A 51,667-nucleotide genomic window follows, 5' to 3' on the forward strand; every position below is an offset into this window, starting at 1 on the left:
CCGTTGCCGCGCCCCGCAGTGCCCGCTTCCCCCGAGAACAATTATCAGTGCAGGTAGAAAGCTTGCCGATTTTCGAAAAGCCGGCTATGGTTGACCCCTGCGGCCTAAACGTAGTAGATGGGCCCTTTCTGTGGTGCGGCACCAAGCCGGTCATTTTGGGATCGGACTATTTTGACTACTCATTGGCTGCTCTGGCAATCGGGCTGCAAAAGTAGTCAAAAAAGCTCCGTCCCAAATTAGCTACCTTGCTCTGGCGGGCGGGAGCAGGTAAGATATACCGAGCGCCTAGCGCGTTCGATGGGTTCGGATGACGACATGTTCCGAATCTGGTCAGGTCCGGAAGGAAGCAGCCATAAGGAGCCTCTGTCGGGCATCCGAATCCATCGAGCGCACGGGCGTTTTTTTGGTGCCGTGACATGGCCCGGCCGGCGGCGAGGTGTTTGGTGTCTCGCTGGTCCTCGGCTTCGCCTGCGGGATCGCTCGACTACCAAACACCTCGCCGCCGACCGGGCCCCGTCGTCCAAAAATCATCCGTAAAGGCGCGTTTATCTAATTTAAATCTATCCCTTGTGGAATGCGGCTTGCTGGTGTTGTCTGGGCATTGATGGCTATGTGGTTCAAGAGGCGGCGGTGCTGTTGCTTGAATTTTTGCAGTTAAAGAGGCCCGTTTCCCTGGGTTGGGGAAACGGGCCTCTTTTCTCTCTGGGTTTGTGGATTGGCGAAGGTGGTATGCTCTGGCAGCTATTTTGAGTTCCTGATGCGGCGTGTGGCTGTGGCGGTTATTCCGAGGCCTGCGGCGGCGACTGCTGCGAGTGCGATTGCGCTCGGCGCTGTGTCGCCTGTGTTTGCGAGCTTGCCGGTGGTCGTATTTGCTTGCTTGCCGCTGCTCGAGTTCGCCTGCTTGGTGGAGCTTGGTAGGGTGTCTTTGCCGGTCGAGGGTGAGCTGGCGGGCTGTGTCGTCTCGGCCGGTTGCGTCGAGCCGGAGGGAGGCGTTGTCTCGGTCGGTTGCGTTACCTCGGGCGAGGTGGCCTTGTCTGCCGCGGCTTTTGCCTCTTCGTATGCCTTGCAGGCGTCGTCATAGGCCGCTTGCGCCTTATTCAAATCGCTGAGGAGCGCATTTCGCTTGGCTGTGCATGCGTCGATGTTGGCCTTTGCTTTCTCCGCTCCATCTTCGAAAATCTTAACCTGCTCTTCCTGACTTTCGAGCGTACGTCGGTGGTGGTCAAGCTTATATCCACAAGATTCTCTTTCCGAATCCGCCATTTTGACCTCCATACGCAACTGCAAAACAGTTTCGTAATCCCTGTCGGCGAGCGCCTTTTCTACTTTTGCTTTAAGCTCGCTTACCCGGTTGCTGGCCTTGTCGTAATCGGCTTGGGCTGCAGCGACGTTCGCTCGCATGGCGGGAAGGGGTTCACTAGATTTGGCGGCTTCCGCCATCATCTTGTCGTAGAGCTCTTGAGAAGCGGCAATGTCATCATCGATTTCCGCAAGTTTCTCGGGACTTGCGGCGTCTTTTGCGGCCTCGAGGTTTTTGAGCGCTTCCTGCATGGCTGCATACGCTTTTTCTTTTGCGGCGGCCGCATCTTCCGTCTGCAAGGCAACTGCAGCGGTGGGGGAGCTGGTTTCTGCCGCTATCGCCGTTGCGGGGGCGATTCCCGCGACAAGTGCCGCGGAAAGGGCGATGCCCGCAGTTGCTCGTCTTGCTCTTCTTGCGAGAATGTCGTTCATCTCGGCACCTCATTTCAAGGGTCGGCGACTAACTTGGTAGCACTAATGCAAGTATACCAAGTGGTCGACCCGACACTGGCTGGGTGCGCGCCTCTCCGCTTCTTTGGAAACCGAATCCCATTAGAAATGACGAGTTGTTTACGCTTCTTTTGGGCTTACCGTACTATCATGGTTCGAATTGAATGTGGATGATGATAGGGAGCGCCTATACATGATTGAGCTGCTCGGGCGTTTTGGTGGTAAGTTTCGCCGGTATATGGTGATCGGCCCAGCGTGCAAGCTGATCGAAGTGATTTTTGATCTGCTGACGCCGCTGGTGATTGCCCAGATGATCGATAAGGGTATTGGCGCACACGATGTCAACGCCGTTATCCACTACGGCATGGTACTTGGCGCCATGGCTGTGATCGGCATCTCGTTTACGCTTGTCTGCCAAAAGATGGCGGCGCTGACCTCGCAGGGCATGGGCACCGACATTCGCGGCGCGCTCTACGAGCACATCAACAAACTGAGCTATGCCGAACTCGACCGCTTTGGCACGCCGTCGCTTATCACCCGCATCACCAACGACGTCAACCAGGTGCAGCTTGCCGTGGCGCTGGGCGTGCGCATGGTCATCCGCTGGCCCTTCTTGGCGGTGGGCTCTATGTGCGCGGCCCTTGCCATCGACCTTAAGCTCGGCATGATCTTTTTGATTTGCACGCCCGCCATTGGCCTGGTGTTTTGGTTTGTCATGGCGCGCTGCATTCCGTACTACAAGCAGCTGCAGGCAAAGCTTGACCGCATCGCGCTCATTTGCCGCGAGGGGCTTTCGGGCGCCCGCGTGGTTCGCGCCTTTGTACGCGAAGATCACGAGCGCGAGCGCTTTGCCCAAGCCGCCGATGACCAGGCCAATACCGCCATCGCGGTGGGCAAGCTCTCGTCAATCCTTAATCCCGTCACGTTTTTGGTGATGAACCTGGGCGTGTGCGCCATCCTGTGGGTGGGCGGCATCCAGGTCAACGTGGGCGAGCTCATGCAGGGCCAGGTCATGGCGTTCGTCAACTACATGACGCAGACCCTGACCTCCATCGTGTATGTCGCCAACCTGGTCGTGGTCTTTACCAAGGCGAGCGCGAGTGCTTCGCGTATCAACGAGGTGCTCAACTGCGAGCCGAGCATCACCGACGAGAACAACGAGCCGGTCGCACTGCCCCAGGCACCCGCGACGGACGTCGACGCCCCGGTCTCTGCGCTGAGCTTTAGCCATGCGAGCTTTTCGTTTGGCGCGGGCGCGGCCAATGCCGTCAACGATGTGACCCTGGAGCTCCCGCTGGGCAAGACGCTCGGCATTATCGGCGGCACGGGTAGCGGTAAGTCGACGCTCGTCTCGCTCATCCCGCGCCTGTACGATGCGAGCACCGGCAGCGTGAGCGTGATGGGCTCCGACGTGCGCGCCTGGCCGCTCGATCAGCTGCGCCATGTGGTCGCGACCGTCCCGCAACGCGCGTCGCTGGTGAGCGGCACGATCCGCAGTAACCTGACCTGGCGTGACGAGTCAGCGACCGACGAGGGGCTCTGGGCGGCGCTCGACATGGCGCAGGCGAGCGAGTTCGTGCGCAACAAGCCTCAGGGGCTCGACGCCCCGGTCGAGGCGGACGGTAAGAACTTCAGCGGTGGCCAACGCCAGCGCCTGACCATCGCGCGCGCCCTGGTGGGCTCGCCTCAGGTCCTGATCATGGACGACTCCGCCTCGGCGCTCGACTTTAAGACCGACGCGGCGCTTCGCCATGCCATCCACGAGCGCAGCGTGTGTGGCGCTGCTGAGGGCGGGCTGCCGCTGACTACGGTGATCGTAAGCCAGCGCGTTTCGACCGTGCGCGACGCCGACATGATCTGCGTACTCGACCACGGCTCGGTTGCGGGCCTGGGCACGCATGACGAGCTGTATGCAAGCTGCCAGCTCTACCGCGAGATTTGCCAGTCGCAGCTGCGACGCGAGGAGCTCGAGGGCCAGCAGGGGAGCACGACGCCCACGCCCACCCCAAGACCCGCGTCCGCCCCAGGCGCCGTGTGCGCCCCCACATCCGTCTGCGCAAAGGAGGGCTGCTAAATGAATCCGTACACTTCCTCCGGTTCGGTCGCCACGATGACGGCCAACGTGTCCGGTAACGATAACCTCAACGACCTGGGCGACGGTCCGCGCCAGCCCGGCGATCCCGAGCGCTATCCCGTGGGTGCGGTGACCCGCCGCCTGCTGGGCTACGTTCGTCCGCATCGCATTTCGTTTGTTGCGTCGTTTGTGAGCGCCGCCATCTCCGTGATTCTGCAGCTCTACACGCCCATCCTCATCGGCGAGGGCATCGACCTGATCGTTGCCGCCGGGCAGGTGGACTTTGACGCACTGCTGCCGCTCGTTACCAAGCTCGCGATTGTCGTCGTAGGTGCTGCGGCCTTCCAGTGGCTACAGGGCTACTGCGTCAACCGCCTGTCCTACGAGACGGTGCGCGACATGCGCGTGGAGGCGAGCGACAAGCTCAGCCGCATGCCGCTCAGCTTTATCGACAGCCATGCCCACGGCGACCTTATGAGCCGCGTGGTCAACGACGTCGACCAGGTGGGCGACGGTCTGCTGCAGGGCTTCACGCAGCTCTTCACCGGTGTTATTACCATCGTTGGCACGCTCGCGTTTATGCTTTCCATCAACCTGACCATGACGCTCGTAGTGGTGCTCGTCACGCCGCTCTCCATCTTTGCGGCCAGCGCCATCGCCAAACTCTCCAACAAGAGCTTTACGGCGCAGCAGCGTATTCAAGGTCAGCTTGGCGGCCATATCGAGGAGTACGTGGGCGAGCAGAAGCTTGTCGACGCCTTTGCCTATGGCTCGAACGCTCAGCAACGCTTCGATGCCCTCAATGCCGAGCTCTACACCGCGGGCGAGCGCGCGCAGTTTATGGGTTCGCTCTCCAACCCCGGCACGCGCTTTATCAATAACATCATCTATGCCGTGGTCGCTGTGATCGGCTGCGTGGGCGTGATCACGGGCGTGCCCGCGGCGCTTACGGTGGGCGGTGTGCAGATTTTCCTGTCCTATGCCAACCAGTACACCAAGCCGTTCAACGAGGTCACCAACGTCATTACGCAGATCCAGACGGCGTATGCCTCGGCGCGCCGCATGTTTGCGCTGCTCGATGCGCGCGAGCAGGAGCCCGATGCGGCGGATGCCGTGGAACTTGCCGCCCCGCAGGGTGAGGTGACCTTTGAGCATGTGGACTTTAGCTACGTGCCCGACCGCAAGCTGCTGCAGGACATCTGCATCGAGGCTAAGCCCGGCATGCGCTTTGCCCTGGTCGGCCCCACGGGCTGCGGCAAGACGACGCTCATCAACCTGCTGCTGCGCTTTTACGATATCGATGCCGGACGCATCATGGTCGATGGCAGGTCTTCGCGTGACTACACGCGCGCAAGCCTTCGCCGTGCCTTTGGCATGGTGCTGCAGGACACTTGGCTGTTCGAGGGCACGGTGGCGGAAAACATCGCTTACGGTTGCCCGGATGCCACGCGCGAGCAGGTTATCGAGGCGGCCAAGCGCGCGCACGCACACAAGTTTATCGTGCAGCTGCCAGGCGGCTACGATACAGTCATCGGCGAGGACGGCGGCACGTTTAGCCAGGGTCAAAAACAGCTGCTGTGCATCGCGCGTGTCATGCTCACCGACCCGGCGATTCTGCTGCTGGACGAGGCAACGTCGAGCATCGATACTCGCACCGAGCTGCAGGTGCAGGCGGCATTCGACGAGCTCATGGCCGGCCGCACGAGCTTTGTGGTGGCGCATCGCCTGAGCACGATTCGCAACGCCGACTGCATCCTGGTGATGCGCGACGGCCGGATTATCGAGCGCGGCACGCACGACGAGCTGCTAGCGGCAGGCGGCTTCTACGCCGAACTCTACTGCAGCCAGTTTGCCCAGTAGGGGCTACCGATTAGCGGCAGATGGTTTACATCTGCGTTGTTAGTACTAAGATATTCATCTAATAAATTGCATTAGTGGCTTTAGTTTTGGGGGAAACGAGGCAACGTGACTATGACGTGCTCTTTGGTGGTTAACAGCAAGAGCGGTAATACCAGGATGGTTTCGGGCGCGATCAAGCGCGCTCTGCAGGCTGCGGGTGTTGAGTTTGTCCATGCCGCGGCGTTGAGCGACGATGCGGATGCAGATCAGGTTGCGCTCGAGGCGCAGGGCGCCTGCGCGGCCGACACGGTGCTCGTCGGTTTTTGGTGCGACAAGGGCGCGTGCACGCCTTCGGTCGCGGCGTTGCTCTCCGCTTTGCACGGCAAGCGCGTCTTCCTGTTTGGCACCTGCGGCTTTGGGGCCGATCAGAGCTATTACCAGCAGATTATCGACCGCGTAACTTCCAATTTGGCTGGGGATGCCGAGCTTGCGGGCTGGGCGATGTGCCAGGGCAAGATGGGCCCCGCGGTCAAGCAGCGCTACGAGGCCATGCTCGAGCAAGATCCCGACAACGCGCGCTATAAGATGCTGCTCGACAACTGGGTTGCCGCAAAGGATCACCCCACCAAGGAAGATCTGGACAACATGGCTGCAGCCGCCAAAAAGGCCGTGCTGGGGGAGTAGCTCCCATCGCTGACGGCGGTCGGTCCATCTTTCTAAATGAAACGTCCTCCCGGGCGTCGGGGCACGAAGTTCCCTGCTCTACAGTCCTGCGCAAGACGAAGGCCACATTAAGTGGCCTTCTTTGCGTGCGGAACTCGCGATGAACTTCGTGCCCCGCCGTCCGGGAGGACGCCTCTTTATTGATGGGAGGCCTGATAGGTCGATGGTTCCGTGCCCGGATGCGTCCAAAGTGGGACGGGCTTTCCGGATGGTCAGGCTTTCGAAAAATGCGTCCCGGAAATTGCCTTTGGAATGGGACGTAGTTTCCCGTTGAGGTGCTTTGCGGAAAGTGCATCCCACTCTGGGCGGTCGAGGTGGGACACACTTTCCCAAAGGCGCTCCAACGGGAAATTGCGTCCCATTATTCGGTCAAGAAACGGGATGCATTTTCCCAATGAGAGCAAAACCGGAAAATGCATCCCACAATCAGCCCTCAAAGTGGGACGCCGTTTCCCAATGAGGCTCAAGCGGAAAATGCATCCCGGAATTTGCGCTCAAAGTGGGATGCGGTTTCCGGTTGAGGGTCTAAGGGGAAAGTGCGTCCAAGAATCGACGCTTGAAATGGGATGCAGTTTCCCGATGAGGCACTCGACGGAAAATACATCCCAGAAATGGCCTTTGAGCTGGGATAAGATTTCCGCGGCATCTCGGATTCTCAAAAATGAGACACGCCGTTGGCGAAAATGAGACACGTGATATCGGGCATCGGACGTATCATTTGCAAAAATGAGTCCACTCCACTCGAATAAAGCGAGGTCCCTCATGTACGTTCCACACCTCCGTATCCGTAGGCTGTCGAAAATCCCGCTTGTTGGGACGGCGGCGCTTGCTGCGTTGATCGCCACGAGCGTCGCCTGCTTCACGGCCACGCCCCAGGTTGCCCAGGCGGCAGACGCGCCCGCAATCACCGATATGACCGAGCAGGATTATCAAGCCCTGGGTCTGGGCACGAGCGAGGACATTCCGGCCGATACCGTTGGCCCCTATTCCACTGATACCCCCACGACGTTTGCCACGCGCAGCGAGGTCTATATGGCAGCTAACGGTAGCCATGGCAATCGCTACACTCTGCGCGACAAGCTCGAGAACGTCGAGCGCGGTGACATTGGCGGCAGCAGCAAACTCACCGATGGCTATGGAAGTGTGTGGGGCGCCGCAAAGTTCTGGCAAAACGTCAACAACTTCGATACGAACAGCGATCTCTACAAGCATAGCGACTACGGTGGCGGCACCTGGTCGTACCTAAGCAACAATGAGTCCTCAACAGTACTCGCCAACGACAACAACGGTTTCTCGGGCATTCACGCCACGAGTGTTGAGTTCTGCAGCGACGCCAGCACGGGCAAAAAGAGCCGCGTTGCCGAGCTCCGTGCCTACGGCGACAGTTCCTCCACGACGATTGACGGCAAGTCATACGCCGGAAAGGTTGAGCTGGTCCTCTACTCGTTTAGCAACGGGCGTACGCGCACTCTCGACACACACCTGCCGGTGACGGTCAACACTAATATGATGTACGAAGGCCGTTTTAAGTACCTGGATGCCGGTTACCTGCAAGAGCACGACGCCGTCTTTGATGTCGAGGCGGGCGATGTCGATGGCGACGGCGTCGACGAGCTTTTTGTCTACGCGGGCTGCTATGTCGACGAGAACGGCGTGCGCAAGGCTGTAGTCGACATGTATGACTTGGAGGGCGGCAACTGGAAGCAAAGCGTCGTCAAGATCGATGCCGGTAACGCCGCGGACTACACCACGCACAACAAGGGCGGGAACGACTCCTGGACGCAGCTTCAGTCAGCTCCTGTCGTTTCGCTAGCGGCCGGCGACCTCGATCGCGATTTTTGCGATGACCTCGCCATCGTGGTCTCGGCACCCTGCGGCAAGAAGAATATTGATAAGTCGACGCATTGCGAGCTGTTTTCGTGGGATGCATCCAAGGGTGCGCTCGTCCATGTCGATGCTCTGGGCGACGCGGGCGCAATCTCCCTCTCCGCGAACGGCAAGACCATGGTCGCTGCGAATGCGACGTTCGGCACGTTTGCCGCCTACGATGAAGAAGGAAAGAAGACGGGTGAAACTGTCACGGGCCTTATTCTTGCGGGCTATGACTGGCAACGCAGCGCTTTTGATTACGGCGCTTCTGACGGCAGCAAGGGGCTGTACGGCGCGCTGTACCGCTACGCGTATTTTGACTCGGAGTCTGGCGAGTTCAAGCTTTCCGATTGTAAGGAATACAGAGACGGGCTCCTCGCCTCCTATGGGCTGATGCATGTGCCCAACAGCGCATGGAAGGATAGCGCTCAGGATAAGCGCTATCCGTGCACCTTGGCGCCTATTGCCCTTGCCACTGCCAACCTTGACGGCCTGTCCGAGCAGCTGGCGGTTGACGAGGTGCTCGTGGGCGGCGATGTGTTCCGCGACTTTGCCTGCAACACGGCACAGAGCGGGGCTCAGGGCTTGGGGTCCATGGTCGGAACCATGAGCATGAGCGGTCAGCAATACAACAGCAGCAACAAGCATGACCACAAGGGTATAGAACAGGTGTGGATCAGCGACGTCAAGGCGGGCAGCGTCTCGGGTTCGGACCGCTATAACGAGAGCTTTATCGCCGTGGTGGGCAAGCACCGCGACGAGGACCTGCGCAAGAACGATGACTACTATTGGATGACCGCCTCGCATTTTTCGCTCGACGAGAACGGAAAGGTGCGCCGCGGCGAGGAGCAGGTGATTAGCGAGAGCAACCGTCGCGGCACTACCTACGGCACATTTATCTCGCTCGCGCTGCCCGATGTCGACAACGACAGCGTCAAGATCACGTACAAGGACCGCTACAAGGTCTATACCAACCCGCGCGTGCTTGCCGTGCTGCAGGATGCGCCCTATGTTGAGGATCTGGAGCAGGCATACGGCTATCTGGTGTTGGGCGGCACGTCATACGGAGAGGAAAAGGGCACGGGGACATCCCAGGGCTATACCATTGGCGCCGAGTTGGGCGTTGCCGTCGAGGTGCAGACCGGTCCGCCCCTGGTCGCGATGAATGCTTCAGTCGATTTTGCCGCCGAGGGATGCTATGACTACCGGAGCGAGCGCACGGTCAGCGCAAGCGTAAGCTATGAGTCGCATGCCGGCGAGGGTGACAAGGCCGTGCTCTACACGATTCCGATGGTCTATTACGAGTATGAGATCGAAAATGAGGAAACTGGTGGCAAGGGCGTGATGGCGGCGCCCGTGTCGCTCGGCGCGCAGACCTCGGTCGTTAATGTCGAGGCCTATGACCGCATTGCCAAACAGCACAATATGACGCCGCTCAGCTACTTTTTGACCAACCGGTCGGGAGAACCCGGAACCTATCAAACGACGCTCAACGGCGAGACTCCCGTTGGGGATTCCTTTGGCCTGGGCAAGCCTGGCGTAACGCGCGCCTACACGCACGATGGGTTTAACGGCGCCGCCGCGCAGTCGGGGGCGAGCATTGAGCAGACCATCGAAGTCGAGGAGGGCAAGGAGCAGGAGCTCGAGCTCGGCTTGACGCTGAACGGCAGCGTTGTCATGGGCGCGAAGCTCGCAAAGCACGAGTTGTTTGGCGGCCTGTGCTTTGGTGCCAACGCCGGCTTTACTACGGGTAACTCCTCGAGTGAATCGACCGAATACGGCGGCACCGTCGACAACCTGCCCGAGGCCGCGCAGGGCAAGTACGGTTTTGTGTGGCGTCTGGGCGTCAACGCGGTGGATGTCGACAAGTTCGAGGCAGACTCGGGCGACAAGCTCGGCACCAAGGACACCGACCAGTTCTGGATCGTGGGCTATGACGTTAAGGACGTCGAGATGCCCGACGCGCCGGCCGTGACGGGCTTTACGGCAAACGCCGTCGATTCGACCAGCGTTACGTTTAGCTGGGACGATGTACTCGCAAACAAGAGTGGCTTTAGCTACGGCGTGGGCATGCTGCAGAGCAATGCGGCGGATGCGGTCGTCAATAGCTGGAAGATTGCCGACAACACGCAGACCTCGCTCAAGTGGGATGGGCTGCAGCCCAATACGGAGTATCGATTCGCCATCGCCGCCGTTAAGAACGGATCCACGACCGAAACAGGTATTCGCTCGGCAATCATCACGGTCAAGACCATGCCCGATGGCATGACGATGACCGTGAGCGGACCTGCGGCGGATGCTGCGGAGGGGTCGGATCTTGGATACGACTCTTCGGTTGAGCGCGCGGCGGGAAGCCACCTGACGCTCTCGGCGATTGGCCATGTGAAGCAACTCGGTGCCGACGATAGCGAAACAGGGCTGGCACCGACCTATATGTGGTACCGCAAGGGCCGCGGCGAGACAGAGTTTAAGCTCGTGGGTGCCGATGGCAACCTCGCGGCTGGAACGGCCTCAAAGCTCGAGATTGACCTGACCGCAGACGATGACGGTGCGCAGTATTACTGCCACGTGGGATACAACGACGTGGGCCTCGACACCGGCACGACGCTCGTGAATATCGAGGCCGAGGAGACGGCGTCCACAACGGTGAACGCCACCCCGATCCGCACGCGCCGCCTGTTCTCACAGGCAAGTGCGGGCGCCAAGAAGTTCCTGGACCATACGCTGGTAAACACCGCCGGCCCAACCGATTCCGAAGGCTCAAAGGACCCCGAGACTCCTGAGACCCCGACGAACCCGGACAAGCCCAAGTCCGACAACGGAGCTAAGACCGACACCAAGGTCAAGACTACGACCACAGCGAAGAACCTCGCAAACACCGGCGACCAAACATTCGCCCTAGTCGCCACCGCAGCAGCAGCGGGAGCAACGCTCGTAGTGATAGCCCTCATCATGCTGATCAAGCGCCGCAAGACCCACTAGTAGCCAGTCGAACATATCGACAACCCAAAAACCCGGGTAGCCAAAAAACAGGCCACCCGGGTTTTCTGTTGAGTGGAGACTCCGCAAGCGGAAACTGCATCCCACAATTAGCGCCCGGAACGGGACACATTTTCCGTCAAGCCCTCATCCGGAAAATCCATCCCAGTTTGAGCGCCCGGACCGGGACGCACTTTCCCAAAGGGTCCTCAACGGGAAACTGCGTCCCATAATTAGGCCGAGAAATGGGATGAACTTTCCCAATGAGAGCCAACCGGAAACCACGTCCCAGAATCAGCCCCCAAAGTGGGACGCACTTTCCCAACGAGCCTCAACCGGAAAATACATCCCGGAATCCAGCTGAATAGTGGGACACACTTTCCCAATCGGGTCCCAAGCGGAAACTGCATCCCGTTCCGGACGTGAATTCTGGGACACGGTTTCCGGATGCAAAAAGGCCACATGACGTGGCCTTCGACTTATATATGTTCAGCGGATACCCCTACGACAAGCCGCGCTCCAACAACAAGGCGTCTGCCCGGCGACGCGGAACGTAAGGTTCATCGCGAGTTCCGCACGAGCCGGAGAGCACTTAATGTGCTCTCCGTGCGAGCAGGACTGTCCGAGCAGGGAACCTTACGTTCCGCGCCGCCGGGCAGACGAACCAGTTATGAGTGACCCGCTACTTGATCTTGGTCGTACCCGGTGCCAGGTTGGGGTCGGTTTCGTTGGCCTCGGTCTGGAAATGCTCGGTGTAGACGTTCTTGCCGTCGCGGAACATCTCGTAGTACTGCATCTTGGCGTAATCCTCGCGCGCCTTGGTGGCGGCTGCTGCGGCGGCGTCGTCGCCGGTGACGTTGGAGGAGAGCGCCCAGCGCAGGCTGGCGTCCTCGTAGCCCACCGAGTTGATGGCGGGCAGCGACTCACGCAGCGTCATGTGCGCCTTCTGGTAGTCGGAGAGGGGTGCGCCGATCAGCTGCATAAGCTGCGTGGACAGGTAGTTGGTGGACAGGTCGTCGACCTCGCTCGTCTGGTCGCAGCCGGCAACGTCGTAGTTGGCCCAGATGATGTAGTCGGTCTGCCACAGACGCTCCTGATGCGTGGCGTCGTCCTCACCGGTAAACCACTTGTCGTTGAACTTGGACGGGAAGAACGGCTGGTGATCGCCCCAGAACACCACGACCACCTTGCGGTCGAGCTTGCTCAGGGCGTTAAGGAAGTAGCGCAGCGCCTGGTCGGACTGCTCGATGCACGAGACGTACTCGTCGACATCGGAGAGCGTGCCGTCCTCGACGGTCTTGGCGTCCAGATCGGTCGTGTCGATGTTCAGGTGCATCTGCTTGTCGACCGGCAGCAGGCCCGTGTCGTAGCCCGAGTGGTTCTGCATGGTCACGTCGAAGATAAACTGCGGATCGGCGTTCTGGTCGAGCAGCTCAAGAATCTTGTCATAGGTCGCCTGGTCGGTCACCATACCGCGCAGAGTGTCGGCTCCCTGGAAGTCGTTGATGGACAGGAACCGGTCAAAGCCAAAGTCCTTGTACACGTTCTCGCGGTTCCAGTTGGTGGCGTGGTTGGGGTGCATGGCCGTGGTGGAATATCCGAGCGACTTGAACTGCTCTGCCAGGTTCCCGGTCGTTTCCATGTTGTAGATGGTGTAGGGGTACACGCCCGAGCCCAGGTTGGCCATGGAGTTGCCGGTCATAAACTCAAACTCGGTATTGGCGGTACCGCCGCCGTAGGCGCTCACGTAGAGCTTGCCGCGGCTGAGGCAGTTGGACAGGTTCTTAAAGTACTGCGGGCCCTCGTAGCCGGCGCGCATGTTCTGGTAGATCGACAGATCCGAGAAGGTCTCGTTCATGATGGCGATGACCGTGGGCTTCTCGCTGTCGAACTGCTCCTTTGCGGCGGCGCGCTCATCGCTCTTAGCCGCGTCGGATTTGTCATAGGCCTTGGCGTACTTTTTGAGCGTGGCCTTGGCATCGTCGACGGAGTAGTCGGCGGGTTTGGGCGGCTTGATGGACTGCGCTGCGCTAATGAAAGCGGGCAGGTAGCCCTCGCGCCAGTAGCTCTCGAGCGGGCGCCAGGTGTAGACGGTGATGCCGAGGGTGTTGTAGTAGTCGATGAGCGTGACGTGTGCGGTCACACCGCCCAGGCACAGCACGGCGACGAGCAGGTTGGTGAGCAGCATGCGCTTGGCGTTGGCGGCGCCCTTCTGACGGTGCGGTGCCACCAGGCCGGCGTACTCGCACAGCAGCATGGCGATGGCGGTAAAGCCCATGGACAGCACGCAGAACAGCGAGATCGAGAAGGTGTAGCCGGTGCCGGCGACCGCGGCGGCGGTGGAGATGGCCGAAAGGTCGCCCGGCTGGATGGGCATGGATTTAAACGTGATGACGAAGAACTCGGCAATGCCCAGGACAAAGAGGGCAAAGGCCAAGACCGCGGGGGCTGCGCCGTGGCGCTGGAACAGGAAGAACAGGCCGACCATGAGCGTGGTGATGATGGCCCACTCGAGCAGGATGCACAGGGGGTAGACCCAGGTAAAGTCGTGGTTGGACGAGACCTCCATGCCCAGCAGCGCAAAGACGCCGGCGAGCAGCAGGCACAGGACGGCGGCGACGAGCGGTTTACCCACAAAGGCTCCGCGCAGGCGGGCGAGCTTGCCGGTGGGGGCGGGGGCGTCGGGCCCGGCGAACGCAAAGACGCGCGGGGCGATGCGGTCGCGGGCGATGCTGGCCCAAGCGCAGCCGGTGAGGATGGCGTTGGTCAGGATGAGCATCACGAAGGCGAGCGGCTCGTTCTGCGCGACGAGGCCAATAGCGCCCCAGACGGTCAAAAAGAGCTGGAACAGGCCAAAGGCGACGCTCCAGGCGAAGGCGCCCTTGGCAACGGTGCCCGACTGAGCGCGAATGGCCTTGGCCTCGCGCAAGACAAGGTAGACGGTCGCCGCAAGACCGACGAGCGAGATGGCGGCAGCGAACATGCTGAGACTCCTCACAAACTAAAACGTACGAAAGCGGGGGTTTACCCGATTGTTACCAAGATATGTGCTGCAATTGGTGTCTGCGCACAACAACCAGCCATATTAACGCGCACGTGTGACGGTGTGGCGCAATGTAGTGGCGACCTGCGCGATAATGGACGGGAATTACACGGAAACGTAAAGGCTTCTTAAAGAATTGGCGAGGATGAGGCGATGAACGAACGGGCTTGTATGACGAGTGCGGGTGACGTGGACGCTGGCATGGACGCGGGCGGCTATCCGGTCGAGACGACGGGCAATGCGGTGCTGGACACGTTGGAGCACCGTTCCTCCACGCGTGCCTTCGCGCGTGATGACGACGACCGTCCCGTGGCGGTGACCGACGAGCAGCGGGCGGCAATTTTGCATGCGGCGAGTCGCGCGCCGTCGGCGGGCGCCATGATGATGTATTCCATCGTGAGCATTCGCGAGCAGGCTACGCTGGATCGTCTGGCCGACCTGTGCGACCACCAGCCCATGATCGCCAAGGCGCCCTGGGCACTTATATTTGTGGTCGACTATGCCAAGTGGATCGATCTGTTTGAGCACGTGGGCTGCTTTGAGCCCGAGTTTGTCGAGCGCACGGGCAAGGCGCCCCGCCGTGCACCGGGTTTGGGTGACTTTGCCATCGCGGCCCAGGACGCCGTGATCGCTGCGCAAAACGCCGTGGTCGCCGCCGAGGCCCTGGGCCTGGGGAGCTGCTACATCGGTGATATCGTCGAGAATGCCGAGGAAGTGGCCGAGCTGCTCGATCTGCCTCCGTATACCATGCCGCTGTCGATGCTCATCATCGGCACGCCCCGTAAGGAGCGTCCGGCCATTGCGCATCCCGTGGTGAACCTGGTGCACGAGGAGCGCTACTGCCGCGCCGATGCTGCGACTATGGACGCGCAGGTAGCCGAGATGGACGCGATGTTCCGTCCGCATGCCCGCGTGGTGGGGGAGCGCGTCGTGGACATCTATACCCGCAAGCACACGAGTCCCTTTATGGCCGAGATGAGCCGCTCCATGGAGTGGTGGTTCAAAAATTGGCTCGGAAAATGACGGATGCGACAAAGAGACAGTCCCTTTGTCACATTCCATATCGCCGAGGTGGCTTAAAGGCCGTATAAATGTTTATCTAGCTGGGAAAACAGTGCCATTCAAACATGGGCCGATTACCTATAATTCCTTCGAACATTAAAGTTGGGAGGAAACCGGCTTATGGAACAAAAGGCCAAGGAGGCAGCTTCGCACGCTGCGATTCCTGTGAGCATCTCGGCGATGCTCGTCACGCTGGGCGTGGTGTACGGCGATATCGGCACCAGCCCTATGTATGTAACCAAGGCGCTCGTTGCCGGCAACGGCGGCATCGGAAGCGTCACGGAGGAGTTCGTGCTCGGCGCGCTCTCCCTTGTCGTGTGGACGGTCACGTTGCTGACCACCATCAAGTATGTGCTCATCTCGCTGCGCGCCGATAACCATGGCGAGGGCGGTATCTTTGCCCTGTACAGTCTGGTCAAGCGCTGTGGCAAGTGGCTTATCATCCCCGCCATGCTAGGTGGCGCCGCGCTGCTCGCCGACGGCATCCTCACGCCGGCCGTTACCGTTACCACGGCCATCGAGGGCCTGCGCACCATCCCGGCGGTCCATGCCGTGCTGGGCGATGACCAAGGCCGCGTCGTCGCCATTACGCTCGCCATCATCATCGTGCTCTTCTTGGTACAGCGCATCGGTACGGCCAAGATCGGTCACGCCTTTGGCCCCATCATGACGCTGTGGTTCCTGTTCCTGGGCGGCACGGGTCTGTTCTTTGTCTTCCAGCACCCCGCCGTGCTGCTGTGCCTCAACCCGGTGCGCGGCATCGCCTTTTTGCTGAGCCCCAACAACCACGCGGGCATCATGATTCTGGGCAGCTGCTTCCTCGCCACCACCGGTGCCGAGGCGCTCTACTCCGACATGGGCCACGTCGGCCGCGGCAACATCTACGCTACCTGGCCGTTCGTTAAGTGCTGCCTGCTGCTTTCCTATATGGGCCAGGGCGCTTGGCTTATGAACAACGCTGCCAACCCCGAGCTCATGGGCATTGCCGACCTCAACCCGTTCTACCAGATGCTCGCCCCGGGCCTGCGCCCGTTTGCCGTCGGCCTTTCCACCGTCGCGGCCATCATTGCCTCGCAGGCGCTCATCACCGGCGCATTCTCGCTGGTGTCCGAGGCCAGCCGTCTGGACCTCATGCCGCACATGCAGGTCTTCTACCCTGCCGAGACCAAGGGCCAGCTCTACATCCCCATGGTCAACAACGTCATGCTTGTCGGCTGCGTCATCGTGGTGCTGCTGTTCCAGAACTCGGCGCATATGGAAGCCGCCTACGGCCTTGCCATTACGCTGACTATGATGTGCACCACGCTGCTGCTCTTCTTCTACCTGCACGAGGAGCGCAAGCTCAAGGTTGCTCCGTGGATCTTCGCGGCCTTCTTCCTTTTGCTCGAAGGCTTCTTCTTCGTGAGCTCACTTACCAAGTTCTTCCACGGCGGCTACTTCACCATCCTCATGGCCGCGCTCATCATGGGCATCATGGTGTGCTGGTACAACGGTACGGCTGTTGAGCAGCGCCAGTTTACGCTTCTGCCGCTGCGCAGCTACCTGCCGCAGCTCAAGCGCCTGCGCGACGACGACCGTTACGAGCGCATGAGCGACAACGTCGTGTACCTGACCAAGGACACCCATACCGACTACATCGACCGCGATATCGTCTATTCGATCTTGGACAAGCATCCCAAGCGCGCCCGCGCCTGGTGGTTTGTGAATGTCGAGACCATGGACGAACCGCACACCTTTGCCTATTCGGTCGAGACGTTCGGCACCGATTACGTGTTCCGCGTGCATCTGTACCTGGGCTACAAGATCAACCAGCGCGTCAATGCCTACCTGCGTCAGGTCGTTCAGGACCTGGCTGCCACCGGCGAGCTGCCGCCGCAGACGCATGACTACTCGGTCTACAAGGATCCGGGTAACATCGGCACGTTCAAGTTCGTCCTGATCCGTAAGCTTCTGGCGCCCGAAAGCGATGTGGAGCCGAGCGAGCGTACGGCCATCACGCTCAAGTACATCATCCGCCGCGCCGCCGGCACGCCTGCGCGTTGGTACGGCCTGGAGAACTCCAACGTGAGCTTTGAGTACGTGCCGCTGTTCACCAAGTTCAAAGCCGTGAACAAGATGCAGCGTCTGACTCCCAACGAGCGGCCGTAGGCGCCGACAGGTTGCACGGAGTTGGTTTTCGATGGACAAGATTGAGGCCGGGGAGGCAAACATGGATGCAAAGATGCTTGATGGCCGCGAGGTGGTTGCCGAGCTGGTACGTGAGGCACGCGCCGACGCCGCCGAAGATCGGTTTTTGACAAACCGTGCCAACATGGATATGGCCGACCGCGTGATCTCGATCGTGGCACTGGTATTTGGAGCGGTGTGCGTGTGTGCCCTGCTCGCGCACGTGCTGTTTGTCTAGCGACCGCCGGTTGCAAAGGCTATACACTTGGAACCACCACAAGGGAAACCACCACAAAGGTGCCTGTCCCCTGTGGTGGTTTTTGTTTTTGAGAGAGGGGCGGGGCGCTGATGGACGTCCGTACGGACGGTGATATTGCCGATAGCTTTTGGTGGCGGCGCACAACGCTGACGCGCCGCACTCCTCTGTATGACGCCTGCGTGTCGGTGGGGCTGTTGGTCGCGGCGACGATTGTGGGCGCGCTGCTCGACCATCCGGGTCTCGCGCCGAGCATCATGATTGTCTATGTGTTCGCCGTTCAGCTGTGCGCATTCTTTACCTGGAGTCGCCTGTATTGCTTGCTGAGCTCGGCTGCCGCCGTGGCGCTCTACAACTTCTTGTTTGTCGACCCGCGCTACTCGCTGTCGCTTATCGACCGCGTCTATCCCGGCATGTTCTTTATCATGTTCGTGGTCTCGCTTGTGTCGAGCTCGATTGCGTTGGCCCTGCGCCGCGCCTTGGCACAGGCTGCTGCCAGCGACCGCCGCACGCATATGGTGCTCGAGACCAACCGCATGCTGCAGCGGTGCGCCGATCAGCAGCAGATTGTCCATGCCATGGCGACGCAGCTGGCGCGTCTTTCAGGCTGTCCGGTCGTGTGGTACAGCGCCGACGCCGAGGGCGATGACCTGCTGCCGCGTGCGACATACACGGCCGTGGGCGATGCCGCACCGGTGCACGAACTGGCGCCGCAGATGCCGCCGCGGCTCTCGGCGTCCGCCTATGTGGGAACGCCGCTCGACGCCACGTTTGGCGGCTCGGCGTTTTATGGCATCTACCTGACGGTTCGCACGGGCGACGGCTTCGTCCGCTCGGGCGAACCCGCTTCGGTGGTGGGCGTGCTGGCTATCGTTGCCGAGCCCGGCGTACTGACGCATGAGGAGCGGACACTTGCCGATGCCATCGTGAGCGAAGGCGAGCTGGCGCTCGACCGCGCCCGCGCCATGGAGGCCCGCGAGGAGGCGGCGGTGCTTGCCAAAAATGAGCAGCTGCGCGCCAACCTGCTGCGCTCCATCTCGCACGACCTGCGCACGCCGCTCACCAGTATTTCGGGCAATGCCGATGTGCTGCTCGACCAGGGCTCGACCGGCACCGCCGTGCTCGACGCCCAGACGCGCCGCGGCCTGCTCCTGTCCATTCGCTCGGATGCGCTGTGGCTCAACGCCACCGTCGAGAATCTGCTCGCTATCACCAAGCTCGAGGGTGGCGGTATGCGCCTGCCGACCACGCTCGAGCTCATGGACGATATCGTCGAGGAGGCGCTGCGCCACGTGAACCCTGCCGTGCGCGAGCACGACCTTAAGGTGGTGGCGTGCGATGAGCCGGCGCTCGTCAACGTCGATGCGCGCCTGATGGTGCAGCTGGTGGTCAATCTGGTGAACAACGCCATCACCTATACGCCCGCAGGCTCGCATATCGTGATTTCGATTGGCGTCGACGATGGACGCGTGGCGTGCTCGGTGGCCGATGACGGCCCGGGCATTGCGCCCGAGGACCGCGAGCGGATCTTTGAGTCGTTCTATACCGCCAACCACGGTTTGGCCGACAGCCACCGCAGCGTGGGCTTGGGTCTTTCGCTCTGCCGCTCCATTGCGCTGGCGCATGGCGGTAGCATAGAGGTTGCCGCGGCGGACCCGCACGGCTCGGTCTTTACGATTGAGCTTCCCGTCGCCGACGTTTCGTTTGATAAGGAGTAGCGCTGTGCCGAACTCTGCCGTAAAACCGCTCATCTTGGTCGTTGAGGACGACCCCGCCGTTCGCAATCTTATTGTTGCCGCGCTCGAGGCGCACGGCTTGCGTCATATGGCCGTGGAGACCGCCCATGCCGCCATCGCCGCCGCCTCATCGCAGGCACCGAGCATTGTGCTGCTCGACCTGGGTCTGCCCGATATGGACGGCGTCAAGGTGGTGGAGTCGGTGCGCGCATGGTCGGGCATGCCGATCATCGTGGTCTCGGCGCGCAGCGAGGATGCGGACAAGATTCGTGCGCTCGATGCTGGCGCCGACGATTACCTGACCAAGCCGTTTTCGGTCGAGGAGCTGCTCGCGCGCATTCGCACGACGCTCAGGCGCCTTTCGTATGCGCAAACGGGCGGCGTTGCCTCCGAGGGCTCGTTCGATACCGGTGAGCTGCATATCGATTTTGATGCCGGCATCGCCACGATGGATGGCGAGGAACTGCATCTGACGCCGATCGAGTATAAGCTCCTGTGCCTGCTGGCACACAACGCCGACAAAGTGCTGACGCACCAGTTTATCCTGCACGAGATTTGGGGCACGGCAACTAAGAGCGACCTGGCGAGCCTGCGTGTCTTTATGGGCACGCTGCGCAAGAAGATCGAGTCCGATCCCGCGCATCCGCGCTATATTCAAACGCATGTGGGTATCGGTTACCGATTGGTCACCCAAGGCTAGATCGCCGGCCACCATCCCACTATGAGTTGCGGTGAAATACGGTCTATATTTGCCTAATTCCAGGCAAAACAGTCCGTATTCCACCGCAACTTTGTTATTTGCCTTTGGGCTTGCTGGCGTAGAACTTCTTCTTTTTAGGCTTGCCGTTGCCGGCCTGCGCGTGCGCGGGCACTGCCGCGCGAGGCTTACGGGCCTCGGGGTTGCGCAGCTCCTCGGTTCGCTCGGCAATCTCCTCGGCGCTAAAGCCGACCTCGGCCATGGCGTCCTCAATGGGCAGGCGGCGCACGATATAGCAGTGGTGCACCTTCTGGTTACGTGCGAAGTCCTCGGGAATGGTCTGCGCCGTAATGTCCTCCAGCACGACGCCCGCGCGCGCGAGCTTGCGCGTTTCGGGGCGGAAGCCGCGCAGGTTGCAGCTGAAGATGGCATGGCCGCCCTGCGCGAGCAGGCGAGATACGCCGGCCAAAAGCTCAACATGGTCGCGCTGGACATCCCAGGTACGGCGGCCCATCTTTGACGAGTTCGAGAACGTGGGCGGGTCGACAAAGATCAGGTCCCAGCGGTTGCGCGTCTGGCGCTGGTCGCGAATCCAGGCAAGCACGTCGTCGCGCACAAAATGATGCTGCGGCCCCACAAAGCCGTTCTGGCGCATGTTGCGCTCGGCCCAGTCCAGATAGGTGTTGGAGAGGTCGACCGTCACGGTCTCCTCGACGCCGCCATCGGCCGCGTAGCAGGTGGCAGTGCCGGTGTAGGCGAACAGGTTGAGGAAGCGGCGCGCCTGTTTGGCGTGCTCGCGCACTAGGTTGCGGGTGACGCGGTGATCCAGGAAGATGCCCACATCCAGATAGTCGTCAAAGTTGACGGCAAAGGTGAGGCCGCCCTCTTCGATGAGCGGCAGACGACGGCGTGCGATATTGGCACGCTCGCCCGATGCGCCCTTGCCGGCGCCCTGCTTGCCGTACTGCGAGCCGCCGCGCGAACGCATGCGGGCCTTGGCGTGCACATGCTCGGCCGGAACATCCAGGATGCGCGGCGCGATGGCCAAGATGTCGAGCATACGGGCCTGGGCCAGTGCGGGGTCGATGGTCTTGGGCGCGGCGTATTCGGCGATGACGAGCCAGCGGCCCGGCGTCTGCGGGCAACCCTCGTACAGGTCGATGGCAGCGGAGTAGTCGGGCAGGTCGGCATCGTAGACGCGGTAGCAGCTCACGCCCTCGCGCTTTGCCCACTTTCGACGCAGACGGGCGTTCTTGCGCAGGCGGTTGGCGAACTGCTCGGACTCCGGGATGAGCACGGGCAGCGGCTTGCCGTCGCCCAGGTCGAGCGTGGCGGTAGGTTCGGGCATGAGGGTGTCGGCGGCTTCGCCTTGGGCATCTGCGGTCTGCTCCTCGGCATCTGCGCTGGTCGCAGCTTCGAATGCCGCGGCGGCGTGGTCGAGCGAGGGCCAAACCTCAAGAGCCGCCTCCTCGTTATTGGGCATGACGGCGATCGAGCGCTCGGGCTCGGCGTGGAGCGCGCGGGCCAGCAAGCCGTCGCGGGTGAGAGCGGCGACCGGCGCCGAAGCGAGCTCGGGGGCGCGGCGCAGCTCGCCGATGAGCGTCATGGCATCGTGCATGAGCGAAAGCGGGGTCTCGGTCGTGTCCGCGACCAGGGCGGCACCGGCGACGGCGCCCGCATGGTCCAGCACGGTGGCGGGCTTGGCGGCACAAAAGTCGACAAAACGCTTGTAGCCGGCGCACTTGACCATGCGCTCGGCAGTCTTGCGGGCGGCGGGGTCGATGTCTACGGCCACGATGCGCGCCTGGCGCTCGCGCGCTGCCGCCTCGCGCTCGCGCGCCTCGGCAAGCAGCTGCTCCCACAGAGTGGCGTCGTGCAGCTGCCAGCCCTCAAAGCCCCAGCGCTCGCGTGCAGCGCCCGGGGCGCGGTCGGTCAGAATGTTCACGGCTTCCAGCAACAGGCCGCCGCCGGCGCACGAGGCATCGATCAGCGTGGGAAGGGCTTCGTTCTCGTAATCGTCGGCCGTCAGCTCGCGCTCGCATAGTGCGGTCCAGCCGACCTGCGCCAGCACCAGGGCGGCGTAGTCGGGGCGTAGCACGTGCGCGCCCTCGCCGGCGCGGGTCGCTGCGGGCGGCAGACGCTTGAACAGCGGGTCGCCCGAAAGGTCCAGGCTGATGCTCGCGCGGCGCTGACGCAGCGAAAGCAACAGGTGAACATCGGGGTCGGCGGCATCGACGTCGGCGCGACGGCCCGTGGTCTCGGCCAGACGGTCGCACAGCGCGTCTTTGGCGCGCAGGGCCGAGAAGCGCGTGTTGCGCAGCTGCTCGGTCACGCCGCGGGCGGTGATGGCGATGGTGGCGCCGGGGCGGATGATGGTCTCCCAGGCGATGTCGTAAACGCTATCGTACAGTTCATCGGCATCCTGCGCCTCAAAGCGCCCGAGTACCACGAACACACGGCTCGCCAGGCGCGACCACAGACAGGCGCGGTAGCCTTCTTCGAGCTCGCCCTCAAATGTAGCGCGGCCCTTCAGCCGGCGAACATGCGAAAGCCCGAGGCGTTTAAGCTCATCGGCGAGTGCGGACTCAAAGCCCTCGGGGCAGCTTGCGTAAAATTCCATGGGTGACCTCTCTGGTTGCGTCGCTCCATTATATGATGGATACTTCGTTTACTCTCGCCCCCGAAAGGAACCCATATGATTGATGCGTGCCCCGATTCCGCCGTGCTCTTTTTTGACGTGGACGGCACGCTGACGTCGTTCGATCCCGACAACATGACCGACAAGGACTTTTCGGCGGTTCACCCCTCGCAGGCGGTCGTCGAGGCGTTTCATCGTCTGCGCGACGCGGGACACCATGCATTTATCTGCACGGGTCGTCCCTTGTGGCTGATTGCCGATGGCCTGCGCGCGCTGAACCCGGCGGGTGTCGTTGCCATGGCGGGAGCGACGCTCGAGGTCGAGGGCCGCGTGGTGCATGAGGACTGCTTTGACGAGGACGTTATTGAGGAGTTCGCGCGCCGCGTTGTGGATGCCGGCATCGAGGTTTTTTTCGAGTCCAATGCTGCGACCTTTGCGCTGGAGCCCGTGGGCGTTGAGCAGTCGTCTCTGATCGGCACGTCTGTGGTGCACAGCGCCGAGGAGATGCGCGTCGACGGCAGTCTGCGCGTGGGCAAGGTATGCCTCAGTGTGCCCAGTTTGGCTCGCGTAGCCAACGATGACGGCTTTATCGATCGCGAGTTTGAGCTGTGCAACACCGGTGGCCAGAATCGCGAGCTGAGCCCCAAGGGCATTGACAAGGGCGTGGGCGTGGCGCGAGCGCTGGAATACCTGGGTCGCACCGGCAACGCGCGCACCTTTGGCTTTGGCGATTCCGGCAACGATCTGGGTATGCTCGCCGCTGTCGAGACGGCCGTGGCCATGGGCAACGCTATGCCCGAGGTCAAGGCGCTCGCCGACTACGTGACTGATGATGTCGCACACGACGGCACCGTCACAGCGATGCAGCATTTCGGCCTCATCTAATGAATCCCACGTTCTGACGTTTGCTCAAACTGCGACTCTTTGCTTTTGCATGCTCAATCGATTTATCAATCCAAACACTGAGGTGTTTATACCGTTCGCCGAGAAGATAAAAAACCGCAGCTCACGCCTTGATAAACGTAGGTAAAGTGTTTAGCAGTTTATCGGCCGTATGCTAGCGAAAGGAATCAGGCAGATGGCAATCAAGGTGTTCGCTGACGGTGCAAACCTCGAGGGCATGCTCGACATGTACGAGAACGGCAACGTTCAGGGTTTCACGACCAACCCGTCCCTTATGAAGAAGGGCGGCGTGACGGATTACCGCGCGTTTGCCAAGGAGGTCCTGGCCCACATCACCGATGTGTCCGTCTCGTTTGAGGTCTTTGCCGACGACGTCGAGACCATGGAGGTCGAGGCGCGCGAGATCGCTACCTGGGCCGAGAACGTCTACGTCAAGATTCCGTGCGTGACTACCAAGGGCGAGTCCACCGCCGAGCTGGTCCGCAAGCTTTCCGCCGACGGCATCAAGGTCAACGTCACTACCATCTTTACGCCTACGCAGGTCGATGAGATGGTCGAGGCCGTTGACACCGAGACGCCGTCCATTATCTCGCTCTTTGCCGGCCGTATCGCCGATACCGGCGTCGACCCCATTCCGTTTATGACGGAGTCGGTCAAGAAGGCCGCCGCCAAGCCCAACTGTGAGGTCCTGTGGGCGTCCACGCGCGAACTTATCAACATTTACCAGGCAGAAGCCTGCGGTTGCCAGATCATTACAGTGCCCAACAGCATCCTGGCCAAGCGCAAGAACATCGGTCGCGACCCGTACGAGGTCTCGCTCGACACCGTGCGCGGCTTTGCCAAGGATATCGCGGCGCTCGGTTTCCATATCCTGCCGTAGCGCGAACACCGACTGTACCGTGGGCTGTTCGCCCCGGCCTTTCCTTTCCCTATCGCTCACGCGCTCCGCGAGGGTCGCGCTAGGCAAAGGAAAGGCCGGGGCTGCCGGCACGAGCTTGCCAGCAAGTTGGCGATTGGCTTCCATATCTTGCCGTGGGCAAAGGTACCCCCGCCTGCGCCGTGCAAAATTGAGAGTATTCAGCAAGGTAAAGGTCTTTATCAGTTAACCGAAGCATGGAACGGCCCCCGTTTTGGCTCTGACGACGCTAAAACGGGGGCTGTTTTTTGCTTTTTCGCCTCTGGGAGGCATCCGGAACAGCGGAATTTGCAGAATACTCGCGATTTTGCACGTCACTACAGGGGGTACCCCTGCTTTGGCGGTTTACTTCCCCTGTACCATGGTGAGCGAGATCTTCTTGCGGTCGCGATCGACCTTTTCGACCCACACCTTGACCGTGTCACCGACGCGCACCACGTCGCTCGGGTGCTTGACAAAGCGGTTGGCCAGCTTTGAGATATGCACGAGGCCGTCCTGGTGCACGCCCACGTCGACGAAGGCGCCAAAGTCCACAACGTTGCGCACCGTGCCCTTGAGTTCCATGCCGGGCTCCAGGTCATCGATGGAAAGCGCCGAGCGGCTAAAGACCACCTCGGGCGCGTCGTCTCGCGGGTCGCGGCCGGGCTTTTTGAGCTCGTTGACGATGTCGATGAGCGTGAGGGTGCCGCAGTCCAGGTCGCTTGCCAGCGCCGAGATACTGCCCAGGCGGCGCTCGATGTCGGGCACGCCGCCGCGGCTGAGCTCGCTGGCTTTAACGCCGGCGCGTTCCAGGACGGACGTGGCCACCTCGTAGCTCTCGGGGTGGACGCTCGTCGCGTCGAGCGGGTTCTTGCCGCCGCTGATGCGCAGGAAGCCCGCGGCGTTGAGGTATGCCTTGGGTCCTAGTTTGGGGACCTTCTTAAGCTGGCGGCGATCGGTAAAGGCACCGTTTTCCTCGCGGTAGGCCACGATGTTTTTGGCCACGCTCGGCGTGATGCCCGATACGTATCCCAGCAGGCTTGCGCTCGCGGTATTCACGTCGACGCCCACGCGGTTGACGACGTCCTCCACCACATGGCCCAGGGTGCGCGAAAGCTCGGCCTGGTCAAGGTCGTGCTGGTACTGGCCAACGCCGATGGACTGGGGCGGGATCTTGACGAGCTCTGCCAGCGGGTCCTGTAGACGGCGGCCCAGGCTCATGGCGCCACGCACGGTGACGTCCAGATCGGGATACTCCTGGCTGGCGAGCTCGGAGGCGGAGTACACCGATGCGCCGGCCTCGTTGACGATGGTGTATCGCAGCTCAGGCGCCTGCTCGGCGATGAACTCCGAGACGACTTCCTCGGTCTCGCGGCTGGCGGTGCCGTTGCCGATGACGATGGTGTTGACGCTGTCCTTTTTGACGAGGCGGGCGAGCTCGCGCTTGGTGCCGGCGACGTCGTGGCGCGGCTTGGTGGGATAGACCACGCCGTGGTCGAGCAGCTTGCCGGTCTCGTCCATGACGGCGACCTTGCAGCCGGTGCGGTAGCCCGGATCGAGCGCGAGCACGCGGGCGCCGCGCACGGGGCGTGCCGAGAGCAGGCCCTCGAGATTCTTGGCAAAGACATTGATGGCCTCGGTCTGCGCACGGACGGTGAGTTTGGCGCGGGCCTCGCGCTCCAGCGAGGGGGCCATGAGGCGCTTGTAGCCGTCGGCGATGGCGGCGTCAAAGACGGGCGCGAAGACGCCCTGGCGTCGGGGCCAACGGCTGCCGAGGCGTGCCGTGGCGGCGGCGCCGTCGACGTTCACGCGCACGCGGAGCTTGCCCTCGCGCTCACCGCGGTCGATAGCCAGCACGCGGTGGTTGGGTATACGGCGCAGCGGCTCATCATAGCTGTAGTACGGCTCGTAGGGGGTCTTCTCGGTGGGGTCGGTGGCCTCGACGACGATGTCTGCGGTGTTTTGCGTAAAGGCACGCAGGTCGGCGACGTTCTCGGGGTCCTCGGCCACCGTCTCGGCCACGATGTCCGCCGCGCCGGCGAGCGCCTTTTCGGGCGTGTCGAAGCCGGCCTCCTCATTGACGTATGCTGCGGCGGCGTCGAGCGCACTGCCCTTGGCCGAGGCCTGCATGATGATCATGTTGGCGAGCGGCTCCAGGCCGGCTTCGCGGGCCTTCTGCGCGCGAGTCATGCGCTTTTTGCGGTAGGGCTTGTAGAGGTCCTCGACACGCTGGAGCTGCGTGGCCTCGCGAATTTGCTGTTCGAGCTCGGGCGTAAGTTTGCCCTGGGCGTCGATGAGCAGAATGACGTCCTCTTTGCGCTGTTCAAGATTGCGCAGGTAAGACAGGCGCTCGTCGAGTGTGCGCAGGGCGACGTCGTCCATTCCGCCCGTGGCTTCCTTGCGGTAGCGCGAGATAAAGGGGATGGTGTTGCCCTCGTCGATGAGCTTGACGGCGGCCTCGATGTTGGCGGCCTTAAGGTTGAGCTCGTGGGCGAGCTGGGCGATAAGATCCATGGGACTCCTTGCGTTTAAGGTGCGTTTGCAGCACAGGGCTACCAAGGATACCACCCGTTTCAAAAGACTGTTTTGGGCCCGCGCCACGAAAACGACCTATCTACTACGTTTGAACCGTATGGGTCGACCATCCCCCGGTTTTCCGAGAATGCGCAAGCCGTCTACCTGCGCTTTTGATTTTAGGAAATTCGGCATGGTTGAGGGCGGTCGGTTAAACGTAGTAGATAGGCCCATTTCGTGGCGAACGAATCAAGCCGAGGTGCAAAATAGCCCCCGCCCCAGAAAAATCGTCGGCAAGGTAGCAAAATGCCCCGCGGGCAGGAGGCTGCTCGCGGGGCAAAGAAGAGGGGCTTGTTGGTGACGGACCGAAGGGTTCGGCATGGGGTTTCTGCCGCGGTCGCTCTTAAGGCATTACAGCTCGACGAGCTGGCCGGTCTCGGCGGCCTCCTTGATAGCGTTGAGAAGCGTGAGCGTCTTAACGTTGTCGGCGGGGGTCACGACGGGCTCGACCTCGCGGCGGACAACCTTCACAAAGTGCTTGAGCTGCATCTTGTGCGGCAGTGCCGGGTCGACGGCCGGAATCTCCATCTGCAGCGGCTTGTGCCAGTTGGAGGCGCCGTCGTAGGAGAACTGGTGCAGGCGGGGCAGCGACAGGGCGCCCTTAGTGCCGCCGATAAAGTAGGCGTCGGCGTCGAAGGGGCGGTACTGCGGGTCCTCGCGAGCGGTTGCCTCCCAGTTCCAGGGGCTGGCGGTGGCGTCGGAGATGGTCATGCTTGCGAGCGCGCCATCGGCAAAACGGACGTTGACCACGGCGGAGTCCTCGGTCTCAAAACCGCGGGCGGCGCTGGACTGCATACCCTGGACGGCAACGGGCTCGCCCAGCAGGTAGCGGAGCAGGTCGACGTCGTGCACCAGGTTGACCAGAATCGGGCCGGCACCCTTCTTGCGGCGCCATTCGACATCGAAGTACTCGTCATTCTTATAGATCATGTAGTGGAAGCTCGACACGGTGAGCTTGCCCAGCTCGCCGGACTCGATGATCTCCTTGGCCTTGTTGACGAAGGGGTTGTGGCGACGGTGCTGACCCACGAGCACGGGCACGCCGGCGGTCTCGGCCTCGGCAGCGAAGGCCTGGGCATCCTCCAGGTCGTTGGAGATCGGCTTTTCGACCAGCGGCACGATGTTGCGCTTTACAGCCTCGCGGGCAACGCCCAGGTGCAGGTCGTTGGGGGTGGCGATAATGACGGCCTCGGGCTTGACCTCGTCCATCATCTGAGCGGGATCGGTGTAAAACGGCACGCCGGCGGCCTCGGCCGTGGCGCGGGCGCCCTCAAAGGCGTCGGCGATGGCGACGAGCTCGGCCTCGGGCTCCTCGGTGACAAAGCGGATGTGGTTGCGGCCCATGGCGCCGGCGCCGATAACGGCAATGCGGACGGGGTTGAGCTCAGACATTTCGACTCCTTAATACTGGTGACCGGTGGAATGCGACAAAGGGGCCGTCCCTTTGTCGCATCGGTAAAACTAGGCGGACTTCTTCTTGCTGTCGGAGACCATCATGTAGACGGTGAGCACGACGGCGATGGCGGCGATCACAATGGCGCCGTAGAAGGACTGCTGGTAGGCGGCGCTGCCGGCCTCGGCGTGATACAGCACGGCGGTGATGGGCTGGCTGATCCAGGTGGAAGCGGCATAACCCAAAAACATGATGCCGTAGTTGACGCCGATGTTACTGGTGCCAAAGGCGCCACCGGTGAGCGGCGGGTAGATGACGAGCAGAGCGCCAAAGCTAAAGCCGAGCAGAGCGAGCGCCACAAAGAACATGGCCTGCGTAAAGCTCATCGACATGATGACGAGTGCGACGATGGTGACGACAAGGCTGATGAGCAGCGACTTATAGGCGCCGAGCTTGTCGATGATCTGGCCAAAGGACAGACGGCCGACCAGGTTGGCGCAGGTGTTGACGGAGACCACCACACCGCCGAGGGCGACGGCCGCGGCGCTCGTGGGGTCGGCGAAGAGCTGAACGGCGGCGATGGAGGCAACCTTGCCCACGAGCAGGGTGCCCGCGGTGGCGGCAAAGGCGAAGGTGACGATAAGGACCCAGAAGCGCGGGGTCTTGACCATCTCGCCCGGGGTGAGGTCGCCGAAGGTGCCAGCGTGCGCGCCGCCCTTGGGGGCCTCGAAGCCCTCGGGCAGCCAACCGGCCTCGGGGGCCTTCAGGAACAGGGCGGAGGCGGCGATCGTCACAAAGAAGATGACGCCGAGCGCCTTAAGGGCGCCAAAGATGCCCAGGCTCGGGATGAGCAGCGAGGCGAGCACCGGGGACAGCACGGCGGGACCGGCGGTCGAAGCGGCCAGGGTGATGCCGGAGGCGAGACCCTTCTTGTCGATGAACCACTTTTGGCCGGTGGTGAGCGCGGGGTTGTAGCCCAGGCCGTTGCCGATGGCGGCGACGAGCGAGAACCACAGGTAGAACTGCCACGGCTCGGTGACGGTGCCGGACATGAACCAGCCCAGGCCGTAGCACGCGGCGGCGGCGATCACGACGTTGCGGGGGCCGATTTTATCGGAGATGCGGCCGGCGAAGATGCCCGTCACGGCCATGATGGTCTGGAAGACGGGGAAGGCCCAGGTAAGAGCGCTGGACCACTCGGGGTAGACGGCGAGCAGGTTCTTGCTCACGACGGAATACAGCGCGATGGAGCTGATGAAGAACATGGTGACGCACGCGGCGGAAAGCACGACGGCGCGACCCTTGTTGGAGTTGGTGGAAGCCATTGGACTCTTTCTAATCGATACGGGGGAGGAACAGGCGTGTCCGCGGGGCCTCCCTGTCAGGTTGGTTTACTGGTCAGTCGGCTTTGCGACGCCGGACTCATCGGACCAGAGCTCGACACCCTTGTTCTTAAGGTAGTTGTCGGCATAGGCGCGACGGCCGCCGGGCTTGGCGGTGAGGTCGCCCATCATGTTGGAGAAGCCGCCGTCGACCTTGATGGCGTCGCCGGTGGTAAAGTCCGAGCGCTTGGACGCCAGGAACATGACGGCGTTGGCGATATCGCTGACCTCGCCGATGCGGCGCGTGGCGATCAGGCGGCTGCGGCTCTTCTCGACCTCGGGGTCGGCGTAGAAGTTGGCCGACATCGGGGTCTTAACGAAGCAAGGCTCGACGCAGTTGGAGCGGACGCCGTAGGGGCCCCATTCGGCAGCCAGCATCTTGGACATCATGTTGACGCCCGCCTTGGTGGAGCTGTACACGCCCGAGAACGTCTCGGGGGAGTGGCTGGCAACGGTCGAGATGTGCACCAGGCGACCCTGGCCGGCCTTGATCATCTCGCGACCAAAGCGCTGCGAGGTGATGAAGTAACCGGTGAGGTTGACGTTGAGCACCTGCTCCCAGTCGCTCAGCGGCAGGTCCTCCATGGCGGCGAAGCGCAGGATGCCGGCGGTGTTGACAAGGACGTCGACGCGGCCGAAGTCGGCGATGGTGGCATCGACGGCGGCCTGAACCTCGGCCTCGTCGGTGGCGTTCATCTTGTAGCCCTCGGCGTGGATGCCAAACTCGGCGGCGAGGTCGGCGGCTGCGGCCTTGACCTTCTCCTCGTCCAGGTCGAGCAGGACGACGTTGGCGCCGTTGCGGGCGAACTCGCGGCAAATCTCGACGCCCATACCGCCGAGCGCGCCGGTCACGGCGCAGACATCGCCCTCGAGCTTAAGCCAATTGCTCATAGGAACTTCCCTTCTTGTGCCTCCCGGTGGGTCGCTCCCATTAACCGACCCACGTGGTTTTCGCTGGTTATCGTATGCTTTGCATTTGCGCAGGTGAATTGCATATTTGTTAGAATGGCGTTAACCGTAGGTTTATACTGTGCGATGCAGTTTTTCTCAATCGAGCGCGTGACCTGCCAAAACGACCCCCTGTGGCGCCATGCGTTCACAGGCGCGAAAACGGGAGATTGACGTGTACGATCGACGACTCGAGGCCATATCGGCCGCCGCGGAGCTGGGAAGCTTCTCACGTGCGGCGGCAAAATTGCGCGTGTCGACCCCGGCGCTCGTCAAACAGGTGTCGGGTTTCGAGGCCGAGTTTGGCATCACGTTGTTCGAGCGCTCGCATTCGGGTGTTAAGGTGACGCCGGCGGGCGCTCTGCTGGTGGACGACGCGCGCTCGATCATGCGGCAGTCCGAGGACGCGCTGCGCCGCGCCCGACGCGCGGCGGGCGATGGCGGTGCCGTGCGCCTGGGCGTGTCGATGATGTGCCCGGGGCGCCAGACGCTGTCGATGTGGTCGGGCATCCACGATCTGGAGCCATCGCTGCGCTTCGAGATCGTGCCGGTAAGCGACCTCTATGACGAGCGCGAATCCGTCATGCGCAGCCTTGGTCGCGAGGTGGATGTGGTGCAGTCGAGTTTTTCGACACCGCGCTGGGGCGACACCTGTCAAAAGCTCCGCATCGTTAACGTGCCGTTTTATATCGACCTGCCGCGCACGAGCCCGCTGGCGCGCACGACACGCATTACGGTTGCCGACTTGGAGGGCATGCGCCTGCGCGTGCTCCGCCACGGCAACGACGCCATGGACAGTCTGCGTATCGACCTTTTGGCCGACGGCGGTGTGGACGTGATCGATGTGGATAGCTTCGACTTTGCGCTCTTTAACGAGGCGGAGGAAAAGGGCGACGCGGTGCTCACCTGCGGGGCGTGGTCGGGGGTGCACCCGGCCTTTGCGGGCGTGCCGTTCCTATGCGGTCGCGAGGTGCCAGTCTTTCTGCACTATCCGCTCGAGCCCACCCTCCAAGTCCAAAAATTCGTCAACGCCATGGCCCAGCTTCTCAACTAGCTCTTTTGGGACGGGGCTCTTTTAGCTACTTCGAGGATGATTTTTTACAAAACGAGGCCCTGGCCAACCGGCCAGGGCCTCACTAACTTTTATTCCGTTCTAAATGACGGGCTGATCGCGCGCAGGAGGGCGCCCCGGGGTGGCGGGGTATTTCCTCCGCGCGCAGTTTCGCAGCGAAGCGAGAATGTTTGAGCACGGAGGAATTACCCCGCCACCCTCGGGGCGCCCTCCGTCAGTAACCGGTCCTACTCGAGCTCAAACGCTCCGGTGTACAGCTGGTAGTAATATCCGCGCTTGGCGATCAACTCGTCGTGGTTGCCGAGCTCGATGATGCGGCCGTGGTCCAGGCAGATGATTGCGTCGGAGTTGCGCACGGTGGACAGGCGGTGCGCGATGACAAACGTCGTGCGGCCTTCCATGAGCTTGTCCATGCCGGCTTGCACGATAGCCTCGGTGCGGGTATCGATGCTCGACGTGGCCTCGTCCAGGATCATCGCCGGCGGATCGGCGACGGCGGCGCGTGCGATCGAGATCAGCTGGCGCTGGCCCTGCGACAGCTGTGCGCCGTTGCCAGTGAGCATGGTGTCGTAGCCGTCGGGCAGGCGGGTGATAAAGTCGTCCGCGCCCGCGAGCTTGGCCGCCGCGATGCACTCCTCGTCGGTAGCGTCCAGATTGCCGTAGCGGATGTTATCCATCACGGTGCCGGTGAACAGGTTCACGTCCTGTAGCACGACGCCCAGCGAGCGGCGCAGGTCGGCCTTGCGGATCTTGTTGACGTTGATGCCGTCGTAGCGGATCTTGCCGTCGGCGATGTCGTAGAAGCGGTTGATGAGGTTGGTGATGGTCGTCTTACCGGCACCGGTGGCGCCGACAAACGCGACCTTCTGGCCCGGCTTGGCAAACACGGACACGCCGTGCAACACCTCGTGGTCGGGCGTGTAGCCAAAGTCGACGTTGTCCATGACCAGGTCGCCGCGCAGCGGCACGTACTCGATCTCGCCGGTTGCGCGGTGCGGATGTTTCCATGCCCACATGCCGGTGTGGTGGTCGGCCTCCTCGAGCTGCCAGGTGTCGGGGTTCACCTGAGCGTTGACGAGCGTCACATAGCCTTCGTCGGCTTCGGGCTCCTCGTCGATGAGCTCAAAGATACGGTCGGCGCCGGCGAGGCCCATGACCACGGCGTTGATCTGCTGCGAGATCTGGCCGATCTGTCCGCAGAACTGCTTGGTCATGTTGAGGAACGGCACCACGACGGCGATGGACAGCGCCATGCCCGAGATGCTCAGGTTGGGCACGCCCAGCGCCAGGAAAATGCCGCCTGCCAGTGCGACCAGCACGTAGAGCAGGTTGCCCAGGTTCATAAGGATGGGCATGAGGATGTTGGCATACATGTTGGCCTTTTGCGAGACCTCGAAGAGCTTTTCGTTGCGCTCGTCAAAATCGGCCTCGGCGGCAGACTCGTGGCAGAACGCCTTGACGACCTTCTGGCCGTTCATGACCTCCTCGATATGGCCCTCGACCACGCCGAGCTCGGTCTGCTGCGCAATGAAGAAGCGCGCGGAGTTGGAGCCGAGCAGCTTGGTCATAAAGGTCATAAAGGCGACGCCGGCGATGATGACCAGGCACATCCACACGCTGTAGTACAGCATGATAAAGAACACCGTGACGATGATGATGATCGTCATGAGCAGGTTGGGCAGCGACTGGCTGATCATCTGACGCAGCGTGTCGATGTCGTTGGTGTAGTGGCTCATGATATCGCCGCGCTGGTGCGTGTCGAAGTAGCGGATCGGCAGGTCCTGCATGCGGTTGAACATCATCTCGCGCAGCTTCTCCAGCGAGCCCTGCGTGACGATAGCCATGGCGCGGTTCCAGAAGAGCGAGGACAGGACGCCGACGCCGTAGATGCAGGCGAGGGTGGTCACGAGCTGTGCGATCTTGGGCTGCGCGGCTTCCCAATCGCCCGACTGCCACGATTCGCCAATAATTTGCAGGGCGCTCTGCAGGAAGGTCGCGCCGATGGAGTTGATGATGGCGCAGAGCACCACGCCGGCGACGACGAGGGGCAAAAGCACGGGATAGAAGCCAAAGAGCGTCTTGATGAGGCGCGACATGGTGCCGCCCTTGCGGTTGAGCGCGCGCTCGGCGGTCGTTGCCTTACTCATGTGCCTCGCCTCCTTCCTGAGTCTGAGCTTGCGTTGCGGATGCCTCGGTGTCGGCCTCGACGGCCCCTTCGCCCTCGGCGCTCATCTTGTTTTGCGAGGTAAAGGTCTCGCGGTAGATCTCGCTCGTCTTAAGCAGCTCGTCATGGTTGCCGATCTGCGCGATTCGGCCGCCCTCCATGACGATGATGCGGTCTGCGTCCTGTACGGAGCTGATGCGCTGGGCGATGATGAGCTTGGTCGTGTTGGGCAGATAGCTTGCCAGCCCTGCGCGAATTTTTGCGTCGGTCTTGGTGTCGACGGCGCTGGTGGAGTCGTCCAGGATCAAGATCTTGGGGCGACGCAGCAGGGCGCGTGCAATGCACAGGCGCTGCTTCTGACCGCCCGAAACATTAGAGCCGCCCTGTTCGATCCAGGTGTCGTAGCCCTTGGGAAAACCGTCGACAAACTCGTCGGCGCAGGCCAGATGCGCCGCCTCGCGGACTTCCTCGTCGGTGGCGTTCGGGTCGCCCCAACGCAGGTTCTCGGCGATGGTGCCGCTAAACAGCACGTTTTTCTGCAGCACCATGGCGACCTGGTGACGCAGCGCGTCCAGGTCGTAGTCGCGCACGTCCACGCCGCCCACGCGCACAGCGCCTTCGGTGGTGTCGTACAGGCGGGCGATGAGGTTAACGAGCGTGGACTTGGCCGAGCCGGTGCCGCCGATGATGCCGATGGTCTCGCCGCTCGTAATGTGCAGGTCGATATCGTCGAGCGCCTGGCGCTTCGCATGCTTGGAATACTTAAAGCTCACGTGGTCAAAGTCGATGGAACCGTCGGCAACCTCGAGCACGGGCTCGGCGGGATCGGCGATCGTGGGCTCGGCGGCCAGCACCTCGGCAATGCGGTGTGCCGATTCGTCGGCCATGGTCACCATGACAAAGATCATCGACAGCTGCATCAGGCTCATGAGAATCTGGAAACCATAGGTAAAGGTCGAGGAGAGCTGGCCCACGTCGAACAGCGTGCCCTGGCTCGTGATGATGAGCTTGGAGCCCAGGTAGATGATGACGACAAACGCGCCGTTGACGCAGATGTTCATCATGGGGTTGTTAAAGGCGAGCAGCTTCTCGGCGCGGGTGAAGTCCATCTGGACGTCGCGCGCGGCGGTCGCGAACTTCTCCTTCTCAAAGTCTTCGCGCACATAGCTCTTGACCACGCGCATGCCGGTGACGTTTTCCTCGACGGACTCGTTAAGGGCATCGTACTTGTGGAACACGCGCGAGAAGATGGGGCGCACCTTAAAGATGATAAAGAACAGTCCAAAGCCCAGCAGCGGAATGATGACCAGGTAGACCATGGCGACGCTGCCGCCCATGGCGTAGGCCATGGCAAAGGCAAAGACCAGCACCAGCGGCGCGCGCACGGCGATGCGGATGAGCATCATAAAGGCCTGCTGCACGTTGTTGATGTCGGTGGTGAGGCGGGTGACGAGCGAGGAGCTCGAGAACTCATCGATGTTGGCAAAGCTGAACGTCTGGATCTTGTAGAACAGGTCGTGACGCAGGTTCTTGGCGAAGCCGCAGCTCGCATGACTGCAGGTGACGCCGGCAGCGGCACCGAAAGCAAGCGACGTCAGCGCGATGAGCACCAAAAAGCCTGCGGTGGGAAGCATCTCGGCTACGGTGGCGCCGTCTTTGATGGCGTCGATCAGGTTGGCGGTGATAAATGGAATCAGCATCTCGCAGAGCACCTCGCCAAGTACGAGCAACGGCGTGGCAACGGTGACTTTCATATAGTCGCGGATGCTGCCCATGAGGGTTTTAATCATCCAGTTCCTCCCAAGTTTTGCGGATTTTCTCGAGCATTTCGGCGAGCTGCTCACGCTCGTCGTGGGTGAGGGCGCTAAAGGCCTGCTCTCTAAAGCGGATGCGGGCCGCCTGGTCGATGCGGGCGTTTTCCCGGCCGGTTTCGGTCAGGCGAATGGTGAGCTGCCGTCGGTCCTTGGGGTTACGGCTGCGCTCGATGAGGCCGTTGAGCTCGAGCTTGGACAGGATCTCGGAAAGCGACCCCGGCTTGAGGTCGAAGTGCATGCCGAGTTCCTGCTGCGACATCTCGCCGCCGGGCTGCTTGGCCAGCAGGCAGATGATGGGCGCCTTGCCGGACACGCCTCCGCCATGAAAATGCATGTAATGGCCGCAAAAACCCAGGCCGCTCAGGATGCGCTTGGCAAGCTTGTCTTCCGAGCTAACCGCTTCGTGTACATCCGCCGGCTGTGACGGGTCGCCGCCGGGCTCGTGCGGATAGACGAGTGGTTCAACACACATATCTAAGCTTCGCTCCTCTCTTTAGTTAGGTAGTGGAATTGTTTTGTGCCTAACCAATTTAGGAGCGCATAGATTGATTGTCAAGGTACCAAACTTATTATGTTCAAGCGGCACTTAGGGACGTTCCTTATGTGCCGGCACTTGGGGACACTCCTTGTGCTGATAGTCGTTGGGGACGTTCTTGTTTGCCTAGTCATTTAAGAACGTCCCCAACGACTAACTTAAAAACTATGCCGGATTACGGGGCTGAACGACGGATTGCCGACCATGCCGAAATTGGTAAAAAGAAAACCGCAGGTAGAAGGCTCGCTATGATTTGAAAAATAGGGGGTGTGGTTGGCTCATTCAGGTTCAGCCCCGTAATCCGGCATAGTTTTGAAATGGCACTGAATAAGTGGCGGCAAATGAGCCGCAATGAAGCAAGCTAGCCCCTCGTTTCCGAAACCTTTCCGCAACAATTTGCCCTTCGTGCCGCTCGACTCCGCTCGCAACGTCCCCTGCGCTACACTTAGTAGCACTGTGGCGCTGCCGCGCCGCGCCCGAACCAAGGGGGACACTCATGAAGAATACTCAGCTGCTGCTGATCAACGATATGTGCGGTTACGGCAAGGTCGCGCTTTCCGCCATGCTGCCGGTGCTGTCGCACATGGGCTATCGCATTCACAACCTGCCGACGGCCCTCGTTTCCGATACGCTCAACTACCCCAAGTTCTACATCCACGACACCACGGAGTATGTCCGCCAGAGCCTCGCCATCTGGGAGGAGCTCGGCTTTGAGTTCGATGCCATCTCGACCGGCTTTATCGTGACCGAGGAAGAGACGCGCATCATCTCGGACTTTTGCCACCGCCGTGCGCAAAAGGGCACCAAGGTGTTCGTCGACCCCATCATGGGCGACAACGGCAAGCTCTATGCGGGCGTGCCCGAGTCCACGATTGGCCTTATGCGGCATCTGCTGGAGTGTGCAGACTACGCGGTGCCCAACTATACCGAGGCGTGCCTGCTTGCCGATAGGCCTATTGCCGAGCAAATTACGCCCGATGAGGGCCGCGCTCTTGTGGATGCCGTGCGTGTCCTGGGTGCCAAGTCGGTGGTCATTACGAGCGCCGTAGTCAATGGCATGAACGCGGTTATCGGTTACGACCATGTGGCGGGGGAGTACTTTACGATTCCCTTTGAGCTCATTCCGGTTTATTTCCCGGGCACGGGCGACACGTTCTCGGCGGTGCTCGTCGGCCGCGTTATGGCAGGTTGGAGTCTGCAGCGCGCGACGTCCGATGCCATGCGCGTGGTGGCAGAGCTTATCGAGCGCAATGCCGACCAAGAGGACAAGTCGGCCGGCCTGCCCATCGAGGCCTGCCTGGATGTGATTGACCATGAGTAACGTTGGCGAGGGCGGCATCAATCCTGCGGACGAGAACAAGCCAATCGGCGCGCCGCGCGGCAAGCGTCCGCGTATCCGCGTGAGCTGCGTGGACCAGCTGGGTGCGTGCCGCTGCCACCATGGTCACAAGCCGGGCGACGTTTTTGACTTCGACCGAGACCGCGGCAAGATGTGCGCCATGGCCTGCCATGTGGGCTTTCCCTATATCGATATCCTGCGCTATGGCGGAACCGTGCCTGGCAACGAGCCCGGTACGGCAAAGTTCTGCTGCCCCGAGGTCGATACGCTGAACGTTTGGCTTGCCGAGATCGTAGACGAATAGTTGAGCGCAATGTGACAAAGGGACAGTTCTTTTGTCGCATCCGCCGGTGATGCTCCTTCTTTTTTGCTTATAATCCTAAATCTCTGCATTTCATCTGATTTTAGGTTATAAAAATTCTGCGTTTCATCGATAATCAAGCATATAAAACTTTGCATTTCATTCGATGACACCGAGGGGAGAGCCTATGCTGCGCAGGAAAATAGCGGCAGAGCTGGAGCGTTGGCTGAAGTCTTCCGAGCAAAAGGCCTTGTTCATTACGGGTTCTCGCCAGATTGGCAAAAGCTATTCGATTCGCGCATTTGGCAAAGCCAACCATGCAACCTACATCGAGCTTAACCTCATGGAAAACCGCCAGGCAAAAGATGCTCTTCTCGAGGCGCGGGATGCCGATGATTTCATCAGCAGGGTGACGCTTCTTTCGGGAAAGTCGATTGCACCAGGCAAAACGCTTGTGTTTATCGATGAGGTCCAGGAGGCCCCCGACATCATGACGATGGCAAAGTTCCTTGTTGAGGACGGGAGGTGCCGCTGGGCGTTTTCGGGGTCAATGCTCGGGACTCAGTTCAAGGGCGTCAGGTCCTATCCCGTGGGGTATGTTCACGAGCTTAGGATGTTCCCGCTCGATTTTGAGGAGTTTTGCTGGGCAATCGGGGTGAGCGAGGGGGCTCGCCAAACGATACGTGACGCGTGTATCAGCGAGAGGCCCGTTCCTGATTACATTCATGACGCGATGATGGCAAACTTCAGGACCTATACCGTTGTCGGGGGAATGCCTGAGGTCGTGCAGCGTTTCCTTGACACGCAGGGCGACCTTGCCTCTGTTCGTCAGCTACAGTCAGAGCTCAACGAACAGTACCGGCGGGATATCTCCAAGTATGCAAGCGGGCGAGCCCTTCAGGTGCAGAGCATCTACGATCAGCTCCCTATTATGCTCGAGGGCGAAAACAAGCGCTTCGTGCTCAATTCCATTGACCCTAAGGCGCACTACGAGAAGTATCAGCGAGATTTTGTATGGCTTGTCGATGCCGGCGTTGCTCTCAAAGCCGATATCGTAACCGAGCCAAAATCGCCCCTGCTCAAGACGGCACGGCCATCGCAGTTCAAGCTATATCAATCGGATACGGGCATGTTGATGGCGCGCTACCCCGTTGGAGTCGCCCAAGCGGCGTATCTTGATAGCAAGGAGCCCAATCTGGGCGGCATTTACGAAAACGTGGTGGCCCAGCAGCTGGCTGCCCAAAATCGCCAGCTTTACTACTATCAGACAAAAAAGCGCGGTGAAGTGGACTTTGTGGTCGATGGACCGGATGGGACAGCTGTTCCGATCGAGGTTAAATCGGGCTCCTATTACCACGCGCACGCTGCACTCGGTCATGTGCTTGATACGGCTGAATATGGCGTAAGGCTCGGGATTGTTTTCTCGAGAGGCAACGTTGAGCGCAACGGAGCGGTTCTCTATTTGCCGCTATATGCGACCTGGGCCCTTTCGGATGTTTTGGGCGACTCCTGTGCCGAGGGGATAAAGTTGGAGGTCAAGCCGGTCTAGGGCCAGTCCCTTTGTCACATTCATGAGCGTGGGCAATCTCCCGTTTAGAGCGCCGTTTCGCGCTCAAAGTGGGAGATTGTCCACGCTCAATTTATGCCGAGGGCGCGGTTAGCATGGTTCGTGCGCCCACGAACCTACAGCTGCTCGAGCATGGCGGTGCAACCGGCGAGCACATCGCGGTAGGTGGCATCGAAATTGCCGGTGTACCAGGGATCGGCCACGTCGCCGGGGCGATCGGTCCAATCGAGCAAGCGCGTAATCTTGACGTCGGGGTCGTCGCCAAAAATGCGACGCAGGCCGCGCGCGTTCTCAGCATCCATATATACAATGTGGTCCCAGTCGCCATACTCCGCGCGACGCACCTGGCGGGCACGGTGCGCGACGACGGGAATCCCGACTTCGCGCAGCTTGGCGACCGTGCCATGATGCGGCGGGTTGCCAATCTCCTCGGTCGAGGTCGCAGCGGAATCGATGACAAATTCGCCCTCGCGCCCGGCGCGGCGCACCAACTCGGTAAACACCGACTCAGCCAACGTCGAGCGACAGATGTTGCCATGGCAGATAAAAAGAACGCGTTGCACAGGGTTTCCTTTCTAGACAGGGCCGTACGGCCTGCGGTGGCACTGTAACACAGCCCTTTCCAATGAAGCCAACTGCGCAGAGTGGAGGATGACGCAGCTCACGCCCACCGTCTGATGTAAAGCGGGCAAAAACGTTTTCCACGAAGACAGGGGTGCTCAAGATTTCATGTGTTCCAGATACATGAAATCGAAGAAAAACGTGTATCTGAAATACACGAAATTGCACTGCTGAAGCTTCCAGGCGGATAAACACTACTCGTATGGGACGGTTTTCACCGGTTGCTCGCCACCTTGGGCTATGTTCGCTCCTATGCCTGCATCCGGGGCTGTGCTGATTGACGCTTGCGCTCCCAGCGAGCCAACTTAATCGTCACCAGTGTGAGGGCCCAGGCCACAAGCGAGAACGCGGCGCCCACTGCGCCCACGTACGCAATGCCAATGCTGCTTACCACGGCGCCGCCCACTGCGGTGCCAAACGAAATGCCGATATTAAATGCCATGGGCTCAACCGAACTTGCGAGTACCATCGACTTGGGATGGCGGCTGCGTGCCACGTCCATAAAGTGCGTGATGCACGACACCGAGAACAGGTACATGAGTAGCGCCAAGCTAAAGACAAAGACCAGCGCGAGCGGCATGGTGCCGCCCACAGCAAACAGCCCGAGTAACGCCGCGGCCTGCAGCACAAACGTCACAAGCAGTGCCTTCATGCCAAAGCGCGCGTCGATCCATCCGCCCAGGATGTTCGAGATCAGGCAGAACACGCCGTAGGCCATAAGCGTGGTACTGGCTTCGACCGTGCCCATGCCCAGCACCTGCTCAAGATAAGGCGTCACGTAGCCGTAGAACACATAGACCGAGCCCACGCCAAACAAGAAGATGAGCATGCCGGTGATGATGCTCGGCTCGCGTAGCAGCCCCGCCTGCTCGCGGAAGGTGGCGGGCTCATCGGTCTGCCCGGCGCGAGGCATAAACGCCACGAGCGCTCCGCAGATCAGAACGGCAAAGGTCAGCGTGCCGTACATGGCTACGTGCCAATCGAGCGTGTCGGCTACAAACTTGCCGATCGAAGTGACAAAGACCATTGCCACGGAAAACGCACCATATACCACCGAGATGGCAAGCGAAGTTTGCTGCGGGGACAGAAGCTCAGGAATGTACGTCACGCCCACGGCGAGCAGCGCACCCGAGACAGAGCCCAGGACAATGCGCGAGGCGAACAGCACTTGAAAGTTGGGCGCCAACGCCATGACTAGGTTGCCGAGCACAAAGACGATGCTGTAGCACACGAGCAGCTGGTAGCGGCGGAAGCGCCCCGTGCTGAGCGCAAGTACCGGCGTGGCGATAGCGTAGACGAGCGCGAATACGCTGATGAGCTGGCCTGCGGTGGCAAGCGATATGCCGAGCTCCGTCGCCAGGTCGCTCTCGATGCCGATGACCACGAACTCGGAGCAGCCGAGCGAGAATCCCAACAGCACGAGCAGCGCCAGGCAGAGCTTGGTGCGCGCGGGGGAGAGCGCGGCGGCGGTTGGCTTACTTTTAGGCGTGGTTGCGGCGGTCAAGGTTGTCACTCCAATGTCGCATGAATAAGCTGAATTCAGTCCCTGCAACTCTACCAGAATGTGTCAGGTGCCCGCCCCCTTTGTCGCAGGCTGCGCTTGCCTGTATAGTCGCAATGCAGGCGAAGATGGTCTCAGGTACATCGCGGGCGACAGGAGATCCCGTGGGCATGCACACGACAAAGGTTGCAGTGGGCGAGGGCAAGTTTGCGCTCGAGGAGGCCCTCGAGGCCCCCTCCATTCGCGTTGCCCTCGCGATGTGACAAAGGGACAGTCCTTTTGTCACATTCCATTCCTTAGAAACTTGCAAATTCTGCAAGTTTCTAAGGTAACATCTTATAAACTTGCAAAAAATGCAAGTTTATAAGGTTTCATGTCTGGTCGGGCGCTAGGGAGACTCTATGGATATCGTTCGCCGAAGCCGTTATCTTGATCGACTCATTGCTTTTCAGGATACCGACCTCATCAAAATCGTGACGGGCATACGCCGTTGTGGCAAATCAACGTTATTGGACATGATGAGGGACTATCTGGCGCAACAGGGGGTGCCAGCCGAGCGTTTGCTGACCTTTAAGATGGAATCTCTAGAGTACGCGGGAATTACGGATTATCTGACGTTTTATCGTATGGTTCGGGAGCGCATCGACGGCATCGATCATCCCTACCTGTTCTTTGACGAGCTCCAGAATGTCGAAGGTTGGGAAAAGGCAGTCAACTCGCTCCGAGTGGATTTGCCGTGCGATATCTATGTCACGGGCTCCAATGCCTTTTTGCTATCGAGCGAGCTCGCAACGCTTATCTCGGGCCGATATGTCGAGGTCAAGATGCAGCCTCTCACGTTTAGCGAATATCTTGATTTTCGCTCGATTGATGCGGTCGCCGCTGAAGGGCTTGGTGAGAGGGTCGAACTTGTTTCCAAGACGGGCGATCGCCTTAATTCAAATACCGTGCTTGAGCAGTACATAACTTATGGCGGCATGCCGTTGCTGGCCCATAATGAGCCGAGACGTGAGCTGTGCCGCGACTATATCCGTAGCCTCTACCAGACGATCGTCGCGCGCGATATCCTGTCGCGTGCGACGCGTAGGGGTCGCGGAGCTATCACCAAGCGCGATGTTCTCGAGCGGCTCTGTGCGTATCTGGCAGACAACATCTCAAACCAAACCTCGGTCAACAAAATCGTAGGGACGCTCAACGAATCGGCGGGCGGTAAGACCAACGCATCGACGGTGTCGGCATATATTGACGCTCTGGAAGAGACGTACCTGTTTACCAAGGTAAAAAGGTATGACATCAAGGGGCGGGAGCTTCTTAAGACAGGCGGTAAATATTACATAGCTGATACGGGAATTCGCAGCTATCTTGACGGATATAGAGGTAGCGATAGCGGAAGGATGCTCGAGAACGTTATCTACAACCAGCTTGTATTTGAAGGATACGAAGTGTTTTGCGGCCATCTGCGCGCGGGGGAAATCGACTTTGTCGCAATCGGCGAGGGATCGGACCGCAAATATATCCAGGTTACCGAACGGATCGATGCCGAGGCGACGAGAGAACGCGAGCTGCGACCGCTCAAGCTAAGCACGCTAGGAAAAATTCCTGATTCGTATGAGAAGATCCTGATTGTCAGGGATGGCGACCATCCAACGGACATCGATGGCATCAGAATCGTGGGGGCAGTCGACTTCTTGTTGAGAAATAAGATTACCCGCGGCTAAACGCAAGCAGATTCGTTTCGATGCGACAAAGGAGCAGCCCTTTTTCGCATTCCGTGCGAGCCCTCGTGCCGTCTGAGGGTATAAGGCTAGCAAGTGTTTATTTGCGAGGCCTAAGGGGCGCCCCGTATGGATATCGATAACTTTGAATGGTGGTATAGCGAGGGCGAGGCTCCGGACGAGGGGTGGGACGAGCCCGCGTCGCGTGACGTGTCGAGCGACGAGGACGAGACCGGCAACGATGCCGCTGTCGAGCCTGATGCCGCCGAGCCCCTAACCTTTGAACAGGCCTGGGCCCAGGCCGAGGCCGACGAGGCTAAGGCCGATGCCACGGCCACACTCGGTGAGCCGGCCGACATGTCCATCTCGCCGGCCAAGACCCCGCAGCCGCGCCATAACATCGACCCCGGCAGCACGGCATCCTTCAGCATTCTCGACGTGCCCGCGCAAGGCGCCCAGGCGCCTGCGCCCACGCATCGCCCCGACCTGGCTCGCGAGGAAGACGCGGGCCGCCGCTCACCACTCGGCCCCATCCTCATCGCCTTCATGGCCGGCGTCATCGCTTGCTCGGCGATCGGAAATGTCTGGAGCCATGTGGAGCAACAGCGCAAAGATGCCGCCAAGGTCGAGATGTCTGTCGAGCAATCGCTCAGCCGCACGCGTTCGGTGCATGTGTCGGTCGAGGTCAAGGACGGCGCGACGTGGGACACCGCCCGCGGCGATAGTCAGATGCTCATCCACATCGTGGGCCGCACGCTCAGGGGGCAGGCGATTGACGAGTATCAATATGTCAACTCCGCTGGCGACGGCATCGAACTCAAGCCCGGCGACTACGAGCTCACGGTCGACGAGCCGCCCGTCGCCACCGATGGCACGCGCTTCCGCGCCTCAAAGCGCATGGTTCCCGTGAGCTTTAACTCGCAGGCGCCCGATACGGTCGACAGCACGCCGCAGGGCGGATTCGACCTTTACGCAATCGCTCAATAACTGCGCCTGCCGCTTCTCCTTGCCGCCAAGAGTGGCACAATAGCCCTCGACACTATTGTTTACTTTTGGAGGAAGTAGCATGTCCACCGTCACCACTATCAAGCGCGGCGGCCTCACCGCGGCCATCGATTCCATGGGAGCCCAGCTCACGAGCCTTGCCCTCGACGGCAACGAGTATCTGTGGCAGGGCGACCCGGCCTTTTGGGGCAAGCATGCGCCCATTCTGTTCCCCATCGTGGGCTCACTGCGCAACAACACGGCGACGTCTGCGGCTGGCACCTGCGAGATGCCGCGCCACGGACTCGCGCGCATCGTCGAGCACAAGCTGGTCGAGGTCTCGGAGGACGGCTCCTCGGTAACTTACGAGATCACCGATACGCCCGAGTCGCTCAAGGCTTTCCCCTTCCACTTTAAGCTCAACATGACCTATGCCCTGACTGGTGATGCCACGCTTACCCAGACCTTTGCCGTCACCAACACCGGCGATGTAGAACTGCCGTTCTCGGTGGGAGGTCACCCTGCATTTAACGTGCCCGCTCCCGGTGCCGAGGACGAGACGTTCGAGGATTACGAGCTGGCATTTACCGAGGCTTGGACCAACGAGGCCCCCATCATCACGCCCGATGGTCTCATGACGTTCGAGGGCAGCTACAAGGCGCCCGATAACTCTGACGTGCTGCCCATCACGCACCGCAGCTTCGATAACGATGCCATCATGTTCACCGATACCCCGGGTTCCACGCTCACGCTGCGCGGCCGCAAGTCGGGCCACGGCGTCAAGATCGACTTTGAGGGCTTTAAGTACATCGGCGTGTGGTCTGCCGCCAACGACGCTCCGTTTGTGGCGCTCGAGCCCTGGACCGGTCACACCACCATGGACACCGAGGACGACGTCTTTGAGCACAAGGTCAACACCATCACGCTGGCGCCGGGCGAGACGGACGTCCGCAGCTTTAGCGTCACTTTGCTCTAGAGGTTCCGCCGTTCTGACGAACGGCGGGCCGGTCGACGCTGCGCGACACCCAGAGCGACAATTTGTCATTCAAAAGGCACGGCATGACCAGAAGGTCTATGCCGTGCCTTTTTCATGCCAACTTGTTCGCTCTGGGTGGCGCTCGCTGGCATTGTCAAAACATCGACGTCGCCGTTTCCGTCAAGGGTTTGGTGCATGGGGGACAGGTTGCTTTGCGCCAATCGTCCTCGTGTGTCTATTAATTTTTCGCGCACATGCCGCGCTGCTGGTTGCGGGCGTATATCCTGTCTTATTGTCAGTAAAGCAAAATAGGGAAGGCACTAGATGCAATCTCGACAACAGCGCGACGCGCATCCGCAGCTGGTATGCAGCCGTCGCATCTTTTTGGGTAGCGCTCTCGCTGCGAGCGCTTCCGTCGTCGCCGGCGCGCTCGCCGGCTGTCAGCGCCCGTCCACGCTCAAGGTGGTTCAGCCCACGACGGGCGGCGGTCGCGACGACCTGTCCGATTCCGTGATCGGCAAGGACAAGATCCGCATTGGTATGGAGTCGGCCTACGCCCCGTACAACTGGCAGGTTTCCGAAGCCAGTGAGTACACCATCCCCATCGACAACGTGCAGGGCGCCTATGCCGATGGCTACGACGTGCAGATCGCCAAGATCGTCTGCAAGGCCCTCGGCGGCGAGCCCGTTGCCGTCAAGCAGAGCTTTTCAGGCCTTATCGATTCGCTCAACAACGGCCAGATCGACCTCATCATCGCCGGTATGAGCGCCACGCCCGAGCGCGAGGAGTCGGTCGGCTTTTCCGACCCGTACTTCATTGGCTACTTTGGCCTGTTCGTAAAAGAGGGTTCCCCCTACCAAAACGCCACCAAGCTCAGCGACTTTAGCGGTGCCACGGTACTCGGCCAAAAGGACACCATGCTCGATACCGTCATCGACGAGATCCCGGGCGTTGTGCACAAGAACCCGGTCGATTCGGTTCCCACGGTGTTCTCGAACCTGCTGCAGGGCACGTGCGATGCCGTGACCTACAACACCGAGAACGAGAAGGGCTATATGGCCCAAAATCCCGGTATCGTCCCCATCCATTTTGCCGAGGGCGAGGGCTTTAAGCAGGAGGTCGCGGCAAACGTCGGCTGCCGCAAGGGCTCGGACAAGCTGCTTAAACTCATCGACAAGACACTCAAGGGCATTAGCCAAGAGGAACGCGACCAAATGTGGGACGCGTGCCTCGATCGTCAGCCGGCATAGGGAGGCAGCATGAAAACCATCAATCGTCTGGCCTCCTTTATCAAGGCCGACCACCGTTATGTGTACCTGGGCACGAGCGTTGTCGCGGCGCTCGGCCTGGCGTTTAGCCAACGCAATCCCACACCGCTGAGCTTCTTAGCCCCCACCGGTATCTTCCAGGATTGCCTTTGGGCGATTCTTTGGGCCTGGATTGTCGTGTCGGCGGCGGCGCTTGTCACCAAGCTTATGCACTGGAGTGACTATCGCGAAACGTCGCCGTTCGCATCCGAGCGTTTCCACCGCGTCGCGCGCCTGGGCAGCTATGTCGTGGCCGCCATCGCGGCGATCTTTTTCGTGGACCGCTGCGTCATGTCGTTTATCGACCTGGTACAGGTGAGCATCGTCTCGGACTCCAACCCCAGCGACTTTTTGTCGAGCCTGGTCTACATGACCTACAAGAGCGGGGACTTCTTCATCCGCGGTATCGAGATCACCATCGCGCTTGCCACCTTCGGCACCGTCATCGCATTCTTCCTGGCGCTGCTTTTTGTGTTCCTGCGTATTCAGACCTTCGATCGCGTGGACAACGACCTGGTGCGCTTCTTTAAGAGTATCGGCCGCGGCTTTGCGACCATCTACTCCACCATCGTGCGCGGCACGCCCATGATGGTTCAGGGCCTGCTCATCTATTACGCGGGCTTCACCGTTTTGCGCGGCATGGGCTTCGAGACCGCCCAGGCCAACCAGATCTGGAGTACCTTCACCGCCGGCCTCGTCACCATCTCGCTCAACTCCACCGCCTACATGATGGAGGTCCTGCGCGGCGGCATCGAGTCCATCGATCCCGGCCAGGCCGAGGCAGCGCGCTCGCTGGGTCTTTCGCAGTGGCAGGCTATGCGCAAGGTCGTGTTCCCCCAGGGCATTAAAAACGCGATCCCCGCACTCACCAACGAGCTCATCATCAACATCAAGGACTCGTCGGTGCTTTCGGTCATCGGCGTGTTCGACCTCATGTACGCCACCACCACCGTCGCCGGCGTGTACTACCGCCAGATGGAGGTCTACTGCGTGGCGCTCGTGGTCTACCTGATCCTGACGCTCGTGGCGAGCCGCCTGCTCGAGGCCTTTGGCAAAAAGCTCGGCGCCGAGGCCCCGACAACGCTGCCCAGCTCCAACTAGGCTCAAGACGAGGAGAATCATCATGGCAGATATCGCCACTACCGGCACCGCGGCCGCCGCACAGACCAATGAGCCGCTCATCCGCGTCGAGGGCCTGCGCAAGAGCTTCGGCTCGCTCGAGGTGCTCAAGGGCATCGACCTGTCCGTTAACCCCGGCGAGGTCGTTACCATTATCGGCGCCTCGGGCTCGGGCAAGTCGACCTTCCTGCGCTGCCTCAACCTGCTCGAGACCCCGGACGCGGGCCACATCTGGTTCCACGGCCAGGACCTTACGGCCGAGCGCTGCAACATTAACAAGCTGCGTGAGGACATCGGCATGGTGTTCCAGGGCTTTAACCTGTTCAACAACATGGATGTGCTCGACAACTGCACGCTCGCGCCCGTCACGCTCAAAAAGATGAGCAAGGCCGAGGCTGAAAAGGTCGCGATGGAGCATCTGACGAGTGTGGGGCTCGAAAAGTTCGCGCACGCCGCTGTGGGTCGCCTGTCCGGTGGCCAAAAGCAGCGCGTGGCCATCGCGCGCGCCCTATGCATGAATCCGCAGATCATGCTGTTCGACGAGCCGACCTCCGCACTCGACCCCGAGATCGTGGGCGAGGTGCTCGAGGTCATGCGCAAGCTCGCGGCCGACGGCATGACCATGGTCGTCGTCACGCATGAGATGGCCTTTGCCCGTACGGTGTCCGACCGCGTGGTCTTTATGGATAAGGGCGTGGTCCTCGAGGACGCCGCGCCGGCCGAGCTCTTCGGCAACCCCAAGCACCAGCGCACCCGCGAGTTCCTCTCGCGTTATCTCGAGGACAAATAACCGACCGCAAACGCTTATGTGGCAGGGCCGCTCCGGTGGGGCGGCCCTCGTCATCACAATCGAAAGGATGTCATGGCCGAGGTTTGGCGCTTCTTTGCGCATGAGGACGATTTTGCCGATATAGACGAGGCAGGCGCGTGCGAGCGCTTGGGCCGTGTGCTGTCGTTTCCGACTATCTCGAGCATGGATGCCGAGGCGGTGGGCTGGCGGCCCTTCGACGACCTGCGCGCCTATATGCAGCAGGCCTGGCCGCATGTATTTGCGGCGGGCGAGGTCGAGCTTATCGACCATTCGCTGCTGGTGACGCTTGGCGGTTCCGACCCTACTCTCAAGCCCGTTGTGCTCATGGGCCACATGGACGTGGTCCCCGTGGTGCCCGGCACCGAGGCCGACTGGACGCACGCCCCCTTTAGCGGGCACGTGGACGACGCTTACATTTGGGGCCGCGGCGCGATCGACATGAAGGACCAGGTCGCAGGCATTCTCGAGGCTGTTGAGTATGCGCTGGCGCACGGCTGGGAGCACGAGCGGACGCTGCTGCTCGCTTTTGGCCAGGACGAGGAAACCACTCAGTTCGGTGCGGGTGCCATCGGCCGCGTGCTCGAGGAGCGCGGTATTGAACTTGAATACCTGATCGACGAGGGTGACTACCGTATCGTTTCGGCTGCCGAGTACGGCGCGGGCGAGGGCTGGCTTATGCATGCCGACCTGGCCGAAAAGGGCTATGCCGATATCGTGCTCAAGACGAAGAGCGCGGGCGGGCATTCGTCCAACCCCTACGGCGGCACGTCGCTCGAGGTACTCAGCCGTGCCATCGCCGCAATCTGCGATATCGAGTGGCCGACGCGCGTGACCGATCTGCTTGCCGCGCAGCTTGTCGAGCTGGGGCTCTACACGGTGGATGAGATTGCCGCCAACGGGGGCGCCATTGTCCGCGATTGCCTCGCCAGCAAGAAGCTCTATCCGCTCGTGACCACCACCTGTGCACCGACCCAAATCGAGGGCGGTAGCACCGGTGCTAACGTGATGCCGCAGGATATGTGGGCCAACATTAACTTCCGCATGCTCGAGGGCACGAGCGTGGCCGACGTTGTGGCGCGCTGCCGTGAGGCGGTTGCCGGGGCGGACCTTGCCGGTCGTGTCGAAGTGGAGCTGGGCCCCGGCAGCTCCGAACCCTCGCCGTCCCCGCGCATCGGTGGTCCCGGCCTCGAGGCGGTTCGCTCCATCGCCGCCCGCTATTTCCGCGATTCAAAGGGGACGGAGGAAAACGGATCATCCGAGCCGTTGGCGATTGTCCCCTCGACCGTGATCGGCGCGACCGACGCTGCCAACTACCAGCGCATTTGCTCCGAATGCATTCGTTTTTCGGCGTTTGTGGTCGACGATGACGAGTGCGACCGCGGCGTCCACGGCACCAACGAGCGCATCACCCGCCGCGCCTACCTCCAGGGCGTGCGCTTCCTCATCGCCCTGCTCCACACGCTCTAGAATGTGACAAAGCGACGGTCCCTTTGTTAGCCGTTGGGGACGTTCTTAAACGACTAGCCGTTAAGGAACGTCCCCAACGGCTACGTCCACTCATTCCGTGCGGGTTATATGCAGGTTTGCCTGCGCACGCTATCATGTATGGGTTAGATCGCAACTATGTACCCCATACGCGAAGGGATGCGCATGTATCTGAAGATCGACATGTTCTAGCCGGGCTTGCCCCCGCAGCGGCGCCCCGCGCCCCATCAATTCTGCCGATTTTCACCTTCACGCATATAAAGGAGTCCCGCCATGCGCGACAAGCTCGAAAAGATCATCAAGGCCTACGAGGAGCTCGAGAAGAAGCTTTCCGACCCGGCCGTCGCCTCCGATATCAAGGAGTTCACGCGTCTCAACAAGGAGTACGCGCACCAGTCCGACCTCATCGCCGCCTCGCGTGAGTACATCGGCGCGCTCGATGACATCGAGGCTGCCAAGGAAATGCTCCACGATACTACCGATGCCGATGAGAAGGAGATGCTCCAGATGGACATCTCCGAAAACGAGGCCAAGCTTCCCCAGCTCGAGGAAGACATTAAGTACATGCTCATCCCGAGCGACCCCAACGACGACAAGAACACCATCGTCGAGATTCGATCCGCCGCCGGTGGCGACGAGGCGGCCATCTTTGCCGGCGATCTGTACAAGATGTACCAGCGCTTCTGTGAGTCGCGCGGCTGGAAGACCACCGTGCTCGACTCCAGCCCCAGCGAGGCCGGCGGCTTTAAGTCTATCGAGTTCAAGGTCGAGGGCGACCGCGTCTACTCCGTCATGAAGTTCGAGTCCGGCGTGCACCGTGTCCAGCGCGTTCCCAAGACCGAGTCCCAGGGTCGCATCCAGACCTCCACGGCTACCGTCGCCGTGCTTCCCGAGGCCGAGGAGATTGACGTCCAGATCAACCAGTCCGATCTGCGCATCGACACTTACTGCGCTTCGGGCCCTGGCGGTCAGTGCGTTAACACCACCTACTCCGCCGTGCGCATCACCCACCTGCCCACCAACACCGTGGTGCAGTCGCAGGAGCAGCGCTCCCAGATCCAGAACCGCGAGGTCTGCATGCAGATGCTGCGCGCTCGTCTGTACGAGATGGAGCTCGAGAAGCAGCAGGCAGAGCTCGGTGCCGAGCGCCAGAGCCAGATCGGCCACGGCAACCGTTCCGAGAAGATTCGTACCTACAACCAGCCCCAGGACCGCGTGACCGATCACCGTATCGGCTTCAACTCCACCTACAACGGCGTCCTTCTGGGCGACCAGCTCGGCACCGTCATCGAGGCGCTCGCCGCCGCCGAGCGTGCCGAGAAGCTGGCACAAGCTGTTTAGGTTCCGCCGTTCTACCGAACGGCGGACCAGCCGACGCTGCGCGGGCCGCATTTGGACAATCTGACGTTCAACTTCAAGGGCGCGACCA

The 51,667-nt window shown here is 61.0% G+C and carries 36 protein-coding genes and 1 other RNA gene; 25 read left to right on the forward strand and 12 right to left on the reverse strand.

Features of this window, described 5'->3' with window-relative positions:
• Positions 1–215: hypothetical protein (locus PGW49_RS06925; protein ID WP_270226036.1), on the forward strand; the 215-nt coding region annotated here is incomplete at its 5' end.
• A 79-nt stretch (positions 216–294) separates the two neighbouring features.
• An RNA gene (gene ffs, locus PGW49_RS06930) (signal recognition particle sRNA small type) lies at positions 295–390 on the forward strand.
• Between the two features lie 351 nt (positions 391–741).
• Here ffs and PGW49_RS06935 read toward each other — a convergent pair.
• Positions 742–1,731: a hypothetical protein gene (locus PGW49_RS06935; protein WP_270226037.1), complete on the reverse strand. Its 990-nt coding sequence runs from the start codon at positions 1,729–1,731 to the stop codon at positions 742–744.
• Positions 1,732–1,942: 211 nt separating this feature from the next.
• Here PGW49_RS06935 and PGW49_RS06940 point away from each other — a divergent pair, with 211 nt between their 5' ends.
• The 4 genes from PGW49_RS06940 to PGW49_RS06955 all read left to right on the forward strand — a co-directional run bounded on the left by PGW49_RS06940 (position 1,943) and on the right by PGW49_RS06955 (position 11,236).
• Positions 1,943–3,823: an ABC transporter ATP-binding protein gene (locus PGW49_RS06940; protein WP_270226038.1), complete on the forward strand. Its 1,881-nt coding sequence runs from the start codon at positions 1,943–1,945 to the stop codon at positions 3,821–3,823.
• Complete coding sequence (locus tag PGW49_RS06945; RefSeq protein ID WP_270226039.1) at positions 3,824–5,683, forward strand: ABC transporter ATP-binding protein; 1,860 nt, start codon at positions 3,824–3,826, stop codon at positions 5,681–5,683.
• 111 nt (positions 5,684–5,794) lie between these two features.
• Positions 5,795–6,346 carry a flavodoxin family protein BilS gene (bilS, locus tag PGW49_RS06950; RefSeq protein WP_195503127.1) on the forward strand — a complete coding sequence of 184 codons (552 nt, stop codon included), beginning with the start codon at positions 5,795–5,797 and terminating at the stop codon, positions 6,344–6,346.
• 801 nt (positions 6,347–7,147) lie between these two features.
• Complete coding sequence (locus PGW49_RS06955; protein ID WP_270226040.1) at positions 7,148–11,236, forward strand: fibronectin type III domain-containing protein; 4,089 nt, start codon at positions 7,148–7,150, stop codon at positions 11,234–11,236.
• Positions 11,237–11,915: 679 nt separating this feature from the next.
• Here the strand turns inward: PGW49_RS06955 and PGW49_RS06960 are convergent.
• Positions 11,916–14,216, reverse strand: a complete 2,301-nt coding sequence (locus PGW49_RS06960) for an LTA synthase family protein (protein WP_270226041.1) — start codon at positions 14,214–14,216, stop codon at positions 11,916–11,918.
• Positions 14,217–14,429: 213 nt separating this feature from the next.
• On the opposite strand from PGW49_RS06960, the gene PGW49_RS06965 reads away from it, so the two are divergent.
• The 5 genes from PGW49_RS06965 to PGW49_RS06985 all read left to right on the forward strand — a co-directional run bounded on the left by PGW49_RS06965 (position 14,430) and on the right by PGW49_RS06985 (position 20,196).
• Positions 14,430–15,299 carry a nitroreductase family protein gene (locus PGW49_RS06965; protein ID WP_082421875.1) on the forward strand — a complete coding sequence of 290 codons (870 nt, stop codon included), beginning with the start codon at positions 14,430–14,432 and terminating at the stop codon, positions 15,297–15,299.
• Between the two features lie 159 nt (positions 15,300–15,458).
• The gene (locus tag PGW49_RS06970; protein WP_270226042.1) at positions 15,459–17,486 is read left to right on the forward strand and encodes a KUP/HAK/KT family potassium transporter; all 2,028 of its coding nucleotides are present in this window, start codon (positions 15,459–15,461) and stop codon (positions 17,484–17,486) included.
• 31 nt (positions 17,487–17,517) lie between these two features.
• Positions 17,518–17,742 (forward strand): hypothetical protein, encoded by a 225-nt coding sequence (locus PGW49_RS06975; RefSeq protein ID WP_229065291.1) that lies wholly within the window; start codon positions 17,518–17,520, stop codon positions 17,740–17,742.
• Positions 17,743–17,852: 110 nt separating this feature from the next.
• Positions 17,853–19,478: an ATP-binding protein gene (locus PGW49_RS06980; protein ID WP_270226043.1), complete on the forward strand. Its 1,626-nt coding sequence runs from the start codon at positions 17,853–17,855 to the stop codon at positions 19,476–19,478.
• Between the two features lie 4 nt (positions 19,479–19,482).
• Positions 19,483–20,196, forward strand: a complete 714-nt coding sequence (locus PGW49_RS06985; RefSeq protein ID WP_117648427.1) for a response regulator — start codon at positions 19,483–19,485, stop codon at positions 20,194–20,196.
• 94 nt (positions 20,197–20,290) lie between these two features.
• Here the strand turns inward: PGW49_RS06985 and rlmKL are convergent, their stop codons facing one another.
• Positions 20,291–22,813, reverse strand: coding sequence for a bifunctional 23S rRNA (guanine(2069)-N(7))-methyltransferase RlmK/23S rRNA (guanine(2445)-N(2))-methyltransferase RlmL (rlmKL, locus tag PGW49_RS06990; protein WP_270226044.1), 2,523 nt, complete (start codon positions 22,811–22,813; stop codon positions 20,291–20,293).
• Positions 22,814–22,888: 75 nt separating this feature from the next.
• Between rlmKL and PGW49_RS06995 the strand changes: the two genes are divergently transcribed.
• Together PGW49_RS06995 and PGW49_RS07000 are read left to right on the forward strand one after the other, a co-directional pair.
• Positions 22,889–23,716, forward strand: a complete 828-nt coding sequence (locus PGW49_RS06995) for an HAD-IIB family hydrolase (RefSeq protein ID WP_270226045.1) — start codon at positions 22,889–22,891, stop codon at positions 23,714–23,716.
• Between the two features lie 193 nt (positions 23,717–23,909).
• The gene (locus PGW49_RS07000) at positions 23,910–24,614 is read left to right on the forward strand and encodes a transaldolase (protein WP_055286284.1); all 705 of its coding nucleotides are present in this window, start codon (positions 23,910–23,912) and stop codon (positions 24,612–24,614) included.
• A 381-nt stretch (positions 24,615–24,995) separates the two neighbouring features.
• Here PGW49_RS07000 and PGW49_RS07005 read toward each other — a convergent pair whose 3' ends face one another.
• From PGW49_RS07005 to PGW49_RS07020, 4 genes are all read right to left on the reverse strand, one after another.
• Positions 24,996–27,143 (reverse strand): Tex family protein, encoded by a 2,148-nt coding sequence (locus tag PGW49_RS07005; protein ID WP_270226046.1) that lies wholly within the window; start codon positions 27,141–27,143, stop codon positions 24,996–24,998.
• A 411-nt stretch (positions 27,144–27,554) separates the two neighbouring features.
• Positions 27,555–28,595, reverse strand: a complete 1,041-nt coding sequence (locus tag PGW49_RS07010) for a Gfo/Idh/MocA family protein (RefSeq protein WP_006235665.1) — start codon at positions 28,593–28,595, stop codon at positions 27,555–27,557.
• Positions 28,596–28,664: 69 nt separating this feature from the next.
• Positions 28,665–29,921: an MFS transporter gene (locus PGW49_RS07015; protein ID WP_006235666.1), complete on the reverse strand. Its 1,257-nt coding sequence runs from the start codon at positions 29,919–29,921 to the stop codon at positions 28,665–28,667.
• 66 nt (positions 29,922–29,987) lie between these two features.
• A complete protein-coding gene (locus tag PGW49_RS07020; protein WP_118934451.1) occupies positions 29,988–30,869 on the reverse strand; it encodes an SDR family NAD(P)-dependent oxidoreductase in 882 nt (293 codons plus the stop codon).
• A 232-nt stretch (positions 30,870–31,101) separates the two neighbouring features.
• Here PGW49_RS07020 and PGW49_RS07025 point away from each other — a divergent pair, with 232 nt between their 5' ends.
• The gene (locus PGW49_RS07025; protein ID WP_270226047.1) at positions 31,102–31,980 is read left to right on the forward strand and encodes a LysR family transcriptional regulator; all 879 of its coding nucleotides are present in this window, start codon (positions 31,102–31,104) and stop codon (positions 31,978–31,980) included.
• A 245-nt stretch (positions 31,981–32,225) separates the two neighbouring features.
• On the opposite strand, the gene PGW49_RS07030 is transcribed toward PGW49_RS07025, so the two are convergent.
• Genes PGW49_RS07030 through PGW49_RS07040 form a run of 3 tightly spaced genes read right to left on the reverse strand, consistent with a single transcriptional unit; the run spans position 32,226 to position 36,448 of the window.
• Complete coding sequence (locus tag PGW49_RS07030; RefSeq protein WP_270226048.1) at positions 32,226–34,145, reverse strand: ABC transporter ATP-binding protein; 1,920 nt, start codon at positions 34,143–34,145, stop codon at positions 32,226–32,228.
• Positions 34,138–35,952, reverse strand: coding sequence for an ABC transporter ATP-binding protein (locus PGW49_RS07035; RefSeq protein WP_270226049.1), 1,815 nt, complete (start codon positions 35,950–35,952; stop codon positions 34,138–34,140). Before PGW49_RS07035 ends, PGW49_RS07030 begins: the two co-directional genes overlap by 8 nt.
• Positions 35,945–36,448 (reverse strand): MarR family winged helix-turn-helix transcriptional regulator, encoded by a 504-nt coding sequence (locus tag PGW49_RS07040; RefSeq protein WP_270226050.1) that lies wholly within the window; start codon positions 36,446–36,448, stop codon positions 35,945–35,947. Before PGW49_RS07040 ends, PGW49_RS07035 begins: the two co-directional genes overlap by 8 nt.
• Before the next feature lie 559 nt (positions 36,449–37,007).
• Here PGW49_RS07040 and PGW49_RS07045 point away from each other — a divergent pair.
• The 3 genes from PGW49_RS07045 (at position 37,008) to PGW49_RS07055 (ending at position 39,700) form a co-directional block, all read left to right on the forward strand.
• Positions 37,008–37,832 (forward strand): PfkB family carbohydrate kinase, encoded by an 825-nt coding sequence (locus PGW49_RS07045; RefSeq protein WP_270226051.1) that lies wholly within the window; start codon positions 37,008–37,010, stop codon positions 37,830–37,832.
• The gene (locus PGW49_RS07050) at positions 37,825–38,154 is read left to right on the forward strand and encodes a TIGR04076 family protein (RefSeq protein WP_270226052.1); all 330 of its coding nucleotides are present in this window, start codon (positions 37,825–37,827) and stop codon (positions 38,152–38,154) included. Before PGW49_RS07045 ends, PGW49_RS07050 begins: the two co-directional genes overlap by 8 nt.
• Before the next feature lie 184 nt (positions 38,155–38,338).
• The gene (locus PGW49_RS07055; RefSeq protein ID WP_270226053.1) at positions 38,339–39,700 is read left to right on the forward strand and encodes an ATP-binding protein; all 1,362 of its coding nucleotides are present in this window, start codon (positions 38,339–38,341) and stop codon (positions 39,698–39,700) included.
• 134 nt (positions 39,701–39,834) lie between these two features.
• On the opposite strand, the gene PGW49_RS07060 is transcribed toward PGW49_RS07055, so the two are convergent.
• Together PGW49_RS07060 and PGW49_RS07065 are read right to left on the reverse strand one after the other, a co-directional pair.
• Positions 39,835–40,281, reverse strand: coding sequence for a low molecular weight protein-tyrosine-phosphatase (locus PGW49_RS07060; protein WP_270226055.1), 447 nt, complete (start codon positions 40,279–40,281; stop codon positions 39,835–39,837).
• A 308-nt stretch (positions 40,282–40,589) separates the two neighbouring features.
• A complete protein-coding gene (locus tag PGW49_RS07065) occupies positions 40,590–41,852 on the reverse strand; it encodes an MFS transporter (protein WP_270226056.1) in 1,263 nt (420 codons plus the stop codon).
• A gap of 389 nt (positions 41,853–42,241) precedes the next feature.
• Here PGW49_RS07065 and PGW49_RS07070 point away from each other — a divergent pair, with 389 nt between their 5' ends.
• The 8 genes from PGW49_RS07070 (at position 42,242) to prfA (ending at position 51,579) form a co-directional block, all read left to right on the forward strand.
• Positions 42,242–43,558, forward strand: a complete 1,317-nt coding sequence (locus PGW49_RS07070) for an ATP-binding protein (protein WP_270226057.1) — start codon at positions 42,242–42,244, stop codon at positions 43,556–43,558.
• A gap of 126 nt (positions 43,559–43,684) precedes the next feature.
• Positions 43,685–44,542 carry a hypothetical protein gene (locus PGW49_RS07075; protein WP_270226059.1) on the forward strand — a complete coding sequence of 286 codons (858 nt, stop codon included), beginning with the start codon at positions 43,685–43,687 and terminating at the stop codon, positions 44,540–44,542.
• 79 nt (positions 44,543–44,621) lie between these two features.
• A complete protein-coding gene (locus tag PGW49_RS07080; protein WP_270226060.1) occupies positions 44,622–45,515 on the forward strand; it encodes an aldose 1-epimerase family protein in 894 nt (297 codons plus the stop codon).
• A 324-nt stretch (positions 45,516–45,839) separates the two neighbouring features.
• A complete protein-coding gene (locus tag PGW49_RS07085; RefSeq protein WP_270226061.1) occupies positions 45,840–46,766 on the forward strand; it encodes a transporter substrate-binding domain-containing protein in 927 nt (308 codons plus the stop codon).
• A 9-nt stretch (positions 46,767–46,775) separates the two neighbouring features.
• Positions 46,776–47,924 carry an amino acid ABC transporter permease gene (locus PGW49_RS07090; protein WP_270226062.1) on the forward strand — a complete coding sequence of 383 codons (1,149 nt, stop codon included), beginning with the start codon at positions 46,776–46,778 and terminating at the stop codon, positions 47,922–47,924.
• Positions 47,925–47,946: 22 nt separating this feature from the next.
• Positions 47,947–48,732, forward strand: a complete 786-nt coding sequence (locus PGW49_RS07095; RefSeq protein ID WP_006235692.1) for an amino acid ABC transporter ATP-binding protein — start codon at positions 47,947–47,949, stop codon at positions 48,730–48,732.
• 72 nt (positions 48,733–48,804) lie between these two features.
• The gene (locus PGW49_RS07100) at positions 48,805–50,220 is read left to right on the forward strand and encodes a M20/M25/M40 family metallo-hydrolase (RefSeq protein WP_270226063.1); all 1,416 of its coding nucleotides are present in this window, start codon (positions 48,805–48,807) and stop codon (positions 50,218–50,220) included.
• Positions 50,221–50,511: 291 nt separating this feature from the next.
• Positions 50,512–51,579: a peptide chain release factor 1 gene (gene prfA / locus PGW49_RS07105; protein ID WP_055252487.1), complete on the forward strand. Its 1,068-nt coding sequence runs from the start codon at positions 50,512–50,514 to the stop codon at positions 51,577–51,579.
• Positions 51,580–51,667: the final 88 nt, after the last annotated feature.

The organism is Collinsella aerofaciens (genome assembly GCF_027679495.1).
Taxonomy (GTDB): domain Bacteria; phylum Actinomycetota; class Coriobacteriia; order Coriobacteriales; family Coriobacteriaceae; genus Collinsella; species Collinsella aerofaciens_AK.

Excerpts from the sequence above, each read along its gene's own strand:
- PGW49_RS06935 (WP_270226037.1), bottom strand. The coding sequence starts at position 1,731 with ATGAACGACATTCTCGCAAGAAGAGCAAGACGAGCAACTGCGGGCATC.
- PGW49_RS06940 (WP_270226038.1), top strand. The coding sequence starts at position 1,943 with ATGATTGAGCTGCTCGGGCGTTTTGGTGGTAAGTTTCGCCGGTATATG.
- PGW49_RS06945 (WP_270226039.1), top strand. The coding sequence starts at position 3,824 with ATGAATCCGTACACTTCCTCCGGTTCGGTCGCCACGATGACGGCCAAC.
- bilS (WP_195503127.1), top strand. The coding sequence starts at position 5,795 with ATGACGTGCTCTTTGGTGGTTAACAGCAAGAGCGGTAATACCAGGATG.
- PGW49_RS06955 (WP_270226040.1), top strand. The coding sequence starts at position 7,148 with ATGTACGTTCCACACCTCCGTATCCGTAGGCTGTCGAAAATCCCGCTT.
- PGW49_RS06960 (WP_270226041.1), bottom strand. The coding sequence starts at position 14,216 with ATGTTCGCTGCCGCCATCTCGCTCGTCGGTCTTGCGGCGACCGTCTAC.
- PGW49_RS06965 (WP_082421875.1), top strand. The coding sequence starts at position 14,430 with ATGAACGAACGGGCTTGTATGACGAGTGCGGGTGACGTGGACGCTGGC.
- PGW49_RS06970 (WP_270226042.1), top strand. The coding sequence starts at position 15,459 with ATGGAACAAAAGGCCAAGGAGGCAGCTTCGCACGCTGCGATTCCTGTG.
- PGW49_RS06975 (WP_229065291.1), top strand. The coding sequence starts at position 17,518 with ATGGACAAGATTGAGGCCGGGGAGGCAAACATGGATGCAAAGATGCTT.
- PGW49_RS06980 (WP_270226043.1), top strand. The coding sequence starts at position 17,853 with ATGGACGTCCGTACGGACGGTGATATTGCCGATAGCTTTTGGTGGCGG.
- rlmKL (WP_270226044.1), bottom strand. The coding sequence starts at position 22,813 with ATGGAATTTTACGCAAGCTGCCCCGAGGGCTTTGAGTCCGCACTCGCC.
- PGW49_RS06995 (WP_270226045.1), top strand. The coding sequence starts at position 22,889 with ATGATTGATGCGTGCCCCGATTCCGCCGTGCTCTTTTTTGACGTGGAC.
- PGW49_RS07000 (WP_055286284.1), top strand. The coding sequence starts at position 23,910 with ATGGCAATCAAGGTGTTCGCTGACGGTGCAAACCTCGAGGGCATGCTC.
- PGW49_RS07005 (WP_270226046.1), bottom strand. The coding sequence starts at position 27,143 with ATGGATCTTATCGCCCAGCTCGCCCACGAGCTCAACCTTAAGGCCGCC.
- PGW49_RS07010 (WP_006235665.1), bottom strand. The coding sequence starts at position 28,595 with ATGTCTGAGCTCAACCCCGTCCGCATTGCCGTTATCGGCGCCGGCGCC.
- PGW49_RS07015 (WP_006235666.1), bottom strand. The coding sequence starts at position 29,921 with ATGGCTTCCACCAACTCCAACAAGGGTCGCGCCGTCGTGCTTTCCGCC.
- PGW49_RS07020 (WP_118934451.1), bottom strand. The coding sequence starts at position 30,869 with ATGAGCAATTGGCTTAAGCTCGAGGGCGATGTCTGCGCCGTGACCGGC.
- PGW49_RS07030 (WP_270226048.1), bottom strand. The coding sequence starts at position 34,145 with ATGAGTAAGGCAACGACCGCCGAGCGCGCGCTCAACCGCAAGGGCGGC.
- PGW49_RS07035 (WP_270226049.1), bottom strand. The coding sequence starts at position 35,952 with ATGATTAAAACCCTCATGGGCAGCATCCGCGACTATATGAAAGTCACC.
- PGW49_RS07040 (WP_270226050.1), bottom strand. The coding sequence starts at position 36,448 with ATGTGTGTTGAACCACTCGTCTATCCGCACGAGCCCGGCGGCGACCCG.
- PGW49_RS07045 (WP_270226051.1), top strand. The coding sequence starts at position 37,008 with ATGAAGAATACTCAGCTGCTGCTGATCAACGATATGTGCGGTTACGGC.
- PGW49_RS07050 (WP_270226052.1), top strand. The coding sequence starts at position 37,825 with ATGAGTAACGTTGGCGAGGGCGGCATCAATCCTGCGGACGAGAACAAG.
- PGW49_RS07055 (WP_270226053.1), top strand. The coding sequence starts at position 38,339 with ATGCTGCGCAGGAAAATAGCGGCAGAGCTGGAGCGTTGGCTGAAGTCT.
- PGW49_RS07070 (WP_270226057.1), top strand. The coding sequence starts at position 42,242 with ATGGATATCGTTCGCCGAAGCCGTTATCTTGATCGACTCATTGCTTTT.
- PGW49_RS07075 (WP_270226059.1), top strand. The coding sequence starts at position 43,685 with ATGGATATCGATAACTTTGAATGGTGGTATAGCGAGGGCGAGGCTCCG.
- PGW49_RS07080 (WP_270226060.1), top strand. The coding sequence starts at position 44,622 with ATGTCCACCGTCACCACTATCAAGCGCGGCGGCCTCACCGCGGCCATC.
- PGW49_RS07085 (WP_270226061.1), top strand. The coding sequence starts at position 45,840 with ATGCAATCTCGACAACAGCGCGACGCGCATCCGCAGCTGGTATGCAGC.
- PGW49_RS07090 (WP_270226062.1), top strand. The coding sequence starts at position 46,776 with ATGAAAACCATCAATCGTCTGGCCTCCTTTATCAAGGCCGACCACCGT.
- PGW49_RS07095 (WP_006235692.1), top strand. The coding sequence starts at position 47,947 with ATGGCAGATATCGCCACTACCGGCACCGCGGCCGCCGCACAGACCAAT.
- PGW49_RS07100 (WP_270226063.1), top strand. The coding sequence starts at position 48,805 with ATGGCCGAGGTTTGGCGCTTCTTTGCGCATGAGGACGATTTTGCCGAT.
- prfA (WP_055252487.1), top strand. The coding sequence starts at position 50,512 with ATGCGCGACAAGCTCGAAAAGATCATCAAGGCCTACGAGGAGCTCGAG.